The sequence below is a fragment of the Citrobacter sp. Igbk 17 genome (genome assembly GCF_028069775.1).
Lineage (GTDB): Bacteria > Pseudomonadota > Gammaproteobacteria > Enterobacterales > Enterobacteriaceae > Citrobacter.
In genome coordinates, this window is record NZ_JANEWI010000016.1 from 1 (window position 1) to 57,671 (window position 57,671).

Here is a 57,671-nt window from a genome sequence, read left to right on the forward strand (position 1 = left end):
GTTGTTTATTACGCAATTCGCTAATAAATAAAATAACCAATAGAAATTAGTTTATAACATACTGATTTAAATGAATTTTTATGAAAGCGAAATATAACAATCATTTTATGCAGGATATTTTGAAAATAGATCAATTGCTTCCTTTTTCGCTTCCACAGAAACTCCAACCCTATTAAGAGGTTGTCACAATCCATGTTCTAAATATTAGAAATATTCTTTACTTATTGACCATCAGCCCTACAGAGGATTACCCATGAAGAAATCTACACTTGTTATTGGCGTCATCGGTGCTGACTGCCATGCAGTAGGCAATAAAGTTCTGGATCGCGTTTTTACTGCTCATGATTTTCACGTAATCAACCTCGGGGTGATGGTGAGCCAGGATGAATATATTGATGCCGCAATTGAAACAGGCGCCGATGCCATCGTGGTGTCCTCCATCTACGGCCACGGCGACATTGACTGCCTCGGCTTACGTGAGCGCTGCATTGAACGCGGCCTGGGCGACATTCTGCTGTATGTCGGCGGTAACCTTGTCGTGGGCAAACACGATTTTGCCGATGTCGAAGTGAAGTTTAAAGAAATGGGCTTCAACCGCGTTTTCGCCCCCAGCCACGACCTGGAAGATGTCTGCTCGCTTATCACTAACGATATTCACCAACACAATGGCCTCGAACAGCGTTGCCTGGAAGAGGCCATCTGATGCAAACAGTTTCTGTCGATATCGGCTCGACATGGACCAAGGCAGCCCTCTTCGCACAGGAAGGAGAGGTGTTAACGCTGGTCAATCATGTCCTGACCCCAACCACCACACATCATCTGGCAGACGGTTTTTTTGCCAGCCTGAATCAGGTGCTGAATGTTGCCGATGCTCGCCCGTTACTGAAAAGTGGTGAAGTGCAGTTGAAGTACTCCTCCTCAGCCAAAGGTGGACTCGCCGTTGCAGCAATGGGGCTGGTGCCTTCCATTACGCTGGAATCGGCGAAAGTTACCGCTCACTCGGCAGGAGCGAAAATCGCGCAATATTATTCCTACAAGCTGAACCGTCATGACATCCAGGAGCTGGAATCCGTACCGCCAGATATCCTGTTGTTTACAGGGGGTACAGATGGCGGTGAAGAAAGCTATGGATTGGCCAATGCGCGTGCACTGGCGGATTCGAAGCTTGATTGCGCCATCATCTATGCCGGAAACCGTGATATTCAGGACGAAATACAAACGATTCTGGGTCACAAAGATCTGACCACGGTAGACAACATCCTGCCGGATCTCGATCACCCGAATCCGTTTGCCGCTCGCCAGGCCATTTGCGATGTGTTCTTGTCACGCATCGTAAAAGGTAAAGGTCTTGACGTCATCGTGGGTGAAACAGGCGAAGACCCCATGCCGACGCCGTGGACGGTGTATGAACTGGTAAAAGCAATTAGCGATTACGACAGCGCATGGAAGGAATTCATGCTGATCGATATGGGTGGCGCCACCACGGATGTCTATTCAGCCAGCGCGAATACCCTCTCCCCCGATACTGTCCTGCATGGTGTCCCTGAACCTTTCGTCAAACGTACCGTTGAAGGTGATTTGGGCATGCGCGTTTCCGCCGTCGTGGTGGGAGAAAGCACGCAGGATATGGTGAAAGTTGTTTTCGCCCAACAGCCACAACGTGAGGAGGCGTTTTATCGCTACCTGCGCCATCTGGTTGGGCAGCCGGACTACCTGCCGGTCAACGAGGAAGAGAAATATTTCGACACTCTGTTAGCCGGTTTGTGCGTGGGCTATGCCACTGAGCGCCACGCGGGCACTAAGAAGCAGGTTTGCACCTGCGTCGGTAACGTGGATTTACAGATGGGTCGCGATCTCACCACCGTACGGAAAGTTGTCGGTTCAGGTGGATGGCTCTCTCGCGCCAGCCAGTTCGATATTCATAACTGGCTCAAATACCGGGAGCTGGACGACCAGGGTAAAAGAATTCTGTTACCGAATCAGTTTGAGTATTACCGCGATTCATATGGCCTGCTCCCTCTACTGGCAAACGTCGCCAGGCTGCACCCGCAAGCCGCTGCTCGCACCAGCATTCAGTGTTTAACCCTACAAAACTAAAGGCAGCTACGAATGGAACTTCGAAATAAAAAATTGACCCACGACGAATTCATGACCGAAAGGCACCAGGTGTTGCAAACCTGGGAAACCGGCAAAGACGTTGAGAACTTCGAAGATGGCGTGAAGTACCAGCAATCAATTCCAGATTCAAAACGCTTCTCCCTCGCGCTGTTGAAGGCCGATCAAGAAGGTAAAACGCTGAGCCAGCCGCGTGCAGGCGTCGCACTCATGGATGAACACATTGAGCTGCTTAAAACATTGCAGGAAGAATGTGACCTCCTGCCAAGTACAATCGATGCCTATACCCGTCTGAACCGGTATGAAGAAGCGGCTGTCGGGATCCAAAAATCTATCGAGGCGGGCACCTCCAAACTGAATGGTTTACCCGTCGTCAATCATGGGGTTGCTGCCTGCCGCCGTATGACTGAGTCGCTGGAGAAACCAATCCAGGTCCGCCACGGTACGCCAGATGCACGTCTGCTGGCAGAAATCGCCATGGCCAGTGGCTTTACCAGCTACGAAGGTGGCGGTATCTCCTACAACATCCCTTACGCCAAACGCGTCACTCTGGAAAAATCCATTCGTGACTGGCAGTACTGCGATCGCCTGATGGGACTGTACGAAGAAAATGGTATTCGCATCAACCGTGAACCGTTTGGTCCGTTGACCGGCACCCTGATCCCGCCGTTTATGTCCCACTCGGTGGCGATTATCGAAGGTCTGCTGGCACTGGAACAAGGCGTGAAGTCCATTACCGTCGGTTACGGCCAGGTCGGTAGTTTGACGCAGGATATCGCAGCCATTCAGGCACTGCGCGAACTGTCCCACGAATACTTCCATAACCACGGCTTCGATGATTATGAGCTGAGTACCGTATTCCACCAGTGGATGGGCGGATTCCCGGAAGATGAAGCAAAAGCCTTCTCCGTTATCGCCTGGGGCGCTGCGGTTGCTGGCATGTCCGGTGCCACAAAAGTCATTACCAAGAGCCCGCATGAAGCCTTCGGCATCCCAACCGCCGCGGCTAACGCTCAGGGTCTTAAAGCGTCACGCCAGATGCTTAACATGGTCAGCGACCAGAAGTTCCCGCAGTGCGCTGCCGTGGAACAGGAAGTCGAACTGATTAAGAGTGAAGTCCGCGCAGTACTGAAAAAAGTCTTCGAGCTGGGTAATGGCGACATTGCACGCGGTACGGTACTGGCTTTTGAAGCTGGTGTTCTGGATGTCCCCTTCGCCCCAGCCGCTTGCAACGCAGGCAAAATTCTGCCGGTGCGCGATAACACAGGTGCTATCCGTATTCTCGAAGCCGGTGCAGTTCCACTGCCGAAAGACATTCTCGCGCTGCACCACGACTACGTCTCAGAGCGCGCACATTTTGAAGGTCGCAAACCTTCTTTCCAGATGGTCATTGATGACATCAACGCCGTATCCCACAGTAAATTAATAGGAAGACCATAATGAAAATCAAACAGGCCCTTTTCACCGCTGGCTACTCCTCATTTTATTTTGACGATCAGCAGGCCATCAAAAACGGCGCAGGTCATGACGGCTTTATCTATACCGGCGATCCGGTAACGCCAGGCTTTACCTCCGTGCGTCAGGCTGGTGAATGCGTATCCGTCCAGCTGGTTCTGGAAAACGGCGCGGTCGCAGTGGGTGATTGCGCTGCGGTGCAATATTCAGGTGCCGGCGGCCGTGATCCGCTGTTCCTGGCTGAGAACTTCATTCCATTCCTCAACGATCACATCAAACCGCTGCTGGAAGGTCGTGACGTTGATGCATTCCTGCCGAATGCCCGTTTCTTTGACCAACTGCGTATTGACGGCCACCTGCTGCATACCGCCGTTCGTTATGGTCTGTCTCAGGCACTGCTTGACGCGGCGGCACTGGCCACCGGTCGTCTGAAAACTGAAGTGGTATGCGACGAGTGGCAACTGCCGTGCGTACCAGAAGCCATTCCATTATTTGGTCAGAGTGGTGACGACCGCTATATCGCCGTCGACAAAATGATCCTCAAAGGTGTGGATGTCCTGCCGCATGCACTGATCAATAACGTTGAAGAGAAGCTGGGCTTTAAAGGCGAAAAACTGCGTGAGTATGTGCGTTGGCTGTCTGACCGTATCTTAAGCCTGCGCACTAGCGAGCGTTATCACCCGACGCTGCATATCGATGTGTACGGCACGATCGGCCTGATTTTTGATATGGACCCGGTGCGTTGCGCCGAATACATCGCCAGCCTGGAAGCCGAAGCTCAAGGCCTGCCGCTGTACATTGAAGGTCCGGTTGATGCCGGCAACAAACCGGATCAGATCCGCATGTTGACCGCCATCACCAAAGAGCTGACCCGTCTGGGCTCCGGCGTGAAAATCGTGGCTGATGAATGGTGTAACACCTACCAGGACATCGTGGACTTCACCGACGCGGGCAGCTGCCACATGGTGCAGATCAAAACCCCGGACCTGGGCGGTATTCACAACATCGTTGATGCGGTGCTGTATTGCAACAAACACGCCATGGAAGCCTATCAGGGCGGTACCTGTAACGAAACCGAGATCAGTGCTCGCACCTGTGTCCACGTCGCACTGGCCGCACGCCCAATGCGCATGCTGGTAAAACCGGGTATGGGATTCGATGAAGGTCTCAACATCGTGTTTAACGAAATGAACCGCACCATCGCGCTGTTGCAAACTAAGGATTAAGAGATGGCACGCACATTTAAGATCTTATCGCCTACGGCTATCCTGGGTTATGGCTTCCCGGAAGAGAGTTTTCGTAAAGCCATGGAAGAGTCACCGGATCTTATTGCTGTTGACGCAGGTTCCTCCGATCCTGGCCCCCACTACCTGGGGGCAGGTAAACCCTTCACTGACAGGGCTGGGGTAAAACGCGATCTGCGCTATATGATCGTGGCGGGCGTTAAGAACAACATCCCTGTAGTTATCGGCACCGCCGGTGGTTCCGGTGCTGCTCCGCATTTGGAGTGGTGCCGCCAGATAATCCATGAGATTGCCCAGGAAGAAAAACTGTCTTTCTCCATGGCGCTGATTCCGTCTGATGTTGATAAAGAAGTGGTTCACCAGGCACTGGATAACGGCAAAATCACCGCGCTGGATTTCGTGCCTGAGTTAACTCACGAAGCCATCGAAGACAGCACCTACATCGTCGCGCAGATGGGTGTCGAACCTTTCCAGCGTGCGCTGAAAGCAGGTGCACAGGTTGTTCTGGGCGGACGCGCTTACGATCCAGCCTGCTTCGCGGCGCTGCCGATTATGCAAGGCTTTGATGAAGGTCTGGCGTTGCACTGCGGTAAGATCCTTGAGTGTGCTGCCATTGCAGCAACCCCTGGCTCCGGCTCGGATTGCGCAATGGGGATCATCGACGACAACGGCTTTACGCTGAAGGCGTTCAATCCAAAGCGTAAGTTCACCGAAACCTCCGCTGCGGCGCATACCTTGTACGAGAAGTCCGACCCGTACTTCCTGCCGGGACCAGGCGGCGTACTGAATCTGAAGGCATGTACTTTCACCGCAGTTAACGAAGGTGAAGTGTATGTCAGCGGTTCGCGTCATGAAGAAACGCCGTATGCACTGAAACTGGAAGGCGCACGTCAGGTTGGCTTCCGCTGCCTGACTATCGCTGGGACGCGCGACCCGATAATGATTGCCGGTATCGACACCATTCTCGAAGAAGTACAGGCAAGCGTGGCACGTAACCTCTCACTGAATGATGACAGTATCCGCATGACGTTCCACCTTTACGGTAAGAATGGCGTGATGGGTAATCATGAACCGATGAAAACCGCGGGTCATGAACTGGGGATTTTACTGGACGTCGTCGCGCCAACGCAGGATATCGCCAACAGCGTTTGCTCGCTGGTGCGCTCTACCCTACTGCACTACGGCTATGAAAATCGTATTGCGACCGCGGGCAACCTCGCTTTCCCATTCTCGCCATCTGATATTCAGAGTGGGCCGGTGTATGAGTTCTCGATCTATCACCTGATTGAAGCCAGCGATGCACTGCGGTTTGATTTCCACATTGAGCAGGTGACGCCAGAAGGAGTTCAGGCATGAAACAATCAATTTGTTCACTGGCGCAGGTCATTCGCTCCAAAAATGCCGGACCGTACGAACTGGTTTTAGATATTTTGTTTAAAACCCGGGAAGACTATCAGCGGGTAAAGCGTTCGGAGCAATTAACTCCGCAACTTATTGCTGGGTTATATAATGTTGAACCTGATTTTATTCACAATATTGTCTGGTTTGATCCCGCTAACGCAGTAAAAATTGTCATGCCGCGCGATATTATTTCCGGCAATGTCGGTGACAATGATGTTTATGGCGCGCAGCAACACGCACCATTATTAAGTATTGAATTCGATCTGTAACAAAAAAACACAATAACAGCCATTGGAGCACAGAGTTCAGCGGTATCACAGTGCTTCGAATATTCATGCGGTTGGTCACAACAGGCGTGCGTCTGAGCTGCTGTCCGGGCTCAGGCACACGCCACCCTACATTATTCCAATTACCAGCCTTTATCCGATGGAGTACACATGAAGAAAATTAGTTTAACGAAGATGATCATATTAGGCCTGATACTCGGCATGATTGCCGGGGTGGCCATTAATAATATGGCCGCGGCTGAAACAGCAAAATCATATGCACAGGATATTTCCATTTTCACCACTATATTCTTACGTATGGTGAAGATGATTATTGCGCCATTGGTTATTTCAACTCTGGTTGTCGGTATTGCCAAGATGGGCGATGCCAAAACGCTGGGTCGTATATTTTCTAAAACCTTTTTCCTGTTTATTTGTGCCTCACTGCTGTCAATCGCATTGGGTCTGGTTATCGTTAATATCTTCCAGCCGGGCGCAGGCATCAACTTTGTTGCTCATGACGCAGGCGCTGTTGCCGCTGTTAAGTCAGAGCCGTTCACGCTGAAAGTCTTTATCTCACATGCCGTACCAACCAGTATCGTTGACGCAATGGCGCGTAACGAAATTCTGCAGATCGTGGTGTTCTCCATTTTCCTCGGTTGCAGCCTGGCCGCCATCGGTGAAAAAGCCGAGCCTATCGTTAAGGTTCTGGATTCGCTGGTACACGTCATGCTGAAGTTGACAGGCTACGTCATGCTGTTTGCCCCACTGACCGTTTTCGCGGCTATTTCCGGTCTGATTGCCGAGCGTGGTCTGGGTGTAATGGTCAGTGCCGGTATCTTTATGGGCGAGTTCTACCTGACACTGGGTATGCTGTGGGCAATTCTGATTGGCCTGTCGACACTCATTGTTGGTCCTTGCATCAGCCGTCTCACCAAATCAATCTTCGAACCGGCGCTGTTGGCCTTTACCACGTCCAGTTCTGAAGCGGCCTTCCCTGGCACGCTGGATAAGCTGGAAAAATTCGGCGTATCGTCAAAAATTGCCAGCTTCGTTTTGCCGATTGGCTACTCCTTTAACCTCGTCGGTTCCATGGCCTATTGCTCCTTTGCCACCGTCTTTATTGCCCAGGCGTGCAACATTGAGCTGAGCATGGGCGAGCAAATCACCATGCTGCTGATCCTGATGCTGACCTCGAAAGGGATGGCGGGCGTACCGCGTGCATCCATGGTGGTTATCGCCGCAACCCTGAACCAGTTCAACATTCCGGAAGCCGGTCTGATCCTGCTGATGGGCGTCGATCCGTTCCTCGATATGGGGCGTTCAGCCACTAACGTCATGAGTAATGCCATGGGTGCTGCCATTGTAGGTCGCTGGGAAGGTGAACACTTTGGTTCAGGCTGCCGCGGAACAGCGCCAGTCAAAACACCGGAGCAAGACCGCCCGGTTACCGAAACAGAGGTCGCGTTGTCCTGATAGCAGAAGGACGACTAGTCGTAGGCCGGATAAAACGCGCCAGCGTTGCCATCCGGCAATTATACCGTGTTAACGCCGGATGGCGGCGTAAACGCCTTATCCGGCCTACAGGATAGTTTTCCCAACAACATCAACAGGAACGCACAATGAACAAAACAATTATCGGCGTGAGTCTCTTTGCTTTCAGCGTCTTGTTTAGCTCTGCCTCATTCGCGCAAACCACGCCGGACTACGCAAAGCTAATAGAGCAGGCACATCAGAAATACAAAAGTAACAATGATGGAAAAGTCGCCGACTATATCCCTGCCCTGGCGAGCTACAGTCCCAATAATTTTGCCATCACCATTGCCACAGTAGACGGAAAAATCTACCAGGTGGGTGATGTTAAAAAGCCCTTCCCGATGGAATCCCTGAGTAAAGTCTTCACCATGGCACTGGCTATGGAGCAGCATGGCCCGCAGGTGGTTCTGGATAAACTCGGGGCCAATGCCACCGGCATGCCATTCAACTCAGGTTTAGCCGTTGAACTCACGAAAGGCGCACCGGAAAACCCACTGGTGAATGCAGGTGCAATGAGCACCGTCAGCCTGATTGAGGCCAAAGACAAAACCGATCGCTGGAACAAAATCCTCAACAACCTGAATGTCTGGGCGGATGCCTCACTGACGGTCAACGAACCGGTATTCAAGTCCGAGATGGAAACCAATCAGCACAACCAGGCACTGGCGAAGCTGATGGAGTCCTACAACAGTTTCTACGGCAACACAGAGGAAGCGGTAGAAATTTATACCCGCCAATGCTCAGTGGACATCACCGTTGAGCAACTGGCCAAAATGGGTGCCGTACTCGCGAACAAAGGCAAGTCGCCCTTCAACGGTAAGCAGTTGCTGAATGAACGCTATGTGCCACAGGTGCTGGCTGAAATGGCAATTGCCGGGCTGTACGACGGCAGCGGCAAATGGCTGTACAGCGTCGGAATTCCGGCGAAAAGCGGCGTTGGCGGCGGAATGGTTGCGGTAGTGCCCGGCAAATATGCGATTGCCGTCTATTCTCCGCCGTTGGACGAAGCCGGTAACAGCGTTCGTGCCCAGAAAACTATCGAATATGTCGCTGACGAGACCAAAGCCAATGTCTTTTTAGCAAAATAACTCTATGCCGGATGGCGCTTCGCTTATCCGGCCTACGATTAGCACATTTATTTACGCCGTCATCCGGCAAAAATGAAGAGGTGAGAAGTAAACATGTCTAAACCATTTGTCTGGCAGGAACTCTTTGTTCAGAGTAAAGATAATACCGAATATGAATTGCTCAGTAATCAACACATTACGGTGACGGAGTTAGACGGAGAGGAAGTTATTAAGGTTGCGCCGGAAGCGTTAACCTTGTTAGCACAGCAGGCATTTTATGAGGCCTCATTTTTCCTGCGCGCCGGACATTTGAAACAGATTGCCAGCATTTTGCACGATCCACAGGCCAGCAGTAATGACAAGTATGTCGCATTACAGCTGCTGCGCAATGCCGAAGTCTCAGCCAAAGGCGTACTACCAAACTGCCAGGACACCGGTACCGCCACCATTGTCGCCAGCAAAGGCCAGCAGGTCTGGACCGGTGGCGATGATGCCGAAGCATTAAGCAAGGGTGTATATACCACCTTTACGGAAAGTAACCTGCGCTATTCACAAAATGCCCCGCTGGACATGTATAACGAGGTCAATACCCAGACCAACCTGCCTGCACAAATCGACATCAGCGCGACGCTGGGTAGCGAATACCGTTTCCTGTTCGTCAACAAAGGTGGTGGCTCTGCTAACAAAGCCGCGTTGTTCCAGGAAACCAAATCTATTCTGCAGCCGGAGAAATTGACGGCTTTCCTGATCGAAAAAATGAAATCGCTGGGCACTGCCGCTTGTCCGCCGTACCACATCGCCTTTGTGGTTGGCGGATTATCTGCCGATCAGTCGCTAAAAGTTGCGAAGCTGGCATCGACCAAATATTACGATAACCTGCCCACCAGCGGGAATGAACTGGGCCAGGCATTCCGCGATACAGCACTGGAAGCCGAACTGCTCAATGCCAGCCGCGAATTTGGCATCGGCGCGCAGTTTGGTGGCAAATACTTTGCCCACGACATTCGTGTTATTCGTCTGCCGCGCCACGGTGGCTCCTGCCCTATCGCCATGGCGCTCTCCTGCTCGGCTGACCGCAACATCAAGGCTAAAATTAATAAACACGGTATCTGGCTGGAGAAACTCGAACATAACCCAGGTAAGTTTATTCCCGACTCTCACCGCGTTGAAAACACCGCCCAGACGGTACAGCTCAACCTCGATCGCCCGTTGCGTGACATTCTTAATGATTTGTCAGCTCTGCCCATTGGTACCCGCCTGTCGCTCAGCGGCCCGATTGTTGTCGCTCGCGATATCGCCCACGCAAACATTAAAGCGCGTCTGGATAACGGCGAACCGATGCCGGAATACATGAAAAAGCATATCGTTTATTACGCAGGTCCCGCCAAAACCCCGGAAAATCAGGCCTGTGGATCAATGGGTCCGACCACCGGCGGGCGTATGGATGGGTATGTCGATGCTTTCCAGGCACAAGGCGGCAGCCTCATTATGCTCACCAAGGGTAACCGCAGCCAGCAGGTTACTGATGCCTGCCACAAACACGGTGGATTTAGCCTCGGCAGCATCGGCGGCGCAGCGGCTCTGCTGGCACAGCAATATGTGAAGAGCCTGCACTGCCTTGAGTATCCCGAACTGGGCATGGAAGCGGTCTGGATGATGGAAGTTAAAAATATGCCAGCCTTCGTCTTAGTGGATGACAAAGGCAATAACTTCTTCAGTCAGTTTGAACAGCAGCATCGCTGCGCAACCTGCCCGGCAGGACATTAAGGAGCGACCATGGAAGCGCGAGCCAACAATGACCGACATCGCCAGCGTCAGCAAAAGCTGAAAGCGCAGGTCGATACCCGCGTGGCGGCAGCAACGGAGAAAAAAGGGATTCTGATTGTCTTCACCGGCAATGGCAAAGGGAAATCCACCGCAGCCTTCGGCACGGCGACGCGCGCGGTTGGTCACGGAAAAACCGTTGGCGTCGCGCAGTTTATTAAAGGCCAGTGGGATAATGGCGAGTACAACACGCTGCACCCTCTAGGCGTGGAGTTTCATATTATGGGTACCGGTTTTACCTGGGAAACCCAGAACCGGGAAGCCGATATCGAGGCGGCCACGGCAGTGTGGCAGGAAAGTAAGCGCATGCTAGCCGATGCGCATTATGATCTGGTCGTACTGGACGAACTCACTTATATGTTGGCTTATCACTATCTGGATACTCAGGAGGTTATCAGCGCCATCGAAAATCGCCCTGCCGACCAGAGTGTGATAGTCACCGGGCGCGGTTGCCATGCGCTGTTACTTGAACTTGCCGATACGGTCAGCGAGCTTCGCCCGGTTAAACACGCTTTTGATAGCGGCATTCAGGCACAGCCAGGTATCGACTGGTAATCGCTCCTTTGCCGGATAAGGCGTTTAAGCCGCATCCGGCGATTTGCCCAATGCCGCGATGCTTATCGCGGCCTATGGTGAACACTGAAACCTGTAGGCCTGATAAGGCGCAAGCCGCTATCAGGCAGCCGACACCACGGATTTATTTAGCAACCAGTTGCGGAAGATCTCCAAATGCAGGGACTCTGATTTCTCCTCCCGCCACGTCATGATAAATCGATTCCCGGTACGCATTGGAACATCGCAAGGAATCACCATATCTCCACTATCCAGATCGTGCTGAATGGCAAAACGGGGTAGCAATGCGACACCAAGGTTGGAGCGTACCGCCGCAATCAGCATCGACAAGAGATCAAATCGCGGACCTTTATTCACCAGCGGACTGCTGACATCGGACAGCGCAAACCATTCCTGCCAGCCTTTGATGCGGGTGCTTTGATGCAATAGCGGGTATTCGTTCAGCAGTTCATCGACGGACAGCTTCCGGTCCGGTTCGGCAAGCAGGCAACGACTGCACACGGGCAGAATTTCCTCTTCGAACAGATACTCTACCCCCGACCACGGAGAGTAAAAATCTTCCCGCATGATCGCTGCGTCATATTCCCGGTTAAGAAAATCACCAATATTCGCCAGAGAATGAATATTAACGATAATATCAGGATTGAGTTTATTGAACTCACGCAGGTTTGGGATCAGCCAGTGCGTACTGAACGTCGGGTTAACTGCCAGTTCGATCACTTGTACGGTCGGCTGCCATGTCATGATCGTCGTCGTGTCTCGTTCAAGCTTGTTCAGTGTCTCTTTAACGATAGTTAAATAGTGTTTGCCTGCCGCATTTAAAAAAATGCGTTTTTTGGCATGATTAAATAGCGCTGTATTAAGAAAATCCTCTAGCGCATTCACCTGGCGGAAAACAGCACTTTGTGTTAAAGCCAGCTCTTCAGCTGCCCGGGTATAACTTTCGTGACGCGCAACCACTTCAAAAGTTACCAGCAACTCCGTTTTGGGTATTTTTCCTCTCATAACCTCTTCCATATGCAGCGTACAAAAATAGTTTAATTTATAAAAAATAATTCATGCCACCCGAGTAAACATCGAGTGTTATATTTTATTTCAGGCATTGATGTCATTGATCCAATCCATGATTTGTTCATACTGATGGCGGATAAATATTAACCAATAATACTCAAGCACAACAATAAACACAATTTAATTAAGGTTAAATTCAGACACATAGCGCCAATAAGTTCTTAATAATTTTTCAAGTCATCTTGTTTATTGTGGAAAAAACTTTGCGAGATTAATCAATATTATCCTTGCGATAATTTAGGAAAATTTAGCGTTATAACTTACAGGCAAACGACTGCTTTTAATCATTCTCCGGGGTGGTTCTGCCTTTTTTTGTTAGACGTGATAAAGGACACAATGTGAAAACTTTCGGAAAGGTCTGGCTCGTTGGCGCAGGTCCCGGTGATATTTCATTACTCACCCTCAAAGCAGTGATGTGCATTAAACAAGCGGATGTCATTATTTACGACAGGTTGGTCAATCCTAAGATTCTGGAATGGGCATCCGCTGACTGTGAGCTTATCAATGTCGGTAAGAATCCGGGATTTCATTGCGTTCCACAGGATGAAATCAATGCGCTTCTCGTTCAGTATGCCCAGACGCATCACAATATCGTGCGCTTAAAAGGTGGCGATCCTTACGTATTTGGTCGTGGGGCCGAAGAAGCTGAAGGGCTTATCGAGCCGGGGATTCCTTTTGAAGTCGTCCCCGGTATCAGTTCAACCATTGGGGGATTAACCTGTGCCGGGATCCCGGTAACACATCGCGATTACGCCTCTGGTTTTCACGTGGTGACTGGCCATACACGCGAAGGTAATCAGCAACAGGACTGGCGCCAACTGGCCAAACTGAACGGTACATTGGTTATCGTCATGGGTATCGCGAATCTTGCATTCATCTGTGAAGAGCTACTGATGGGCGGAAAACCGGCGGAGACACCCGCGGCCATTATCATGTCCGCGACCCGGGAGAATCAGCGCCGACTGACCTGTACTCTCGGATCGTTACTGAGCAATGCGCAGGAAGCCAACATTACGCCGCCTGCACTGGTAGTCATTGGTGATGTCGTCACGCTGAGCGATCGTCTGTCTTTCATTCCTGCCGCTATCGAACTCCCTGAACATCTTTACTGCGAGAGTCTGGCGTGACGAAAAGACTGGGGTGATGTTTGATGCGCCGCCCGGAAAACGCGACAAAAATAACTGGTTTGTGCGTACTGAAGTTTCCGGGCAATACTGTCTATTGAATGAATAGGATCATGTAATAACTCCCCCGCCTTTTGCATTTTTTTCTGATTTACCCAGGTTTTAAAATTAACACCCTGACGCTTCTTAAAAAATCGACTAAAATAATTTGCACTTAAACAGACATGTGCTGCCACAGACTCCAGGGATAAGTCACTATACAAGTTTTCATCAATATATCGCAGTGCCGCCAGTAGTTTTTTCTCATGACGAGAAAGCTCCGTTAAATAGTGCCGGACGCTACTTACCGGTTTATCAAATACCACTTCAGATTGTTTTTCTTCTCTCTCAAAATTATTAACAATAAAATGCAATAAATTAGCCGATGCCACCAGCGTATTATTCTCAACCGCAACAAGTTGATCCCACTCGGTTTTTATTTCAGGATCGCCCATCCATCGTAATTCATCTTCAACGACGATAGTTTTATATTCCTGGTACTTAGCCCGAACCTGACCACAGATAATAAAACCATGCAGATTCCCCTCATAAATTAATGGTATGGAGAACAAACTTAACCCTGCATGGCAGCTGAATATTCTGGGTTTACACTGTTTCAGTGCCTCAAAAGCACACTGTTTATCGCACACCTGGCAACCAACACTGTAGCGTTTATTCGCTCTCATCAGCTTACAGAATGAATTAAAATTATGGCAGTCAGAGAGTGCTCTGCCTGTAACATCAACGACTACCGTTGCTAACCCCGTCGCATTGGAGAAAACTTCTGCTATAGAGAAAAAACATGGTAAGTAATCATCCTGAATTTTCAGCGACACATCATCCTCCAACCTTAATATGACTAAAGGCGGTAATATGCAAAATCCAGGCAAAAGAAAGAATGATGCTCGCCGCAAAAAATAATCTCATTTGTGAAGATGAATGTGATCAAATTGCATGATGCGAGATGACAGAAAATAAAAAAGGCCATCAATAGATGGCCAACCATGTCGAAAACGAATCAGTCTTGCTTCCTTCGCGTAACAGCTGTTTTCTGCTACGCGAAAGAGTCGGACCTTATACTGCTTTTTGAGAATTACTTAATTACCGCTTTCAGCGCTTCGCCAATATCGGCCAGACTACGCACGGTTTTCACACCAGCAGCTTCCAGCGCAGCGAATTTCTCATCCGCTGTCCCTTTACCACCCGCGATGATTGCGCCCGCGTGCCCCATACGTTTGCCTTTCGGCGCGGTCACACCTGCGATGTAACCCACAACCGGCTTAGTCACGTGATCTTTAATGTACGCAGCCGCTTCTTCTTCTGCGCTACCGCCGATCTCACCGATCATCACGATCGCTTCAGTCTGCGGATCTTCCTGGAACAGTTTCAGGATATCGATAAAGTTAGAGCCTGGGATCGGGTCACCGCCGATACCGACACAGGTAGACTGGCCAAAACCGTAGTCGGTGGTCTGCTTAACCGCTTCATAGGTCAGCGTACCGGAACGGGAAACAATGCCCACTTTACCCGGTTTATGAATGTGGCCCGGCATGATGCCGATTTTACATTCGCCCGGGGTGATAACACCTGGGCAGTTCGGGCCGATCATGCGTACGCCAGCTTCATCCAGTTTCACTTTCACGGTCAGCATATCCAGCGTTGGGATACCTTCGGTGATGGTGATGATCAGTTTGATGCCTGCATCGATAGCTTCCAGGATGGAATCTTTGCAAAACGGTGCCGGAACGTAGATAACGGTGGCGGTTGCGCCGGTCGCTTCTACGGCTTCACGTACGGTATTGAATACCGGCAGACCCAGATGCGTGGTGCCACCTTTACCCGGTGTAACGCCACCGACCATTTGCGTACCGTAAGCAATAGCCTGTTCAGAGTGGAATGTCCCCTGGCTACCGGTGAAGCCCTGGCAGATAACCTTGGTATCTTTATTAATTAAAACTGACATTATTTCCCCTCCACTGCGGCAACAACCTGCTGAGCTGCATCCGTCAGACTTTTCGCTGCAATAATATTCAGGCCGCTGTCAGCCAGTTTCTTCGCGCCGAGTTCGGCGTTGTTGCCTTCCAGACGCACAACAACAGGAACGTTAACACCCACTTCAGCTACCGCACCGATGATACCGTCAGCGATCAGATCGCAACGAACGATACCGCCGAAGATGTTAACCAGAACAGCTTTAACATTGTCGTCAGAGAGGATGATTTTGAATGCTTCGGTTACACGTTCTTTGGTCGCGCCGCCGCCAACGTCCAGGAAGTTCGCTGGTTCACCGCCGTGCAGTTTAACGATATCCATGGTGCCCATTGCCAGGCCCGCACCGTTAACCATACAACCAATGTTCCCGTCCAGTGCGACGTAGTTCAGTTCCCACTGTGCAGCCTGCGCTTCACGCGGATCTTCCTGAGACTGGTCGCGCATTTCACGCAGGTCAGCCTGGCGGAACAGCGCGTTACCGTCAGCGCCCAGTTTGCCGTCGAGGCAGATCAGATCGCCTTGTTTGGTTACCACCAGCGGGTTGATTTCGATCAGCGCCAGGTCGCGCTCCAGGAAAATCGTCGCCAGCCCCATGAAGATCTTGGTGAACTGCTGAACCTGTTTACCTTCCAGACCCAGTTTGAACGCCAGTTCACGACCCTGGTAAGGCATTGGGCCAGCCAGCGGATCGAGCGCCACCTTGTGGATCAGGTGTGGCGTTTCTTCCGCCACTTTTTCGATTTCCACACCGCCTTCGGTAGAGGCCATAAAGACCACGCGACGGGAACTACGGTCAACCACTGCGCCGAGGTAAAGTTCTTTACCAATGTCGGTCGCAGCTTCAACCAGAATCTGGTTTACCGGTTGGCCATGTGCGTCTGTCTGGTAAGTGACCAGACGTTTACCCAGCCAGTGTTCAGCAAAAGCGCGAATGTCTTCTTTGCTGTTAACAACCTTCACACCGCCCGCTTTACCACGGCCACCAGCGTGAACCTGACATTTTACTACCCACGGGCCTGCGCCGATTTTAGATGCGGCTTCTTCGGCTTCACGCGGAGTAGTACAGGCATAACCCACCGGTGCCGGTAAGCCATAGCGGGCAAAAAGTTGTTTTGCCTGATATTCATGTAAGTTCATGTGTTCTGTCCATCCTTCAGGTAATCGTTATCTTTTACCCGTAGGCCTGATAAGGCGTCCAGACCTACGGGGCAGGTGATACTCTTTTTGGTTACACGTCCAGCAGCAGACGTGTTGGATCTTCCAGCAACTCTTTAATGGTTACCAGGAAGCCTACTGACTCACGACCATCGATCAGACGGTGGTCATAAGACAGCGCCAGATACATCATCGGCAGGATTTCAACCTTACCGTCTACCGCCATCGGTCTGTCTTTGATGGCATGCATACCCAGGATGGCACTCTGCGGCGGGTTGATGATAGGCGTAGACATCAGGGAACCGAACACACCACCGTTAGTGATGGTGAAGTTACCGCCCGTCAGATCTTCAACCGTCAGCTTGCCGTCACGACCTTTTACTGCCAGTTCTTTAATATTCTTCTCGATGTCGGCCATACCCAGCAGATCAACATCACGCAGTACCGGGGTAACCAGACCACGCGGCGTGGAGACCGCCATGCTGACATCAAAGTAGTTGTGATAAACCACGTCATCACCATCGATAGACGCGTTCACTTCCGGATAGCGTTTCAGCGCTTCAACAACGGCTTTAACGTAGAAAGACATAAAGCCCAGACGGATACCGTGGCGTTTCTCAAACGCGTCACCGTACTGCTTACGCAGGTCCATGATTGGCTTCATGTTGACTTCGTTGAAGGTTGTCAGCATCGCGGTAGAGTTTTTCGCTTCCAGCAGACGCTCAGCCACGCGCTTACGTAGACGGGTCATCGGAACGCGTTTTTCACCACGTGCGCCCAGCGCAGGCTGTGCCGCAGGTGCTGCGGCCGGTGCTTTCGCTTCAGCTTTCGCCGCCGGCGCTTTAGCCAGATGTTTTTCAACATCTTCACGCGTAATACGTCCACCAACGCCTGTGCCGTTGATAGCGCTGGCTTCGAGGTTATGCTCACCCAACAGGCGACGGATTGCCGGGCTCAGGGCATCGTTGTTCTGCTCAGTGAGGGACGCCTGCTGGCGCTGCGCCGGAGTAGAATCTTTCTCTTCAGACTTGGCGCTGGTCTCTTTACCGGCGCTGTTGCCTTCACGCAGGCGACCGAGGATCTGGCGAGAAGTTACCGTTGTCCCTTCATCTTCCAGGACCGCATCAAGAATACCGTCCGCTGATGCCGGTACTTCCAGTACCACTTTGTCAGTTTCGATTTCTACCAGTACTTCATCACGACGTACTGCATCGCCCGGTTTTTTGTGCCAGGTTGCAACCGTTGCATCCGCTACGGATTCAGGCAGGTCGGGAACAAGAATATCTACGCTACTCATTATTTATCCTTTATTTAATCGACGTTCAGCGCGTCATTTACCAGATCTTGTTGCTGTTTCTGGTGAACGGACATATATCCTACTGCCGGAGAGGCAGAGGCCGGGCGACCTGCATAACGCAGAGCTGACCCAAATGGAATTACTTCACGGAAATGATGCTGGCTGCAGTACCATGCGCCCTGGTTAAGCGGCTCTTCCTGGCACCAGACAAAATCATGTACATGAGCAAACGGTTTCAGCGCTTCCTGCACCGCTTTATGCGGGAATGGATAGAGCTGTTCGATGCGCACAATGGCAACATCTTTTTGGTCATTCTTACGGCGTTGCTCCAGCAGGTCGTAATAAACCTTACCAGAACACATTACGACACGCTTCACGGCTTGTGGATCAAGTTCATCAATCTCACCAATGGCTGGCAGGAATGTGCCATTCGCCAGTTCGTCGAGCGTAGACACCGCCAGCGGATGACGCAGCAATGACTTCGGTGACATCACCACCAGCGGACGACGCATACCGCGCAGCGCCTGACGACGCAGCATGTGGTAAACCTGTGCCGGCGTAGATGGGACGCAAACCTGCATGTTTTGCTCAGCACAAAGTTGCAGGTAACGTTCCAGACGCGCAGAGGAGTGCTCCGGTCCCTGACCTTCATAGCCGTGCGGCAGCAACATCACCAGACCACACATGCGGCCCCATTTCTGCTCGCCGGACGAGATGAACTGGTCGATAACGACCTGAGCGCCGTTGGCGAAGTCACCAAACTGCGCTTCCCAGATGGTCAGGGTACGCGGTTCAGCCGTGGCATAACCGTATTCAAATGCCAGCACCGCTTCTTCAGACAGTACGGAGTCCCATACGCGGAACGTCCCCTGCCCGTTATGCACATGCTGCAGCGGGGTGTAGGTTGAACCGTTCGCCTGGTTATGAATGACCGCGTGACGGTGGAAGAAAGTACCACGGCCGGAGTCTTCACCCGACAGACGTACCGGAATGCCTTCGTCTACCAGCGTGGCGTAAGCCAGATTCTCTGCGCCACCCCAGTCGAACAGCTTCTCGCCTGCCGCCATCGCCTGACGATCGCCATAAATCTTGGCAACGCGCGACTGCATTTCAACTGCTTCTGGTACGGTACTGATGCGTTTGGCCAATTCCTGCAAACGCTTCATTTCAACCTTGCTTGGGTAATTTTCATCCCACTCGTGGTTGAGGTACGGTGACCAGGTGAAGGAGTGCATGTTCATTGGACGCCACTCTTTCACGACACATTCGCCAGCATCCAGCGCATCACGATAGAGGTTGACCATTTCGGTCGCATCTTCCAGCGTGGCAACTTTATCGGCTTCCAGTTTGTCAGCGTAGATTTTGCGCGGGGTCGGATGCTTTTTGATTTTCTGATACATCAGTGGCTGGGTTGCGCTCGGCTCATCGGCTTCGTTATGGCCGTGACGGCGGTAGCACACCAGATCAATGAAGACATCACGTTTAAAGGTATTACGGAAATCCAGCGCCAGACGGGTAACGAAAGCAACCGCTTCCGGGTCATCCGCATTCACGTGGAAGATCGGCGCCTGAACCATCTTACCGATGTCGGTGCAGTATGGTGTAGAACGTGCGTCCAGCGGGTTAGAGGTGGTGAAGCCCACCTGGTTGTTGATGACGATGCGAACGGTACCGCCCACTTCGTAACCACGTGCTTTCGACATGTTCAGGGTTTCCTGAACCACGCCCTGTCCGGTCACTGCCGCATCACCGTGAATCGTAATCGGCAATACTTTATTGCTGCTTGGCTCGTCCAGACGATCCAGACGCGCACGTACCGACCCGATAACCACCGGGCTAACGATTTCAAGGTGCGACGGGTTAAACGCCAGCGCCAGGTGCACCAGACCGCCTTCGGTTTCGATATCTGATGAGAAGCCCATGTGGTACTTCACATCGCCGGTGCCGAGGTGTTCTTTATGTTTGCCTGCGAATTCGTCGAACAGTTCCTGCGGGCGTTTACCCAGCACGTTAACCAGTACGTTCAAACGACCGCGGTGCGCCATGCCCAGAACCACTTCACGGGTTCCGCTGTTACCGGCGTGGCGGATCATTTCTTTAAGCATCGGGATTAACGCGTCGCCACCTTCCAGTGAGAAGCGTTTTGCCCCCGGGAACTTCGCACCCAGGTAGCGTTCCAGACCTTCTGCTGCAGTCAGTTCACTGAGGAAGCGTTTCTTCTCTTCACTACTGAATGCGGCACGCCCGGACTCGATACGCTGCTGAAGCCAGCGTTTCTCTTCGGTGCTGGTGATGTGCATATACTCGGCGCCAATCGGGCCGCAGTAGGTTTGTTTCAGTGCGACAACCAGGTCGCTCAGCTTCATGGTGTCTTTGCCACCGGCAAAAGAACCTACGTTAAAGCTTTCCTGAAAATCAGCGTCGGTCAGATCGTGGAAAGACGGATCCAGATCGGCCACATTTTCTTGTTGCCACAGCCCCAGCGGATCGAGGTTCGCATGCTGGTGACCGCGGAAACGATAGGCGTTAATGAGCTGCAGGACTTTAACCTGCTTCACATTGGCATCAGGGTCGGAAATAGAAGAAGAGTAACGTGGGGTAATCAACGCCTGTCGACGGAAATAATCACGTGTTTTTGAGTGGAGTTGATCCGGTTTGACTCCGGTACCAGGTAACTGCTGGAACGTCGAACGCCAGTTAGCATCTACCGAGTCAGGGTCGGTTAAGAAGTCTTCATAGAGCTGTTCTATCCAACTCTGGTTAGAACCGGAGAGGTAAGAAGAGTCCAACCAGGCTTTCAAAGCGCTGTTCTGCATCGTGATCCCTTAAGCATTTGTATGCTTACTTCGCCGTGGATACTACCACGCACACCGATGTGCGTGCCGGGGTTCACTTGCGAGCTCTTTTTGTTTGGCTCGCGAAGGAACCTTTAAAAACTGTCAGAGATAAGGGGCAGTTTTTAGAGGTTTCCTACATTAACGATTCGCCTGATGGCGCTTCGCTTATCAGGCCTACAAGGTACATAACCCGTAGGCCGGATAAGACGGTACGTCGCATCCGGCAACCATTGCCTGATGGCGCTTCGCTTATCAGGCCTACAAGGTACGTAACCCGCAGGCCGGATAAGACGGTACGTCGCATCCGGCAACCATTGCCTGATGGCGCTTCGCTTATCAGGCCTACAAGGTACATAACCCGTAGGCCGGATAAGACGGTACGTCACATCCGGCAACCATTGCCTGATGGCGCGTAGCTTTCAGGCCTACAAGGTACATAACCCGTAGGCCGGATAAGACGGTACGTCGCATCCGGCAACCATTGCCTGATGGCGCTTCGCTTATCAGGCCTACAAGGTACATAACCCGTAGGCCGGATAAGACGTTTACGTCGCCATCCGGCAACCACTACAACAACTTACGCACTACGTTTGAGCAGCATCGACTTAATATGCCCGATGGCACGCGTCGGGTTCAGTCCCTTAGGACAAACACTGACGCAGTTCATGATGCTATGGCAGCGGAATACGCTGAAAGCGTCACTCAAACCGTCCAGGCGGCTGTCGGTCTCGGTATCGCGGCTATCAATTAAGAAGCGATACGCTGCCAGCAGACCTGCCGGGCCAATAAACTTGTCCGGATTCCACCAGAATGATGGGCAAGACGTTGAGCAGCATGCACATAAAATACATTCATACAGCCCATCGAGCTTCTCACGCTGCTCTGGCATTTGTAAATGCTCACGAGCCGGTGGATTTTTCCCATTATTCAACAAGTAAGGTTTAATCTTCTCATACTGTGCGTAGAATTGCCCCATGTCTACCACCAAATCGCGCACAACCGGTAAACCCGGCAGCGGGCGAATGACAATCTTCTTGCCCGGCTGATTCAGCGCAGAAATAGGTGTGATACAGGCCAGTCCATTTTTACCGTTCATATTCAGACCGTCGGAGCCACAGACCCCTTCACGGCAGGAACGGCGGAACGACAGCGACGGATCTTTTTCTTTCAGCTGCATCAGTGCATCCAGCAGCATCATGTCGCGCCCTTCTTCCGCTTCCAGGGTGTAATCCTGCATGTGCGGAGCATCATCAACATCCGGGTTATAGCGATAAATTGAAAACTCGAGTCTCATTTTCCTGTCTCCGCATTAGTAAGTACGAATCTTCGGCGGGAATGCCGGGCGCAGTTTCGGTTCCATGTTGACTTGACGTCGGGTCATGGATTCCGACTCTGGCAGATACAGGGAATGGCACAGCCAGTTTTCATCATCACGTTCCGGGAAGTCGAAGCGACTATGCGCGCCACGGCTTTCGGTACGGAAGTTGGCGGATACCGCCGTTGCGTACGCGGTTTCCATCAGGTTATCCAACTCCAGGCACTCAACGCGCTGGGTGTTGAACTCGCTGGAGGTATCATCCAGGCGGGCATTTTTCAGGCGCTCACGAATGGCTTTCAGCTCTTCAAGACCTTTCGCCATCGCATCACCTTCACGGAATACCGAGAAGTTATGCTGCATACATTCCTGCAGCGCTTTACGGATCACAACCGGATCTTCACCGTCGCGGTTACCGTTCCAGCGATTCAGACGCGCCAGAGAGGCATCGATCTCTTCTTCCGTCGCATCCTGCAGGTTACCTTGCTCGGCGATAGACTCCTGCAGATGCAGACCGACCGCACGACCAAAGACCACCAGGTCCAGCAATGAGTTGCCGCCCAGACGGTTGGCACCGTGCACCGATACGCAAGCGATCTCGCCCACTGCAAACAGTCCAGGAATAACTACATCTTCGCCCTGCTCGTTCACGGTCAACGCCTGGCCAGTCACCTTGGTCGGAATACCCCCCATCATGTAGTGACAGGTTGGAATGACCGGAATCGGCTCTTTCACCGGGTCAACGTGAGCAAAGGTACGAGACAGCTCCAGGATACCCGGCAGACGGGATTCCAGTACTTCTTTACCCAGATGGTCGAGTTTCAGTTTAGCGTGCGGGCCCCATGGGCCATCACAACCACGGCCTTCACGGATTTCGATCATAATGGAGCGCGCCACCACGTCACGACCCGCAAGGTCTTTCGCGTTCGGGGCATAACGCTCCATGAAGCGTTCGCCGTGTTTGTTCAGCAGGTAACCACCTTCACCACGGCAGCCTTCTGTTACCAGCACGCCCGCACCAGCGATACCGGTTGGGTGGAACTGCCACATTTCCATATCCTGCACCGGCACGCCAGCGCGGATTGCCATACCTACGCCATCACCCGTGTTGATGTGAGCGTTAGTTGTCGACTGATAAATACGGCCTGCGCCACCGGTTGCCAGCACGGTTGCGCGGGCTTTGAAGTAAACCACTTCACCGGTTTCGATACACAGTGCGGTACAACCGACAACGGCACCATCAGCATTTTTCACCAGATCTAACGCATACCACTCGGAGAAAATCGTGGTGTGGTTTTTCAGGTTTTGCTGATACAGCGTGTGCAACAGCGCGTGGCCGGTACGGTCAGCCGCCGCTGCAGTACGTGCCGCTTGCTCGCCACCGAAGTTTTTCGACTGACCGCCAAACGGACGTTGATAAATGGTGCCATTTTCCAGGCGGGAGAACGGCAGCCCCATGTGGTCCAGCTCCAGAATCGCTTCCGGGCCGGTTTTACACATATATTCAATGGCGTCCTGATCCCCAATGTAGTCCGACCCTTTTACAGTGTCGTACATGTGCCATTCCCAGTTATCTTCATGGGTATTACCGAGCGCAACGGTGATACCACCCTGCGCAGAGACGGTATGGGAACGGGTTGGGAAGACTTTGGAGAGCAGCGCACAGGTCTGACCGCTCTGGGAAATTTGCAGCGCCGCGCGCATACCTGCGCCACCGGCACCAATCACAACAGCATCAAATTCTCTGACTGGCAGTTTCATTACACACCCCACACCACAACAAATCCATAAATGACGTAAACCACCAGCGCAACGACAATGGCCAGTTGCAGAATCAGGCGAACTGCCAGAGGTTTAACGTAGTCGGTCAACACCTGCCACATGCCAATCCAGGCATGAATCAAGATGGAGAAAAGCGCCAGCAGGGTGAAGACTTTGGTGAATGCCGATGAGAAGAAACCGGTCCAGGCTTCAAAGGTCAACTCGCCACTGGTGGCGAAGAAGCCGACCATATAGATGATGTATAACGTCAGAACGATAGCGGTGGCACGGACCAGAATGAAGTCATGTACGCCATTGCGTCCTAATGCGGAGGCGTTGCTTACCATACGAGGACTCCTGCGAGAAGTGAAAGCACGACAATGATAACGAAACAAATTTTGGCGGAGCGTGTCCCTGCTTCGAGGGTTTCTTCGATATAGCCAAAATCCATCAACAGATGGCGAATGCCCATGACGGCGTGATAGGCCAGCGCAATCAGAATCCCCCACAGAATCAACTCCACAAAGAAGTTATTCATAATGGATGACGCGGCGAGGAAACCTTCAGGGGAGGACAGGCTGGTACCCAATAACCACAACAGGATCCCGACCGCCACGAAGGTGATCACTCCAGATACGCGATGGAGAATGGACGCTATCGCCGTGATTGGGAATCGGATCGTTTGCAGATCCAGATTGACAGGTCTTTGTTTTTTCACATTTCTTATCATGAATAACGCCCACATGCTGTTCTTATTATTCCCTTTGGACTTCGGGCACAGAAGATGAAGACTTCTGTAGTCTGAAAGACGCCGGGATTTCCTTCCTCCGGTCTGCGTGCGGGTCAGACAGCGTCCTTACTATAACTACGCGTCATATAAAACACTGCTTCCAGTTGCTAAAACGACACGTTACAACGCTGGTTGGCTCGGGATTGCAGGGTATTCCGGAGACCTGGCGGCAGTATAGGACGTTCACAAAATCATTACAATTAACCTACATATAGTTTGTCGGGTTTTATCCCGAACAGTGACATAGGTCACGATAACAACATTATTTTAATTTTTAATCATCTGATTTGACAATCATTAAACAAAGTTGTTACAAACGACACCAGAAAAAGCATATAATGCGTAAAAGTTATGGGGTCACTCTTTCACCGGAGATTTAGTTATGTAACAGTGTGGAAGTATTGACCAATACCTTCAGGACAGTTATTAGTGATAGACAGGTTAAATAATTCGGATTGCTAAGTTGTTGATTTGTTGCTAATTCACCATGAGTTAACTGATTTACCTGCAAGCGCCCATTGCTCTGTACCCTGGTTTTCTCCTCTATCGCAGAGCGGCGAGCCGAATAACAAACTGGTAATGGTTAATTGATGAGTTGAAACAGATCTCACCTGAGCAGTCTTAAGTAATAAGGCGCTAAGGAGACCGTAAATGGCTGATACTAAAGCAAAACTCACTCTTAATGGTGACGCTGCTATTGAACTGGATGTGCTGAAAGGTACGCTCGGTCAAGATGTTATTGATATTCGTAGCCTTGGCTCAAAAGGGATGTTTACTTTTGACCCAGGTTTTACCTCTACCGCATCCTGCGAATCCAAAATTACTTTCATCGACGGTGACGAAGGTGTTTTGCTGCATCGCGGCTTCCCAATTGACCAGTTGGCGACCGAGTCCAACTATCTGGAAGTGTGTTATATCCTGCTGTACGGTGAAAAACCGTCACAGGAAGAGTACGACGAGTTCAAAACCACGGTCACTCGCCATACCATGATCCACGAGCAGATTACCCGTCTGTTCCACGGTTTCCGCCGCGACTCTCACCCGATGGCCGTTATGTGCGGTGTTACCGGTGCGCTGGCCGCGTTTTACCACGACTCGCTGGATGTCAATAATGCGCGTCACCGTGAAATCGCCGCTTTCCGTCTGCTGTCCAAAATGCCAACCATGGCAGCAATGTGCTACAAATACTCCATCGGCCAGCCGTTTGTTTATCCGCGTAACGACCTTTCCTACGCCGGTAACTTCCTGAACATGATGTTCTCCACGCCGTGCGAAAAATACGAAGTAAACCCAATCCTGGAACGCGCAATGGATCGTATTCTGATCCTGCATGCTGACCACGAACAAAACGCTTCAACATCAACCGTACGTACCGCAGGTTCTTCCGGCGCTAACCCGTTTGCCTGCATCGCAGCCGGTATCGCTTCCCTGTGGGGACCGGCGCACGGCGGCGCGAACGAAGCTGCACTGAAAATGCTGGAAGAAATCAGCTCAGTTAAACACATTCCGGAATTTGTTCGCCGCGCGAAAGACAAGAATGATTCTTTCCGTCTGATGGGCTTTGGTCACCGTGTTTACAAAAACTATGACCCGCGCGCCACCGTCATGCGTGAAACCTGTCATGAAGTACTGAAAGAACTGGGCACCAAAGATGACCTGCTGGAAGTGGCAATGGAGCTTGAGCACATCGCGCTCAACGACCCGTACTTCATCGAGAAGAAACTCTACCCGAACGTAGACTTCTATTCTGGCATCATTCTGAAAGCAATGGGCATCCCGTCCTCCATGTTTACCGTAATCTTCGCGATGGCACGTACCGTTGGCTGGATTGCACACTGGAACGAAATGCACACCGACGGCATGAAAATCGCCCGTCCTCGCCAGTTGTACACTGGCTACGATAAACGCGATTTTAAGTCTGATATTAAGCGTTAATTTGCCGTGCCGGATGGCGCTCATGCTTATCCGGCCTATAAAACGTTCCAGACATAGGCCGGATATGCCGCATGACGTTGCTATCCGGCACATTTCTGCTTTTTATTGCCCCTCGTAGTTTTATTCTTATCGCGCTTTCTCTATGATTTATTAAGCGTTACTTAATATTATTCAGGAGCATGGGATGCCTGTGTTGCGGTGGGGTTTACTGTTTTTACTGTCACTCCTTCTTTCCCTGCTCTTTCTGTCTGTTCATCTCCCGGGTCCCTTGCTGCTTGGGTCGATGATTGTCGGTATTATCTTCAGTATGCGCGGCATTTCACTACAACTCCCTCGCTGTGCATTTCTTGGCGCTCAGGCCATTCTCGGCTGTATGATTGCGCAAAACCTGACTGGCTCTATTTTAACCACGCTTGCAGCGCACTGGCCGGTGGTTATGGTCATCCTGCTGGCGACACTTATCAGCAGCGCGGTCATAGGATGGCTGCTGGTTCGTTACAGCAACCTGCCCGGTAACACCGGTGCGTGGGGTTCATCGCCTGGCGGAGCCGCAGCAATGGTTGCAATGGCACAGGATTACGGCGCTGACATCCGCCTGGTGGCTTTTATGCAGTATCTGCGGGTACTGTTGGTGGTGGGGGCGGCCGCACTGGTCACCCGGCTGGTAATGGGCGACCAGGCACAGGCGGTCAGCGCACAAATTGTCTGGTTTCCGCCACTGAGTATCAACCTGTTCAGTACCCTGATGTTGGCCGCCGTTGCCGGGGGGGCAGGACGCTTGCTGCGTATCCCCTCTGGCGTCATGCTCCTGCCTATGCTGGTGGGCGCATTGCTGAACGCTGGCGGTGTCATGGTAATTGAACTGCCGGAATGGCTGTTGGCAATGGCATATATGGCTATCGGCTGGCAAATAGGCCTGGGTTTTGACAAACAGATATTTTTGATGGCACTGCGTCCGTTGCCACAAATTTTATTGTCTATTTTTTCGCTGATGACGATCTGTGCCGCCATGGCCTGGGGGCTGGCACATTATATGAAAATTGACTTTCTCACCGCCTATCTGGCGACCAGTCCGGGAGGTGTGGACTCCGTCGCAGTGATTGCCGCAGGAAGCCACGCCGACATGGCACTGGTTATGGCGATGCAAACCCTGCGACTGTTCAGTATTTTATTAACCGGGCCGACAGTCGCGCGGTTTATCTCAGCGCATGCGCCAAAACAGCCCGCTTAGTGCTGGCATCCCGGGCACCAGTAAAACGGTCGTGAAGAGAGCATCGTTTTCTCAATAATGCCGCCACAGCGCTCACAGGACTCGCCATCCCGATGGAACACCTTAAAGCGAAATAACGCCCCGTGATGCTTATTCTCATCAGCCAGCCCACGGGTGTTGTAGGACAGGCGTGGGATCTCGAGCAACGCATGCGCCAGCGCGCTGAGCTGTTCATCACTCAGTTGCGATGCTTTATGCTGACCGGTCAGTCCAACCTGCCAGAGAATTTCTACCCGCAGATAGTTCCCCAGTCCCGCCAGAAACGCCTGATCCAACAGTAAGCCAGAAAACTGCCGATTGCGAAAACGGGGTGACAGCAAGCGCGCTTTAACCTCCTCAGACGTTAAACGCAGATCCAGCACGTCCGGCCCTACCCGTTGCAGAAACGGATGAGTCGCCAATTGTGCTGATGTCAGCATCTCAATATCAGACGCGCTATAGAGCAGGATGGTTTTATCGTGTGTTTGCAGTTTGACACGCAGCACACGCGTCGTTTCCGGTATATTTCCGGTCTCCACCACCCGCCATACGCCGTAAAGCTGATTGTGGCTGTATAGCGTCAGGCCATTTGAAAAGTGGGTCAGCAATGCTTTCCCCCGCGTTTCAAGCTGGGTGACGCGCTGCCCGATGAGTTGAGACTGATACGGTTTTAACTGCTCAAAGGCAAACCAGACATCCGTCAGCGGTTTGCCTTTGACTGCCGCCTCCAGGTTATCCGCCGCGCGGCGGATCTCCGGGCCTTCAGGCATAATACTGTCCTTGGTTAGTGTGTTGCACCGCCCGTCACTGCAATATCGCTGTCCACCTGCAATGCAGTGTCAATGGCAATTTCCAGCGCCCGGCGCACCGTTTCGCTCGCCATACTTGGCGCTCCGGGGTGCGCGGCGGCCTGTTGTGGCAGATAAGGAATATGGATAAAACCGCCCTTCACTGCCGGTGTGTCGCGTAACGTATGCAGCAGGCCATACATCACATGATTACAAACAAAGGTACCTGCTGTTTGGGAAACCGAGGCTGGGATACCCGCATTGCGCATGGCCATCACCATCGCTTTGATTGGCAGTGTGCTAAACCATGCCGCCGGACCCTCGGCGACAATCGGCACATCAACAGGCTGCTGACCGTGGTTATCCGCAATACGCGCATCGTCCACGTTGATCGCTACACGCTCAACGGTTATATCTGTACGGCCTCCTGCCTGCCCCACCGCCAGCACCAACGACGGTGACAGCGCGTCAATCGCGGCATTAAGTACGGTTAGAGACTCGCCAAATACGCACGGTAGCTGACGCGCAACGACACGACATCCGGCAATGATAGCATTGTCGAGCCCGGAGACCACTTCCCAGGAAGGGTTAACTGACTCTCCGCCAAAGGGTTCAAATCCGGTGATTAAGACCGTTTTCATCCTTCCTCCTTACAGGAACATCAGGAAATACATCAGGAACACGTTAACCAGCAACAGCAGTATGCCGGTTGGCACCTGCGCTTTAATCACGGCGTTTTTATCCGGCAACTCCAGCAGGGCTGCAGGCACGATGTTAAAGTTCGCTGCCATCGGTGTCATTAAGGTTCCGCAATATCCGGAGAACATCCCAATAGCCGCCATCACCGCGGGGTTACCACCATGCTGCAACACAAGAATTGGAATACCGATCCCGGCGGTTACAATCGGGAAAGCAGCAAATGCGTTCCCCATGACCATCGTCAACAGCGCCATACCAATGGTGTATACCGCCACGGCGATAAAGCGGCTATCTACCGCGAGGTACTCCTGGGTCAGATACGATATACCACTGCCCACCCCTGCCGCCGTAAACAGCAGCCCGAGCGTCGCCAGAATTTGCGGCAGGATGAACGCCCAGCCGATGGAGTCCAGCAGACGGCGGGCTTCCTGAATGGGCTGATGGACGCGCTCATGGGTCATTTTTATCGCCATTGCCAGGCCAATCAGCGAGCCTGCCGTCATAGAAAAGAGCGTGACCAGCGTGGCGTGATTCCCCGGCCCAAACAGTGCATCCTGCAAGCCCGGAATATGGTTAAACATCAGTACACCGATAACGGTCACCACCGGAATAGCCAGCGCCGGAAAAAACAGGCGATTACCCAGTCGGCTGGCGCTTTCTTCACGCTGCTGCTGGGTGCGTTGATGATAACTTCCCAGTTTCACACCGCCAAACCCGGCAATCAGCGCCAATACGACTACCGCAATGCCGACCGCGATATGTACCGTACGTTTGTCACCAAACAGTGAGTACGTCCAGTCGCCAAGCAGGAACAGCACACCATACAGTCCCCAAAACAGCCCCGTGCTCAGACGACGTGGGTTCGCTTTGTCCTGCCAGGACATCACCGCCACAATCAACAGTACCGCGCCCGCCAGCCAGTAGAGATAGCTTTGCTGAAAATTCATTGCGCTGCTCCTTTCGCTGCCGCATTGGCTTTCGCCACCTCACGCTGCAGATAGTTATCCAGACGCCACAAGCGCGTACCGTGGATCAAGAAGGCGCAAATTGCCGTTGGGATCCCCCACAAAGCAATATGCAGTGGCTCGGTCTGGATCCCACCGGACTCCAGCATAAAGTTGTGCATGAAAATGATCGCCCCAAAGGCAACGAAGATATCTTCACCGAAAAACAGACCAACGTTGTCAGTCGCCGCAGACATTGCACGCAGGCGATAACGCACGGCCCCCGGCAATTCGCCGTGGTTTTTCTCCGCTGCCCCTTCAGCCATCGGGGCTAATAACGGACGTACCATCTGAGGATGCCCCCCCAGGCTGGTCAAGCCCAGCGCGGCGGTCGCTTCACGAATAAACAGATAGACAATGAGCAGACGACCACTGGTGGCGCTACGGATTTTCGCGATCCACGCCTGGGCTCGCTCTTTCAGCCCGTGACGTTCCAGCAGACCAATGACTGCCAGCGGAATCAGCAGGATAAACGGCAGGTTGCGGGTGTTGAGAAAGCCTTCACCCAGCTTTTCGAGAATAGTGGCGATTGGCATATGCGCTGCCAGCCCGGTGACGATCCCGGCAACGATAACCACCAATACCGGGTTAAAACGTAAAAGAAATCCGACCACGATGACGGCGATCCCCGTCAATGGCCAGAGAGAAATAGCCTCTCCCATAATTAAATCCCTTATGTTGTTGTGTTGTATATTATTGTTTTGTATTAAAAATACTTATGCGCTAATTTGAATATTGCAGGCGCTGAACGCGCTGCGCAAACGACGGGCAAAAGCGAGTGCGTGCTCACCATCCCCGTGAATGCATACCGTCTGCGCGGTTACGCTTGCCCATGTTCCACTCTGACTTTTTACTCTCCCGGACTGCACCATTTCTAACGTTTGCGCCAGCGCCTGCTCTTCGTCTTCGATCAGTGCACCTGGCTGACTACGCGGAACCAGACTACCATCAGCCTGATACCCCCGATCTGCAAAAACCTCCTGACGCGTCTCCAGACCATAATGTTCACCGGCACGGATCAATTCGCTCCCCGCAAGCCCTACCAGTATCAATGACGGATCGCAGGCATAAACCGCTCTGGCTATCGCATCGGCCAGCACAGGATCTTTTGCGGCCTGGTTATAGAGCATGCCGTGCGGTTTCACGTGGCGCATCACGCCCCCTTCTGCCCGGGTGATGACAGACAGGGCACCAATTTGATACAGCGTTTGTGCATAAACCGTTTCGGCAGGCAGATTCATAGCACTACGACCAAAATTTTCCCGGTCCGGAAAGCCTGGGTGTGCCCCCACAGCCACGCCGTTTTTCAGCGCTTCCCGCACACTTGCCAGCATGGTTTGTGCGTCTCCGGCATGAAATCCACAGGCGATATTAGCCGATGACACCAGTTGGAGAAGCGTCGCGTCGTTCGCACAGCCTTCACCGAGATCTGCATTCAAATCAATTTTCATCGTTAAGTCGCCATGTTAACTGTTCCAGATAGCGCTGCTGATCGTGACGTGCCTTCAACGCCTCTTCCAGCGAGCACTGAACAAAGTGAATCGGTTGTCCTAGAGGGATTTGCGCAAGGTGATACATATCCGCCTCGATGATACAGGCGATACGCGGATATCCGCCCGTGGTCTGGGCATCGTTCATCAGTACAATTGGCTGCCCGTTATGCGGGACCTGTACCACGCCGGGAAGCAAACCGTGTGACAACATCTCGCGGTCTGTCGTGCGTGTCAGTGGCTGCCCCTGCAGGCGATACCCCATACGGTTACTCTGTGGGCTCAGTCGCCACGGCGAGCGCCAGAACGATGCCTGCGATGCCTCGTCAAATTCCTGATATTCGGGTCCAGGTAACGCACGAATGTGGTTGCCCCACATCAACTGTTTTACCCCTTGTGGGCCATTGAATTGTCGTGTTGATACGCCAATCGCCAACTTGTCGCCATCGCGTAACAAACGCCCTTCAAACCCGCCAATACCGACTTTCAAATCGGTACTGCGCGATCCCATAACGTCGGGAACATCAATACCGCCCGCCACCGCCAGGTAACTGCGCATACCATGATGCGGGTGTTTTAATGACAGGCGTTGTCCGGCTTTAACTGGCAACCGCCAACCGCTCCATACCGGAGTACGATCCAAATGCGCTTCGCATCCCGCGCCGGTCAAGGCAAACCAACCATCCGCTTCAAATTCCACCACCAACTGACCTAACGTGACTTCCAGCGCAGCAGCATTCGCATCATTTCCTACCAGCAGATTAGCAACGTTCAATGCCGGTTTGTCCAACGCGCCGCAGTGGCTTACCCCTGACTGACGAAAGCCATGACGCCCCCCATCCTGTACGGAGGTGTACAGGCCAGCACGAATGATGTTTAACATACGCCCTCCTTCTGCGGGACAAAACGTACAGTATCTCCAGCCCGTAACAGGATCGGCTCCTCGCGCTGCGGATCAAAAAGCTTAACGGCGGTACGTCCTATCAGTTGCCACCCGCCGGGTGTTGCAATCGGGTAGATACCGGTTTGTGAACCGCCGATCCCCACCGAACCTGCCGGAACAAGTAAGCGCGGTTCGGCTCGTCTTGGCGTATGCAATGGTTCCGGTAAGCTCCCAAGATAGGGAAATCCCGGCTGAAACCCTAAAAACCAGACGACATAATCAACTGACGCATGCAATTCAACGACCTGCTTGTCGCTCAAACCACTGTGCCGGGCAACTTCGGCCAGATCGGGTCCATATTCGCCGCCATAGATAACGGGGATTTCGACAAAACGCGAATCCGGCTCCATCGCCTCGCTCTCTTCCCACCAACTTTGCAGGCGTTCAATTGCATCCAGCGCCAGCGTCTGCGGGGAATTCAGGATCACCGTGATATTGTTCATTCCCGGAATGGCTTCAAGTACATTCGGAGCATCAGCCAGACGCTGGGCCAGACGCCAGATGCGTTTCTGAGTTGCCAGCGTAATCGGTGGTTCCAGCTCCAGAACCACCGCGGTTTCACCTAACAGATAACAACGCGCTCGCTGCACTTTCGTCCCTCTTTATCAGGCTGGGTTAGGGATGTCGACGAACGTCACATCCAGATCGGTGTTTTCATTCAGCCATTCGCTCAAGGCACGAATACCGCCGCGTTCGGTAGCATGGTGACCGGCAGCATAGAAATGCAGTCCCTGCTCGCGGGCAGAGTGAATGGTTTGTTCAGAAACTTCCCCGGTAATAAAGGCATCAACACCAAAGCGGGCCGCACTATCAATGAAACTTTGACCGCCCCCCGTACACCAGGCAACACGCTGAACGTTTTCAGGCCCGGTATCGCCGCACCATAACGGTTTACGTCCCAGACGCGCTTCAATCCAGGATGCCAGTTCCAGCCCCGGAACGGGCATGGAGAGTTCCCCCCACGGTACCAGAGGCTCTATCTCCCCCATCACCGTGATACCCAACAGCGCGGCCAGCTGTGCGTTATTCCCCAGTTCGGGGTGGGCATCCAACGGCAGATGCCAGCCATACAGGTTGATGTCATTTTCCAGCAGCGTTTTCAGACGCCGGCGCTTCATGCCGCGAATAACCGGAGATTCTCCCTTCCAGAAATAACCATGATGAACGATGACCGCATCGGCCCCAAGGCGAACAGCTTCATCCAGTAATGCCTGGCTTGCGGTTACGCCGGTCACGATTTTTTGCACCGTTTCTTTGCCCTCAACCTGCAAACCATTCGGTGCATAGTCGCTTATGGCTGCGCTGTTCAGCTTGTCGTTAATCAGTTGTTCCAGCTCGGTGTTTTTCATCATCGTCCTCGTTGTCATAAATTCTGCCTGCTCAATCAGCAACACAGCTTCAGTTAAAATAGCGTCCTCACCTCCGTTCGTCGATAGCCATTTCGCTGACACATCAAGAAACAATCACGCGGCCTGTAAACGTAAATTGCTTACCACCATGAGATCGTATTCATGTATATTTATGCAATCAGACAGCATATTGCAAAAATAATCAGATCTGTATCAAAGTTACAACTTTAAGGAAACACACTCACACGGCACGTTCCTCCCGTCGTGAGGCATTTACTTCGAGAAAATAATGAATAAACAAGCATCTCAGCCACGCGCGATTTATTACGTCGTCGCGCTGCAAATTTGGGAATACTTCAGTTTTTATGGCATGCGTGCACTGCTGATCCTGTATCTCACTAACCAGCTTAAGTACAACGATAATCACGCATATGAACTGTTCAGTGCTTACTGTTCGCTGGTGTATGTCACGCCGATTCTCGGAGGATACCTGGCGGATAAAGTGCTCGGTAACCGTATGGCGGTAATGATTGGCGCATTTTTGATGGCAGTGGGACATTTGGTCCTGGGTGCCAGTAAAATGGCTCCAGCGTTTCTCTACTTATCTCTGGCCATTATTGTCTGTGGCTACGGTTTGTTTAAATCCAACATCAGTTGCCTGCTGGGTGAATTGTATAAACCGGAAGATCCGCGCCGTGACGGCGGATTCTCTCTGCTCTATGCCGCCGGTAACATTGGTTCAATTATTGCCCCTATCGCCTGCGGCTATGTGCAGGAAGAGTACAGTTGGGCAATGGGCTTTGCGCTGGCCGCTATCGGTATGCTGGCCGGGCTGGTCATTTTCTTATGCGGGAATCGTCATTTTGCTCAGACCACCGGCGTCAACAAAGCCGTGCTGTGTGCCAAATCGTTCATTCTGCCGAACTGGGCCTGGCTGCTGGTTCTGCTGGTCGCCGCACCACTTTTAATTACCGTCCTGTTCTGGAAAGAGTGGTCCGTGTACGCGCTGATTGTCGCCACTGTCATTGGTTTGGCGGTTCTGGCAAAAATCTACCGTCAGGCGCAAACGCAGAAACAGCGTAAAGAACTGGGTCTGATCGTAACCCTGACCTTCTTCAGCTTGTTGTTCTGGGCCTTTGCACAGCAGGGTGGTAGTTCCATCAGCTTGTACATCGACCGCTTTGTTAATCGCGACGTGATGGGATATTCAGTCCCAACTGCCATGTTCCAGTCAGTAAACGCCTTCGCCGTCATGTTGTGCGGCATCGTGCTGGCCTGGGTGGTCAAAGAAAGCGTGAGTGGCAATCGTACCGTTCGTATCTGGGGTAAGTTTGCTCTCGGTCTGGGGTTAATGAGTGCTGGTTTCTGTATTCTGACCTTAAGCGCCCGCTGGTCCGCCGCATATGGGCACTCCTCTATGCCGTTGATGGTTTTAGGGCTGGCAGTTATGGGTTTCGCCGAGCTGTTTATCGACCCGGTCGCCATGTCACAAATTACTCGTATTGAGATCCCAGGGGTAACCGGCGTACTAACCGGCATCTATATGCTGCTTTCCGGGGCCATTGCCAACTACCTGGCGGGTGTGATTGCTGACCAGACATCACAGGGTGCGTTTGATGCTTCCGGTGCCATCAACTATTCCATCAACGCCTATATTGATGTCTTTAGCGAAATTACCTGGGGCGCGCTGGCCTGTGTGGCGCTGGTGCTGTTGATTTGGTTATATCAATCACTCAAATTTAAAAACCGTCCTCTCGCGGTAGAGTCCTGAGTTTACGGGCCCGACGATGTAATATCACTCGGGCCCGTTATTTATCCGCAGGTTACGAATTCTTTGCCGCTAAATCCTCTTCAGACAGACCTGTAACCAGTAACACCATTTCGCGATCTATTCCCTGTGCCAGCATAGTTTGCGCTATACGCAAAGCGGCTTCGTGTTTACCTTGTTGTAACCCTTGTTGTAATCCTTCCTGTAATCCATCTAACCTTAACCGTTCTGCAATAGTCATCAGCCTCTCCTTGTGTTGGGGGATCCGTTGCGCCATCTCTTGCAAAAACTCATTGAAGCGAGATTCATCACCGGATTGCAGAATGTAATTAAACATCGCCTGGAGTTGCGTGTCATTAGCACATCCAGTAAGGATCAGTGAGGCCAGCTGTTCTACCAACCCTATCAAATCCCGCTGGCGGATATGCTTTTGCATCAGTTCCAACAACGCCATTCGCCTGTGCGCCATGATTTCGTCATCCGGCACCACCGTGATATCCACCAGCGGAAATGTGTTGGCATAAAGTTGCCGGGCCGCCACAGGTTCGGCGAACGCATCCAACCAGCATAGTGAATACGGGTACGGACTTCGACAGCCATGATAAAACAGCATCGGTATTACCAGCGGCAGTTCCTTGTGCCCGGCATCCAGATGGCGCTGCATGGCTGCTATCGCATAACGCAGCAGACGAAAAGCCATATGCGGGTCGGCTGAACTTTGGTGCTCGATTACGACATAGACATAGCCATCGCCGTCGCGTGTGCGCAGCGACCAGAGCACATCCAGCCATTAGCAGACTTGCGCGCCCCCTTCAGCGCTAAATGTGTACGACTGCAACATATTCATTCTGCTGGAAGGCATTACACAGAAATCTTCTACCCTCACGCCTTACGCGCTGCCTCATAGGCAGCCAGCGTGGCTAACCTTGCCTGCTTATGATCGACAATCGGACGAGGATAATGGAGTATCACCTGCATTTTTTCCGCCCACGTCCACGGTTCATGAACGGCTTTTCCCGGTACATCGCGTAATTCCGGTACCCATTGGCGGATAAAATCACCGTCACGGTCGAATTTCTCCCCCTGCGTGGTGGGATTAAAAATACGGAAATACGGCGCAGCATCCGTTCCGGTAGAAGCTGCCCACTGCCAGCCACCATTATTCGCCGCCAGATCACCGTCGATCAGTTGTGACATGAAATACTGCTCACCTTTTCGCCAGTCGATCAGCAGGTCTTTCACCAAAAAACTCGCCGCGATCATGCGTAAACGATTGTGCATCCACCCTGTGCCGTTAAGCTGGCGCATCGCCGCATCGACGATTGGATACCCGGTATTCCCCGTCTGCCAGGCCTGAAAATGCGTCACGTTATTTTGCCATTGCACACGATCGGTCCAGCGAATAAAGGGTTGATGCCGACACAGCGCGGGGTAGTACGTCAGTAGATGGCGGTAAAATTCGCGCCAGATGAGCTCGTTTAACCAAACGCTCCCGGCGCCTCCCTCTAGCGCCTGAGGCTGCTCGACTAACAAACGGTGCAGACACTGGCGCGGCGATAACCCGCCGGTGGCAAGGCTTGCCGACAACCGACTGGTACCTTCGTATGCCGGAAAATCACGTTGTTGCTCGTATTCCGCCGCGCCCTGCTGGCAAAACTGACGTAATTGCGCGATAACCGATTTTTCTTCTACCGGGAAAAGCGCCACATCAAAATCCTGCTGCGGATAGTTGAGCGTAACTGGCGTTGATGGGGAGGGAATTGCGCCGCTTTCGCGGGCTTTTGGTGCCGCAACACACTCTGGGATACTGTCTTTTAACCGCTTCAGCCAGGCATTTTTAAACGGTGTAAAGACTTTATACATCTCATGATTCCCGGTCATTACCGCGCCCGGCGCCAGGATTACGCTATCGTCAAAGCCCTCACACACCACCTGGGGTAATGATTTTTCTACCTGAGCATCGCGCTGGCGTTCGTTGATTTCGTACTGATAGTTATAAAACAGTCGGCTAACGTCATGCTGTGCGCAGACATTTTTGACTATCTCTACGCTGGCTGTGAAATCCTCAACGTCATAAACCAGCAGCGGGATGCCTTTTTCTGCCAGCGCCGTTTGCAGCGCATTCAACTGATTGCCGACAAACGCCGCCTGACGCGGTGACATATCATGCGCTTTCCACTGTGCGGGCGTGGCAATATATAACGCCAATACCCGTGACGAACGATCCCGACATGCCGCTGCCAGCGCAAGATTGTCATGCAGACGTAAATCTCGCCGAAACCAGACCAGATGAGTGGTCATAAAACTCCCGAATAAAAATTAAGCTTTGCCGTGTAAACGCAGAATCGCAGGCCAGAGTTCAAAGTAACGTTGCCCGGACAACCAGCTGTTCGGGTGTTCCGTCATATAGTGTTGGAGGAGCATCAATGGCGCAAGCAGCGGCTGCATCTCACGTCGATAGTTATCGATTATTGAGGTCAATTCCTGACGTTGATGCAGATTGAGCTGGTTACGAAAATAACCCTGCACATGCATCAGGACATTAGTATGGTTGCGTCGGGAGGCGTGATTAAACAGCAGATGAATCAACCGCAAACGGTACTCAGTATAAAAAGCATCGAGGCTTGCCCATTCGTGGATTGCGGCAACCAAAGGGCCGAGCTCACGATACTCCGGTTGGGAATGTGCCAGTAGCACCAGCTTGTAACGGGTGTGAAAATCAATCAATGCACCACGTGATAATCCGCTCTGGCGCAGTCGGTGCAATTCATGCAAGGCATAAATACGTACCAGCGTATTCTCGTCAAACAGAAATTTATCGTTCGCTTCTGTGGTCAGACAGGCGCGGATACCAACAGAAATTCTCTTGCTCATCGCCACTCCTTATCCGTTACACAGGTAAGTGTAGACTGCGACGTATAAAAAAACCGCCACATTGCTGTTGGCGGTTTTTTTGAGCCTGAACGGTAACTTAGTAGAAATCGCAGGTGGCTTTTTCAGCCTGCTCCATCCACACCGGCTTATCACTGGTTTTCGACCAGACGCGATGTAGGTAGCTGTAAAAACGGGCACGGTCTTTCCAGAACAGCATGACCGGCAGCGCCAGAACACCAGCCACTACGGCAAAGGTACGGCGCAAGAAAACAATGTGTGCTGGATATTCTTTATAAAAGTCCATAATCCTCTCCCATATATCTGTTCGGTGAATCGCACCGGAAAAATAAACTTGGTTAACTGATGAAAATAATACCGCCTTGTGTGTAATTTTGCTACTCATCCGACCACTTATTTTTATCTATTGATGCTCCGTTTAACCTAAATTCGTAATTAAGTTACATAAAAGTTAAATTAATACTAATCATTAGTTAAATAATGGTCTTTGCCATTTTTATACTTTTTTTACACCCCGCCCGCAGATTTTTGCGAAATCTTTGCAACCAAAAACCTACGCTCTGGTTATCACATTTATGCCACTGGAGGTGCACTGTGAGTGCAGGCGTGATAACCGGCATTGTGCTGGTCTTTTTGTTACTGGGTTATCTGGTGTATGCCTTGATTAATGCGGAGGCGTTCTGATGGCAGCGCAAGGATTTTTACTCATCGCCAGTTTCCTGCTGGTGCTGTTTATTATCGCCAGGCCGCTGGGCTTTGGGCTGGCACGTCTTATCAACAACACATCCTTACCCGGCCTTGCAGGCGTTGAGCGTGTGCTGTGGCGTGGGCTGGGTATTTCGCAGCAAGAAATGACCTGGCTGCACTATTTGCTGGCGATCCTCGCACTGAATATCCTCGGTCTGCTGATACTGTTTGCGATGTTGATGGCACAAAACCTGCTGCCGCTCAATCCGCAACAGTTGCCGGGGCTTTCGTGGGATCTCGCGCTCAATACCGCTGTTAGTTTTGTGACCAACACCAACTGGCAGTCCTATGCAGGCGAAACCACTTTAAGCTACTTCAGCCAAATGGCCGGCCTGACCGTGCAGAATTTCCTGTCTGCGGCGACAGGTATTGCGGTGATCTTTGCCCTGGCTCGCGCCTTTACGCGCCAGAGTATGAACACGCTAGGGAATGCCTGGGTGGATCTGGTACGCATTACGCTGTGGATATTACTGCCGATTTCTCTGCTCATCGCGCTGTTTTTCATCCAGCAAGGTGCGCTGCAAAACCTGTTGCCTTATCAGGCGATCACCACGCTTGAAGGGGCAAAACAACTGCTGCCGATGGGACCTGTCGCCTCACAAGAGGCCATTAAGATGCTCGGTACCAACGGCGGCGGCTTTTTTAATGCCAACTCCTCACATCCGTTTGAAAACCCAACCGCGCTGACCAACATGGTACAGATGCTGGCTATCTTCTTAATTCCCACCGCGCTGTGTTTCGCCTTCGGCGACGTCGTGGGCGATCGTCGACAGGGACGCACTCTGCTCTGGGCTATGTCGCTTATTTTTGTCGTTTGCGTGGCGGTTGTGATGTGGGCCGAACTGCAGGGTAACCCGCATCTGATGGCGTTTGGCGCAGATAGCAATATCAACATGGAAGGTAAAGAGAGCCGCTTTGGCGTGCTGGTCAGTAGCCTGTTTGCGGTCGTCACGACGGCCGCATCCTGTGGCGCAGTCATTGCTATGCACGACTCCTTCACTGCGCTGGGCGGCATGGTACCGATGTGGTTGATGCAGATTGGCGAAGTGGTGTTCGGCGGTGTGGGGTCAGGGTTGTACGGCATGCTGTTGTTCGTGCTGCTGGCGGTCTTTATTGCCGGACTGATGATTGGCCGCACTCCGGAGTATCTGGGTAAAAAAATCGATGTCCGCGAAATGAAAATGACCGCGCTGGCGATTCTGGTTACTCCTGCGTTGGTGCTGCTTGGGACAGCGATAGCCATGATGAGCGATGCCGGGCGTAGCGCCATGCTCAATCCTGGGCCGCATGGTTTTAGCGAGGTGCTGTACGCAGTCTCGTCTGCCGCCAATAACAACGGTAGCGCTTTTGCCGGATTAAGTGCCAACAGCCCATTCTGGAACAGCCTGCTGGCCGCGTGCATGTTCTTCGGCCGCTTCGGCGTCATTATCCCGGTGATGGCGATTGCCGGGTCGCTGGTCGGTAAAAAGAGTCAGCCAGCAAGTCCGGGCACGCTACCTACCCACGGTGCGCTGTTTGTTGGATTGTTGATCGGTACAGTGTTGCTGGTTGGCGCCCTCACCTTTGTTCCTGCGCTGGCGCTTGGCCCGGTAGCAGAATACCTCTCTTTACGTTGAGTGATGCGGAGCACATGACTATGAGTCGCAAGCAACTGGCGCTGTTCGAACCTTCTCTGGTCGCACAAGCGCTAATGGACGCAGTGAAAAAATTAAGTCCACATACTCAGTGGCGTAACCCGGTGATGTTTATCGTCTGGCTGGGCAGTCTGTTGACTACCCTGTTAACGGTAGCGATGGCGACAGGCCATATGTCAGGTAACCCAGTGTTTACCGGCGCGATAAGCCTCTGGCTGTGGGTGACCGTTCTGTTCGCTAACTTTGCGGAAGCGCTGGCTGAAGGGCGTAGTAAAGCGCAGGCCAACAGCCTGAAAGGAGTCAAAAAGACCGCCTTTGCCCGTAAACTTCGTGAACCCAAATATGGCGCGCAAATGGATCACGTGCCAGCCGAGGAGTTACGCAAAGGAGATATCGTGCTGGTGGAAGCTGGCGATATTATCCCTTGTGACGGCGAAGTTATCGAAGGTGGTGCCTCGGTGGATGAAAGCGCCATTACCGGGGAATCCGCGCCAGTAATCCGTGAATCCGGCGGCGATTTTGCCTCCGTCACTGGCGGGACACGCATTCTCTCGGACTGGCTGGTGATAGAGTGTAGCGTCAATCCCGGAGAAACATTTCTCGATCGAATGATTGCCATGGTCGAAGGCGCACAGCGACGTAAAACGCCGAATGAAATCGCGCTGACGATCCTACTGATTGCGCTGACTATCGTCTTTCTGTTGGCAACCGCCACACTGTGGCCGTTCTCTGCCTGGGGCGGCAGTGCGGTCAGCATCACGGTACTTGTCGCCCTGCTGGTCTGTCTGATCCCCACCACGATCGGTGGGCTGCTCTCCGCGATTGGCGTCGCCGGGATGAGCCGCATGCTGGGTGCGAACGTTATCGCCACCAGCGGACGTGCGGTAGAAGCGGCTGGCGACGTCGATGTCCTGCTGTTGGATAAAACCGGCACCATCACGCTGGGTAACCGCCAGGCCTCTGATTTTCTGCCCGCCCAGGGCGTGGATGAAAAAACACTGGCCGACGCTGCACAGCTTTCATCACTGGCTGACGAAACGCCGGAAGGCCGCAGCATCGTTGTCCTGGCTAAACAGCGCTTTAACCTGCGGATACGTGATGTACAGTCGCTCCATGCCACCTTTGTACCGTTTACCGCACAAAGCCGGATGAGCGGTATCAACATCGATAACCGAATGATCCGCAAAGGCTCCGTAGATGCTATTCGTCGTCACGTCGAAGCCAACGGCGGCCACTTCCCTGCCGATGTAGAGCAGAAAGTCGAAAACGTTGCTCGCCTTGGCGCGACGCCGCTGGTCGTTGCTGAAGGTTCGCGGGTGCTGGGTGTGATAGCCCTGAAAGATATTGTCAAAGGTGGGATTAAAGAACGTTTTGCTCAGCTGCGCAAAATGGGCATCAAAACGGTGATGATCACGGGCGACAACCGCCTGACTGCTGCAGCAATCGCCGCAGAGGCGGGAGTGGATGACTTTTTAGCCGAAGCGACACCGGAAGCCAAGCTGGCACTGATCCGTCAGTATCAGGCGGAAGGTCGATTGGTGGCGATGACGGGTGACGGAACCAACGACGCCCCGGCACTGGCGCAGGCCGATGTCGCGGTCGCGATGAACTCCGGGACCCAGGCCGCTAAGGAAGCGGGCAACATGGTGGATCTCGACTCTAACCCCACCAAGCTGATTGAAGTGGTGCACATTGGTAAACAGATGCTGATGACGCGCGGATCGCTGACCACCTTTAGTATCGCCAACGACGTGGCGAAATATTTCGCCATCATCCCGGCTGCGTTCGCCGCAACTTACCCGCAGCTTAACGCACTGAACGTCATGCGACTGCATTCGCCGGATTCTGCGATCCTGAGCGCCGTCATCTTCAATGCGTTGGTGATTGTCTTCCTGATCCCACTGGCGCTGAAGGGGGTGAGCTACAAGCCGTTATCCGCTTCCGCCATGCTGCGCCGCAATCTGTGGATCTACGGTCTGGGCGGCCTGGTTGTGCCGTTTATTGGTATCAAAGTGATTGATTTACTGCTGACCCTGCTGGGTCTGGTGTGAGGTTTCAGATGAGTGGATTACGTCCTGCATTATCAACATTGCTTTTCCTGATGCTTATCACCGGCGGTGTTTATCCGCTGCTGACCACCGCGCTGGGGCAGTGGTGGTTTCCCCACCAGGCTAACGGCTCGCTTCTGCGTGAAGGTCAGATAATTCGCGGCTCTGAACTGATCGGGCAAAATTTTACCGCCGCGGGTTATTTTCATGGACGCCCGTCGGCAACGGCAGAAGTACCCTATAATCCAATGGCTTCGGGTGGCAGCAACCTGGCAGCGAGCAACCCGGAGCTGGATAAGCAGCTACAAAGCCGAATTGCCGCACTGCGTGCTGCTAACCCACAGGCTAGCCCTGTTGTGCCCGTGGAACTGGTCACCGCGTCCGCCAGCGGTTTGGACAATAACCTGACACCCGAGGCGGTCGCCTGGCAAATTCCCCGCGTGGCGCAAGCCCGCAACCTCAGCGTTGAAGAGGTTACGCAGTTGGTTGCACACTATACACAAAAGCCGCTGGTCAGTTTCATCGGCCAGCCGGTAGTGAACCTCGTGGAACTTAATTTAGCGCTGGATAAGCACTGAGAAAAAGGACATGCATAGCGAACCCCTACGCCCCAACCCCGATCGCCTGCTGGAGCAGACCACCGCGCCGCACCGGGGAAAACTGAAAATTTTCTTTGGCGCTTGTGCGGGCGTAGGCAAAACCTGGGCCATGCTGGCGGAGGCACAACGGCTACGATCGCAGGGGTTGGATGTGCTGATTGGTGTGGTGGAAACCCACGGGCGCAAGGAGACCGCCGCACTGCTGGACGGTCTCACCGTGCTACCGCTGAAACGTCAGGCACACCGTGGACGGCATATCAGCGAGTTCGATCTTGATGCCGCCCTCGCCCGCCGTCCGGCGCTGATTTTGATGGACGAACTGGCGCACAGCAATGCGCCAGGATCACGCCACCCCCGGCGCTGGCAAGATATTGAAGAACTGCTGGAAGCCGGGATTGATGTTTTTACCACCGTTAACGTTCAGCATCTGGAAAGTCTGAATGATGTGGTCAGCGGCGTCACCGGTATTCAGGTGCGTGAAACCGTTCCTGACCCGTTTTTCGATGCCGCTGACGATGTGGTCCTGGTCGATCTCCCCCCCGACGATTTGCGTCAGCGCCTGAACGAAGGCAAGGTCTATATTGCCGGTCAGGCAGAGCGTGCTATCGAGCATTTCTTCCGCAAAGGTAATTTGATAGCGCTGCGTGAACTGGCCCTGCGCCGCACCGCCGATCGGGTAGACGATCAGATGCGTGCCTGGCGGGGACGCCCAGGAGAAGAAAAAGTCTGGCATACCCGCGATGCCATTTTACTGTGTATTGGACACAACACCGGCAGCGAGAAACTGGTGCGAGCCGCTGCACGCCTGGCGGCACGTCTCGGCAGCGTCTGGCATGCGGTATATGTTGAAACACCTGCGCTACACCGGCTACCCGAAAAACAGCGGCGGGCAATCTTAAGCGCGCTGCGACTAGCGCAGGAACTGGGGGCGGAAACCGCCACTCTCTCCGACCCGGCCGAAGACAAAGCCGTTGTCCGTTATGCCCGGGAACACAACCTGGGGAAAATTGTGCTCGGGCGTCCGACAACCCGTCGTTGGTGGCGCAGCGATTCCTTTGCAGACAAGCTGGCTCATCGCGCACCAGACCTCGACCTGATGATTGTCGCACTGGACGATCCCCCTTCTCGTCAGACATTACAAACCACGGATAACCGCACCTTTAAGGATAAATGGCGGGTACAAATCCAGGGTTGCGTGGTCGCCGCTGCATTGTGTGCTGTTACGACGTTGATTGCCATGCAGTGGCTGGTCGCATTTGACGCAGCCAACCTGGTGATGCTCTATCTACTGGGCGTGGTGGTGATCGCCCTGTTCTACGGGCGCTGGCCGTCGGTGGTGGCCACATTTATCAACGTCGCCAGCTTTGATCTCTTCTTTATTGCTCCACGCGGCACGCTTGCCGTGTCTGACGTCCAGTACCTGCTTACCTTCGCCGTGATGCTGACGGTTGGGTTGGTTATCGGTAATCTGACCGCGGGGGTGCGTTATCAGGCCCGGGTTGCACGCTATCGTGAGCAACGAACGCGGCATCTGTATGAGATGTCGAAAGCACTGGCTGTAGGGCGCAGCCAGCAGGATATCGCGGCTACCAGCGAACAGTTCATTGCCTCGACGTTTCAGGCCCGTAGCCGGGTGTTATTACCTGACGAAAACGGTAAGTTGGTTCCCCTGACGCATCAGCAGGGTATGACACCGTGGGATGACGCCATTGCCCAGTGGAGTTTTGACAAGGGGCAGATGGCAGGTGCTGGCACCGACACATTACCTGGCGTTCCCTATCAAATTTTGCCCTTAAAAAGCGCCGATAAAACTTATGGGCTACTGGTAGTAGAGCCAGGAAACTTGCGTCAGCTGATGATCCCGGAACAGCAACGTCTGCTGGAAACCTTCACCCTGCTGGTGGCCAGTGCGCTGGAGCGCCTTACTCTGACAGCCAGTGAAGAGCAGGCCCGCTTTGCCAGCGAGCGAGAAAGTATTCGCAATGCACTGCTCGCCGCCCTGTCCCACGATTTACGCACGCCGCTGACGGTGCTGTTCGGTCAGGCGGAGATATTAACGTTGGATCTGGCAAGTGAAGGTTCGCCACACGCACGCCAGGCCAGCGAGATCCGCCAGCACGTGCTTAATACCACCAGACTGGTCAATAATCTGCTGGATATGGCGCGAATCCAGTCTGGCGGCTTTAATCTTAAGAAAGAGTGGCTAACGCTGGAAGAGGTGGTAGGCAGCGCCCTGCAAATGTTGGAGCCCGGGCTGGCAACACCCATTAACCTGTCACTTCCGGAGCCGTTGACGCTGGTACACGTTGATGGGCCACTCTTTGAGCGGGTGCTGATCAATCTGCTGGAAAATGCCGTCAAATATGCAGGTCCGCAGGCGCAAATCGGTATCGACGCCCAGGTCGACGGCGAGCATCTGCTGCTGGATGTTTGGGACAATGGGCCCGGCATTCCTGCCGGCCTGGAACAGCGTATTTTCGACAAGTTTTCCCGTGGAAACAAAGAATCATCGGTACCGGGTGTTGGGCTGGGGCTGGCAATTTGTCAGGCGATTGTCGACGTGCACGGTGGCACGATTTCAGCGCATAATCGTCCGCAGGGAGGGGCGTGTTTCCGTGTTACACTGCCGCAGGAAGCGCCCCCTGAACTTGAAGATTTTCATGAGGATATGTGACAAACGTACTGATTGTTGAAGATGAACAAGCCATTCGTCGCTTTCTGCGCACCGCGCTGGAAGCGGATGGCCTGCGTGTGTATGAAGCGGAAACGCTGCAACGTGGTCTGTTGGAAGCCGCCACACGAAAGCCCGATCTCATCATTCTCGACCTCGGTCTTCCGGACGGTGACGGTATTGATTTTATCCGCGACCTGCGGCAGTGGAGCGCCATCCCGGTGATCGTGCTGTCAGCCCGCAGCGAAGAGAGCGATAAAATCGCCGCGCTGGATGCCGGTGCCGATGACTATCTCAGCAAGCCATTCGGCATTGGCGAGCTACAGGCTCGTTTACGCGTTGCACTGCGGCGTCACGCCACCGGCCCCTCTCCTGATCCTGTGGTGCAATTTTCTGATGTAAAGGTGGATATTGCCGCGCGTCTGGTTCATCGCGGGGATGAGGAGGTTCATCTGACGCCAATTGAGTTTCGCCTGCTGGCCATACTGCTCAATAATGCCGGAAAAGTGCTGACCCAACGCCAGTTATTGAATCAGGTGTGGGGACCGAATGCCGTTGAACACAGCCATTACTTACGTATCTATATGGGCCATCTGCGCCAGAAACTGGAGCTGGATCCGGCTCGCCCACGCCATTTTCTTACCGAAACCGGGATTGGCTACCGGTTCATGCCGTGAATATGCACTGAATAAAAAAGCCGGATCAGCGCACAGGCTATCCGGCTTTGTTGTTATTCATGCTGGATAGCGACGCAAGCGCCTTATCCGGCAGAGGATTTACGCGTTCTTCAGCACTTCGCTGACAATCTCAACCGCTTCTTTCTCAATCTGCTTGCGATGTTCTTCACCCAGGAAGCTTTCGCAGTAGATCTTGTAAGCGTCTTCGGTACCTGACGGGCGTGCGGCAAACCAACCGTTGTCAGTCATGACCTTCAGGCCGCCAATCGAGGCGCCGTTACCAGGCGCCGCCGTCAGACGCGCAGTGATAGGATCCCCCGCCAGCGTGCTGGCGCTCACCATTTCCGGAGAGAGCTTAGACAACGCCGCTTTCTGCGCGGAGGTGGCTCCAGCCTGAATTCGGTTATAGCTCGGTGCACCAAAGCGCGCCGCCAGTTCGTTGTAATGCTCTTGCGGGTTCTTGCCTGTCACAGCCGTAATTTCCGCTGCCAGCAGACACATGATGATGCCATCTTTGTCAGTCGACCACGGTGTACCGTCGAAACGCAGGAAAGATGCACCCGCACTTTCTTCGCCGCCGAAACCAAAGCTACCATCGAACAGACCGTCAACGAACCATTTGAACCCTACCGGCACTTCGACCAGTTTACGTCCAAGGTCGTTCACCACACGATCGATCATCGCGGAGGACACCAGTGTTTTACCCACAGCGACATCTTTGCCCCACTGTGGGCGATGCTGGAACAGGTAGTTGATCGCGACCGCCAGATAGTGGTTCGGATTCATCAGTCCAGCCGGCGTTACGATACCGTGACGGTCATAGTCCGGGTCATTGGCAAACGCCAAATCGAACTTGTCACGCAGCGCCAGCAGACCAGCCATCGCGCACTCGGAGGAGCAGTCCATACGAATGGCACCGTCTTTATCAAGATGCATAAAGCGGAAAGTCTGGTCGACCTGATCGTTAACGAGAGTCAGATTCAGGTTGTAGTGCTGAGCGATACGTTTCCAGTATTCGATACCGGAACCACCCAGTGGATCAACGCCCAGCGTCAGACCCGCTTTCTGGATTGCCGCCATATCGACGATATCTGCCAGCCCTTCCACGAAGGGTTGAACCAGGTCTTGCTCTTTAACATGACCGGACGCCAGTGCGGCATCCAGCGGGATACGCTTCACGCCTTTCAGACCATCAGCCAACAGTGCATTAGCCCTGTCCTCTACGACTTTGGTGACGTTGGTATCTGCCGGGCCACCGTTTGGCGGATTGTATTTAATGCCGCCGTCTTCTGGTGGGTTATGGGACGGCGTGATCACAATACCGTCAGCCAGCAGACCGCCTTTTTTATTGTGGACCAGGATAGCATTAGACACGGCAGGTGTTGGCGTAAAGCCGTTGTTTTCCTGCACGATGACATCAACACCGTTCGCCGCCAGCACTTCCAGTACAGAGATAAATGCCGGTTCAGACAACGCGTGGGTATCCTTGCCCACATAGCACGGGCCAGTAATCCCGTTTTTCGCACGTTCTTCGGCAATCGCCTGAGCGATAGCCAGAATATGCGGCTCATTAAAACTATGACGACCCGCACTACCGCGATGCCCGGATGTACCGAACTTCACCGCGTGCTCCGCATTCCCTGCCGTCGGTTTTAGTACATAGTATTGCGCCGTTAACTGGGCGACATTAATCAAATCACTCTGTTGTGCAGGTTGACCTGCACGGTTGTGGATTGCCATTGCCTGGTCCTTCTAATGCAAGGATTAAATTGTTCCGCAAACCTTTTCAATCAACTCCGCGGGGAATTGCATTGACTGCATGATATGTTCAACCATGCTGCATTTACGGCCGGTATTCGTGTTGGTGATCACCCAATATGGCGTGCCTAGCACGTGTTTCGGTTTGGTTTGATTACCATTTTTCAGCAACGTCTGTTCATCCGCTGCGAAATAAACGCGCGTGCGGCCATGCAACGATTCTGTTGCTTGTGCAAACGCGTGTTGATCCAGTGAGTAAAGTGTAGACAGCACCAGCATAAAGCGATTCACTGCTTTTTTCTGTTCCGCATATTCATCGGAAAGCAGCAGTTCACGCATGGCGCGCACTTTGTCTTTCGCGGGGTTGACCGGCTTGGCTTCCACGACAGGTTGCACGGCGCGGACTTCTTTTACTACCGGAGTGACAGGCTGTGATGCGGCGGAAAACTTCAACATACGCCGTAAAATGTCGGATGCGCTCTCGCCAATATGCTTGGTGTGGCTGGCAATATAGCTATAGAGTTCATCATCAACTTCAATCGTTTTCATCTTAATCCAGTGCAATGTTTGGCTGAATACAAGTTGTCAGGACTTTACACACTGTAGTGTAAAGGCAAATCCTAACAGCGGATAGCGTCGAGCCTGGTGACCAGCAAAACTCGGAGTAACCGTAGTTGTTGCAGCCATGTGGCAGAATGGTCAACATGATACCCTAACCCGTGAGTGTGAAAAAAAGAACTTTGCCATGAAATTGAATATCCGAGCGCAATCTGCGCAAAACCCGCACAATAATTCTCCCATCGTCCTGGTTCACGGTCTGTTTGGCAGTCTGGATAATCTGGGCATACTGGCACGCTCCCTGGTCGTTGATCACGATATCATCCAGGTCGATATGCGAAATCATGGCCTCTCTCCCCGCTCACCGGAGATGAATTATCCTGCAATGGCGCAGGATCTGTTGGATACCCTCGATGAGCAACACATCGAAAAAGCGACCTTTATTGGGCACTCCATGGGGGGCAAAGCCGTCATGGCACTGACCGCACTGGCACCGGAACGCATCGATCAACTGGTCGCCATCGATATTGCACCGGTTGACTATCACGTACGCCGCCACGATGAGATTTTTGCCGCCATTAACGCGGTAACAGATGCCCAGGCTTCCTCTCGCCAGCAGGCCGCGAGCGTCATGCGTCAGCATTTGCAAGAAGAAGGCGTGATCCAGTTTCTGCTGAAATCCTTTGTTGACGGCGAGTGGCGCTTTAACGTCCCGGTGTTGTGGGATCAGTATCCCCATATCGTAGGATGGGAAACCATACCCGCCTGGGAACATCCGGCGTTGTTTATCCCCGGCGGTAATTCACCTTATGTGACACAAGCGTATCGCGAGCAATTACTGGCCCAGTTTCCGCAGGCCCGCGCCCACGTTATTGCCGGCGCAGGCCATTGGGTACATGCGGAAAAACCCGATGCGGTGCTGCGCGCTATCCGTCGTTATCTGAGTGAGAAGGTTAACTGATTAAAAACTCAGCGTCCGCGCGCGATTACGTGCGTGGGCGTTGGCGCGCCTCCCCTGCTGATGTATTATGGCGCGCTATCCATCCGGGCAGACGCCTGGCTGATTGTTTCCCCGAAGTCACCAAGATCATGGCCAAAGAACAAACGGACCGTACGACATTAGATCTGTTCGCGCAGGAGCGTCGCCCGGGACGACCCAAAACCAATCCGCTTTCGCGTGATGAACAGTTACGTATTAATAAACGTAATCAGCTTAAACGCGACAAAGTTCGTGGACTCAAGCGTGTCGAACTGAAATTGAACGCGGATGCCGTTGACGCTCTAAATGAGTTGGCGGAAGCGCGCAACATGAGTCGCAGTGAACTCATCGAAGAGATGCTGATGAACCAACTCACCGCATTGCGCGGTCAGGCATAGTCTGAATTTCTGCTCTAAATCATAAATCGTGTAGCACAGAGTGCAGTCCCGCGTGTTTGCTGTTTCCGCATGCCGGACTGTTCTGCTATGATTGCCCTTATCCGTGGGCAATGCGCCACCACCATTTCAATAAGTTTCAAGAGGTTATTTTACTCATGGCAATCACTGGCATCTTTTTCGGCAGCGACACCGGTAATACCGAAAATATCGCAAAAATGATTCAAAAACAGCTTGGTAAAGACGTTGCCGATGTACATGACATTGCAAAAAGCAGCAAAGAAGACCTGGAAGGGTATGACATTCTGCTGCTCGGCATCCCAACCTGGTACTACGGTGAAGCGCAGTGCGACTGGGATGACTTCTTCCCTACTCTGGAAGACATTGATTTTAACGGTAAACTGGTGGCATTGTTCGGCTGTGGCGACCAGGAAGATTACGCAGAATATTTCTGTGATGCGTTAGGCACCATCCGCGACATCATCGAGCCGCGCGGCGCTACCATCGTCGGCCACTGGCCAACGGCGGGTTACCATTTTGAAGCGTCCAAAGGCCTGGCAGATGACGACCACTTTGTGGGTCTGGCTATCGATGAAGATCGCCAGCCGGAACTGACCGCTGAGCGCGTAGAAAAATGGGTTAAGCAGATCGCTGAAGAGCTGCACCTCGACGAAATCATCAATGCCTGATTTCGTGCGGCGTAGATATTCATCTGCGCCGCATCAATAGATAAAACCAATCAAAATAATTGCTACAAATTTGTAACTTTTTCGCCTGACCCTGTACAATGGCTGGATGCCAATCGGGTATTGCACAGTGTGTTTGTTGGTGATACCACGTTTTGATTAACAATATTTGCCAGAGACTTGCAGTTTTCATTTAGGCATGGCAGTTCTATAATGATACGCATTATCTCAAGTGCAATTTCTGTCACTTCTGTTAATGAAGTGAACCGTTTAGCTACAGGACAGATTCCGCATGACTGACAACAATACCGCATTAAAGAAGGCTGGCCTGAAAGTAACGCTTCCTCGTTTAAAGATTCTGGAAGTTCTTCAGGAACCGGATAACCATCACGTCAGTGCGGAAGACTTATACAAACGCCTGATCGACATGGGTGAAGAAATTGGTCTGGCGACAGTATATCGCGTGCTGAACCAATTTGATGATGCCGGTATCGTGACCCGCCATAATTTTGAAGGTGGTAAATCCGTCTTCGAACTGACCCAGCAACATCATCACGATCACCTGATTTGCCTTGACTGCGGCAAAGTGGTCGAATTCAGCGATGACTCCATCGAAGCGCGTCAACGTGAGATTGCGGCTAAACATGGTATTCGTTTAACTAACCATAGCCTCTATCTTTACGGTCACTGCGCTGAAGGCGATTGCCGCGAAGATGATCATGCGCACGACGCCAAATAATGTGATGCTTTCTGAAAAGCCAACCTTACGGTTGGCTTTTTTTATGGGCGTTACCTGCCCCTTTCCCCTTCCCACCGCTCCTGTGTTGCTTTAATGTAAAAATCAATTGCCTTCATCGGAGAGTCGAAATGGAACTTCGCCAGTTACGCTATTTTGTGCGCATTGTAGAAACCGGCAGCATGGGTAGCGCAGCGCTCGACCTCAATATCGGTGTTTCGGCGCTCAGTCAGCAAATGACCCGCCTGGAAAACGAACTCGCCATACGTCTGCTGCAACGGACTTCTCGTGGCGTGACGCCCACCAGCGCTGGACTGGCCTTTTACTCTCAGGCACAACTGGCATTACGCCACGCAGACGATGCCATCCTTGCGGCACGGGAAGCCAGACTTTCCGGGCACGTCAGCGTCGGCATGGCACCCAGCACCGCTTCCGTTCTCGGGATGCCTTTCATCAACGCTATGCGGGAAAGCTATGCCGATGTCCGCCTGCATGTAGTGGAAAGTCTCTCTGGCAATCTGGAACGAATGATTAATACCCGTCAAATTGATTTGGCCGTGGTCTTTCAGAAGGAAAAAATCCTGCGCTGGAGCGCCAGAGCAATTCTTGAGGAACAGTTATTTTTGATTGGTACTCATAACTTGCTGGCAGGTATTGCGGATGACACTATCGCCCCTGCCGAACTGGTTAATATTCCATTGATAATGCCAAGCCCAGGACATGGTCTGCGCGGCAGACTGGATGCTATCAGCCAGGAGCATGCGCTGAACATTGAGATCGCCACAGAAATTGACGGCCTGACGCTACTGATGCACGCCGTTCGCAGCGGAATTGGTGCAACACTTCAGCCTGGCGCGGCAATTTCCCATCTCGATAAAGAGACATTAAGAGTGGTCGGCATCCATAATCCCATACTTAGCCGCCCCAACTTTTTGGTCAGCCTTTCTGACGATGAACTCACCCCAGCAGGCCTCGCTGCCCGTGTGGTACTCACCAAAGTGATGCATCAACTGGTGGAATCTGGACGCTGGCCAGGTGCTACCCTTTACAATAATTAAAGGGCTGTTTAGCATCACGTCATAGCGTCCCCACAACTTACTCGTATACATTTTAATTACAAACTTAACAATTGGTTAAGTGGTAATGGAGTCTGCGATGGTTGATGTTCTGGTGATTGGCGGCGGCAATGCAGCACTATGTGCCGCTTTAACCGCCAGGGAGCAAGGCGCTTCGGTATTGCTGCTTGAGGCGGCCCCGCGTGAATGGCGCGGAGGGAACTCCCAACACACGCGTAATTTACGCTGTATGCATGATGCGCCACAGGATGTACTGGTGGAGAGCTATCCCGAAGAGGAATTCTGGCAGGACCTCTGGCGTGTAACGGAAGGTAATACCAACGAAGCACTGGCTCGGCTGGTGATCCGTACCTCTTCCCAATGCCGCGACTGGATGCGCCAGCACGGCGTTAACTTTCAACCGCCACTTTCTGGCGCTTTGCATGTCGCGCGAACGAATGCCTTCTTTATGGGCGGAGGAAAAGCACTCGTAAACGCCTATTATCGCAGCGCAGAAAAACTGGGGGTGCAAATCCGCTATAACACACCAGTCCAGGCACTTGAACTGCATAATGGCAAGTTCGTGGCAGCACTGGCAGGTGCAGAACGCATTCCGGCAAAGACCTGTGTACTTGCTGCTGGCGGGTTTGAATCTAACCGCGAATGGCTGCGAGAAGCATGGGGTGAGAACGCCCGCGGTGAATGGCCAGCGGATAACTTCCTCATTCGCGGCACGCGCTTTAATCAGGGCGTACTACTCAAATTTATGATCGATGCCGGGGCGGACATCATCGGCGAGCCCTCCCAGTCACACTGCGTAGCCATTGACGCCAGAGCGCCATTATATGACGGCGGGATTTGCACCCGCGTGGACTGTGTCTCTTTGGGCATCGTAGTGAACCGCGATGCAGAACGATTTTATGATGAAGGCGAAGACTTCTGGCCCAAACGCTATGCCATCTGGGGACGTCTGGTTGCCCACCAGCCCGGACAAATTGGTTACTCCATTATCGACAGTAAAGCGATCGGTCACTTCATGCCCCCGGTTTTTCCTGGTGCACAGGCCAATACGTTAGCAGAGCTGGCACGTCAGTTGGGACTGGATACTGAGCGCTTTACCCATACTGTCATGCAGTACAACAGCGCCTGCCGGCCAGGGCACTTTGACCACACCACACTGGATAACTGTGCAACACAAAATCTGACACCGGCAAAAACACATTGGGCGCGACCACTGGATACGCCACCTTACTATGGCTATGCCTTACGTCCGGGGATCACCTTCACCTACCTGGGGTTAAAGGTGAATGAACACGCCGCGGTGCATTTTGCAGGGCTTCCAAGTCGCAATCTGTTCGTAGCCGGAGAGATGATGGCGGGCAACGTGCTGGGAAAAGGCTACACCGCAGGTGTAGGCATGTCGATAGGGACCACCTTTGGTCGTATTGCCGGAAAAGAAGCCGCTCTGGCAGCACGTGAGGAGGCATATCATGAAACAGCTTGAGAGATTAATTATCGAAGCGAAAATGCTTACCGAGCCAGAAGCAGAAGTTGAACGAGTCATGCAAGTTTGCAATGCCTGCCGCTATTGCGAGGGTTTTTGCGCCGTTTTCCCGGCGATGACTCAGCGTCTGGAATTCGGAAAAGCGGATATCAACTATCTGGCCAATTTGTGCCATAACTGCGGCGCCTGCCTGCACGCGTGTCAATACGCACCGCCCCATGAATTTGCCATCAATGTGCCGAAAGCAATGGCAGAAGTAAGGCTGGAAACCTATCAACACTATACGCAACCCGCCACTTTTGGCGCGCTTTATCGCCGGGCAGGCATGACCGTAACGCTGTCGCTGGTTTTCGGCCTGATCCTGTTTTTACTTCTTGCCATGGGGTTAAAAGGCTCCCTGTTCCATCCTCCGCTGGCTGGAGATTTTTATCAAATTTTCCCGCATAACCTGCTGGCATGGATGTTTGGTTCAGTCTTTATTCTGGCGATGGGTCTGCTCATGGCTGGCGTTTTCCGCTTCTGGCGGGAGATTTCTCCGGGGATGCCGCGTTCTGTTGACATTGTTGAAGCCTCACACAATGCACTGACGCTGAAATATCTCGATGGAGGGCACGGTAAAGGGTGTAACGAAGCGGATGATGCTTTCACCCTGATGCGCCGCCGGTTTCATCACTTCACTTTCTACGGTTTTATGCTCTGTTTTGCCGCCACCGTCGTGGCGACAGGCTACCACTATTTCGCTGGTATCGAAGCCCCCTACCCGTTTTTCAGCATCCCGGTAATCCTTGGCACATTGGGCGGTATTGGTCTGGTGATCGGACCTGCAGGCTTGCTATGGCTGAATTTTAAACGCTCACCGCTACAGGGCGACGCAAGGCAAAAGCCGATGGACCGCGGTTTTATCCTGTTGCTGCTACTGACGAGTCTGACAGGCTTAGCGCTGTTGGCAGGCAGAGATACCTCATGGATGGCTATTTTGCTTGCTATTCATCTTGGTGTCGTCATGGCGCTATTTCTGACCATCCCATACGGAAAATTTGCCCACGGATTCTACCGTTGTGCGGCATTACTCAAGTGGGCAATTGAAAAACAACGCTAAAATGCAAACGGGCGAAGATATCTCTCCGCCCGTTCTTGTTCATACCACGTTTTATTTCGCCGTATTATTACTGCGAATTTCCTGCCAGACCTTATCGCAATCGGCCTTGACGGATTGATCGTTACCCGTACGCGTTGCCTGGATACACTGCTGGTAATCCAGAACGCGCACGCTTTCTTCATTCGCAAACTGCTGGTGCTGTTTTTCTTTCTTCAGCACATTCAACACACTTTGGCAGGCCTCGATTTTCTCCGGCGAGCCCTGTGCGGTATTGATACAAGCGCTGTAGGCTTCCTTAAGACGGCTATCTTCTTTCGGCGCGGGTGATTGCGCGCAGGCAACCAGCCCTGATGCCATGACGGCGATGAGTATCAGCTTTTTCATAACACACTCCTCAACAAAACGGCAGGCTTGCGGCCTGCCGCTGTCGGCATTAGAAGATGGTGAACGGAGCAATAACGATGAATTTCACGTCACGCTCATCCTGGAAGATGTTACCGTAACCACCGCCCCAGCTTGGAATATCTGAATGGTTGTCGTACTGCGTGAAGTGCAGTTTAAACATAGTGCCCTTCGCACGGCCGTCCTGCAGGGTATAGACCGCATCCAGGCTGTAAGACGACTCTTCGATAGTACGATTTTTGTCGTAGTACGCATCCGGGTTGAGCTGCCAGGTTGCCGGTTTAGCATCCCACGCGTAAACGTATGATGCACCCACAGCCCAGCCAGGCAGGTTCCAGTTCTTCAGGTCATACATCGCACCGAAGAACACGGCCTTTTCACCGTTGGCGTTGAAGTCAGAGCGGTTATCCCACCAAACGTCCAGACGACCGTTTGAAGACGCATAGGTCGGGGTCATACGCTGCAGGAAGTAGCCCTGCTGCCCGTCAGCTTTAACCCAGGTCCCTTCCAGTCGCAGATCAACGACTTCTGCCACTTTGTAGCCGAAGGTCAGTGCCTGCAGCCAGGCCGTGCCATCATAAATGTCGTTAACAGTGCGGTCATCTACCTTATCGCGGGCACCGTAGAACTGGTAGCTGGTGGTAAACGGATTACCGCCTAAATCAAATTTGTAGCTGGCTTTGGCGAAATACTGATCGACGTAGCCTTCAGACTGACCGAATGCCGCTTCCAGCAACAGGTTATTTTTGAAGTCATACTTTGCGCCGATTGAATGGAGGTAATCAACTTTGGTCTTTTTATCGGCCTGATAGAATTTATCGACTTCGGTGTGCCACGGTGCTTTATATTCGTTGGCCCACATATAGGAGAAGCTCAGCGCACCCGCATCACCATAATCGAAGTTGGCACCGGCTTCAGCCCCCTGATAGGTGCCAGGCATAAAGCTCCAGTGTGGTGCCAGCAGAGTTTGCCCGGTTGGCTGAATATAACCAGCGCGCGCCCAGGTCGGGCCAAACTTAAATTTAGCTGCCGCTTTATACAGGCTAATCCCGCTCTTATCGCCGGAGTAATCTTCGTCATAGCCTTTATTTTTTGAAGAGAATGCGATTTCGTTTGGATGGCCACTTTCGCTACTTTCGTTCAT

General features: G+C 52.6%; 53 protein-coding genes and 2 pseudogenes (1 of these 55 running past the window's edge). 29 read left to right on the top strand and 26 right to left on the bottom strand.

Annotation, left to right across the window (positions count from 1 at the left end; genetic code table 11):
• The first annotated feature begins 253 nt into the window (after nucleotides 1-253).
• The 10 genes from glmS (at nucleotide 254) to cobO (ending at nucleotide 11,463) form a co-directional block, all read left to right on the top strand.
• Nucleotides 254-703, top strand: a complete 450-nt coding sequence (gene glmS, locus NNO08_RS11285; protein ID WP_137381330.1) for a methylaspartate mutase subunit S — start codon at nucleotides 254-256, stop codon at nucleotides 701-703.
• Entirely contained in the window at nucleotides 703-2,097 is a 1,395-nt protein-coding gene (gene glmL / locus NNO08_RS11290) for a methylaspartate mutase accessory protein GlmL (RefSeq protein ID WP_271456744.1), read from the top strand. The genes glmS and glmL overlap by 1 nt, the downstream gene beginning before the upstream one ends.
• 12 nt (nucleotides 2,098-2,109) lie before the next feature.
• Nucleotides 2,110-3,555, top strand: a complete 1,446-nt coding sequence (locus NNO08_RS11295; protein ID WP_271450205.1) for a methylaspartate mutase subunit E — start codon at nucleotides 2,110-2,112, stop codon at nucleotides 3,553-3,555.
• Entirely contained in the window at nucleotides 3,555-4,796 is a 1,242-nt protein-coding gene (locus NNO08_RS11300; RefSeq protein ID WP_137381333.1) for a methylaspartate ammonia-lyase, read from the top strand. Before NNO08_RS11295 ends, NNO08_RS11300 begins: the two co-directional genes overlap by 1 nt.
• A gap of 3 nt (nucleotides 4,797-4,799) precedes the next feature.
• On the top strand, nucleotides 4,800-6,170 hold the full coding sequence (locus tag NNO08_RS11305) for an acyclic terpene utilization AtuA family protein (RefSeq protein ID WP_045441108.1): 1,371 nt from the start codon (nucleotides 4,800-4,802) through the stop codon (nucleotides 6,168-6,170).
• Complete coding sequence (locus NNO08_RS11310) at nucleotides 6,167-6,484, top strand: DUF4387 domain-containing protein (protein ID WP_005122536.1); 318 nt, start codon at nucleotides 6,167-6,169, stop codon at nucleotides 6,482-6,484. The genes NNO08_RS11305 and NNO08_RS11310 overlap by 4 nt, the downstream gene beginning before the upstream one ends.
• Nucleotides 6,485-6,652: 168 nt before the next feature.
• A complete protein-coding gene (locus tag NNO08_RS11315; protein ID WP_137381335.1) occupies nucleotides 6,653-7,957 on the top strand; it encodes a dicarboxylate/amino acid:cation symporter in 1,305 nt (434 codons plus the stop codon).
• Nucleotides 7,958-8,103: 146 nt separating this feature from the next.
• Nucleotides 8,104-9,105 (top strand): glutaminase A, encoded by a 1,002-nt coding sequence (glsA, locus tag NNO08_RS11320; RefSeq protein WP_271456745.1) that lies wholly within the window; start codon nucleotides 8,104-8,106, stop codon nucleotides 9,103-9,105.
• A 93-nt stretch (nucleotides 9,106-9,198) separates the two neighbouring features.
• Complete coding sequence (locus NNO08_RS11325) at nucleotides 9,199-10,851, top strand: class I fumarate hydratase (protein ID WP_271455625.1); 1,653 nt, start codon at nucleotides 9,199-9,201, stop codon at nucleotides 10,849-10,851.
• 9 nt (nucleotides 10,852-10,860) lie between these two features.
• Nucleotides 10,861-11,463: a cob(I)yrinic acid a,c-diamide adenosyltransferase gene (gene cobO / locus NNO08_RS11330; protein WP_048212249.1), complete on the top strand. Its 603-nt coding sequence runs from the start codon at nucleotides 10,861-10,863 to the stop codon at nucleotides 11,461-11,463.
• 120 nt (nucleotides 11,464-11,583) lie between these two features.
• On the opposite strand, the gene NNO08_RS11335 is transcribed toward cobO, so the two are convergent.
• Complete coding sequence (locus NNO08_RS11335) at nucleotides 11,584-12,486, bottom strand: LysR family transcriptional regulator (protein ID WP_137381339.1); 903 nt, start codon at nucleotides 12,484-12,486, stop codon at nucleotides 11,584-11,586.
• A gap of 404 nt (nucleotides 12,487-12,890) precedes the next feature.
• Between NNO08_RS11335 and cobA the strand changes: the two genes are divergently transcribed.
• A complete protein-coding gene (cobA, locus tag NNO08_RS11340; RefSeq protein ID WP_271456746.1) occupies nucleotides 12,891-13,679 on the top strand; it encodes a uroporphyrinogen-III C-methyltransferase in 789 nt (262 codons plus the stop codon).
• Here cobA and NNO08_RS11345 read toward each other — a convergent pair.
• The 9 genes from NNO08_RS11345 to sdhC all read right to left on the bottom strand — a co-directional run bounded on the left by NNO08_RS11345 (nucleotide 13,658) and on the right by sdhC (nucleotide 24,817).
• Nucleotides 13,658-14,551 (bottom strand): PocR ligand-binding domain-containing protein, encoded by an 894-nt coding sequence (locus tag NNO08_RS11345; protein ID WP_271456747.1) that lies wholly within the window; start codon nucleotides 14,549-14,551, stop codon nucleotides 13,658-13,660. The genes cobA and NNO08_RS11345 overlap by 22 nt on opposite strands.
• Before the next feature lie 257 nt (nucleotides 14,552-14,808).
• On the bottom strand, nucleotides 14,809-15,678 hold the full coding sequence (gene sucD, locus NNO08_RS11350) for a succinate--CoA ligase subunit alpha (RefSeq protein WP_005122544.1): 870 nt from the start codon (nucleotides 15,676-15,678) through the stop codon (nucleotides 14,809-14,811).
• Nucleotides 15,678-16,844 carry an ADP-forming succinate--CoA ligase subunit beta gene (gene sucC, locus NNO08_RS11355; RefSeq protein ID WP_003022927.1) on the bottom strand — a complete coding sequence of 389 codons (1,167 nt, stop codon included), beginning with the start codon at nucleotides 16,842-16,844 and terminating at the stop codon, nucleotides 15,678-15,680. Before sucC ends, sucD begins: the two co-directional genes overlap by 1 nt.
• A gap of 91 nt (nucleotides 16,845-16,935) precedes the next feature.
• The gene (odhB, locus tag NNO08_RS11360) at nucleotides 16,936-18,159 is read right to left on the bottom strand and encodes a 2-oxoglutarate dehydrogenase complex dihydrolipoyllysine-residue succinyltransferase (protein ID WP_271442216.1); all 1,224 of its coding nucleotides are present in this window, start codon (nucleotides 18,157-18,159) and stop codon (nucleotides 16,936-16,938) included.
• A 14-nt stretch (nucleotides 18,160-18,173) separates the two neighbouring features.
• Nucleotides 18,174-20,975, bottom strand: a complete 2,802-nt coding sequence (gene sucA, locus NNO08_RS11365) for a 2-oxoglutarate dehydrogenase E1 component (RefSeq protein WP_271456748.1) — start codon at nucleotides 20,973-20,975, stop codon at nucleotides 18,174-18,176.
• 598 nt (nucleotides 20,976-21,573) lie between these two features.
• Nucleotides 21,574-22,290: a succinate dehydrogenase iron-sulfur subunit SdhB gene (gene sdhB / locus NNO08_RS11370; protein WP_202039119.1), complete on the bottom strand. Its 717-nt coding sequence runs from the start codon at nucleotides 22,288-22,290 to the stop codon at nucleotides 21,574-21,576.
• A gap of 15 nt (nucleotides 22,291-22,305) precedes the next feature.
• Nucleotides 22,306-24,072: a succinate dehydrogenase flavoprotein subunit gene (gene sdhA / locus NNO08_RS11375; protein WP_271456749.1), complete on the bottom strand. Its 1,767-nt coding sequence runs from the start codon at nucleotides 24,070-24,072 to the stop codon at nucleotides 22,306-22,308.
• A complete protein-coding gene (gene sdhD, locus NNO08_RS11380; protein ID WP_271442212.1) occupies nucleotides 24,072-24,419 on the bottom strand; it encodes a succinate dehydrogenase membrane anchor subunit in 348 nt (115 codons plus the stop codon). The genes sdhA and sdhD overlap by 1 nt, the downstream gene beginning before the upstream one ends.
• A complete protein-coding gene (sdhC, locus tag NNO08_RS11385; RefSeq protein ID WP_016152282.1) occupies nucleotides 24,413-24,817 on the bottom strand; it encodes a succinate dehydrogenase cytochrome b556 subunit in 405 nt (134 codons plus the stop codon). The genes sdhD and sdhC overlap by 7 nt, the downstream gene beginning before the upstream one ends.
• Before the next feature lie 383 nt (nucleotides 24,818-25,200).
• On the opposite strand from sdhC, the pseudogene NNO08_RS11390 reads away from it, so the two are divergent.
• The 3 genes and pseudogenes from NNO08_RS11390 to NNO08_RS11400 all read left to right on the top strand — a co-directional run bounded on the left by NNO08_RS11390 (nucleotide 25,201) and on the right by NNO08_RS11400 (nucleotide 28,028).
• A pseudogene (locus NNO08_RS11390) lies at nucleotides 25,201-25,311 on the top strand (hypothetical protein).
• Between the two features lie 202 nt (nucleotides 25,312-25,513).
• Nucleotides 25,514-26,797, top strand: a complete 1,284-nt coding sequence (locus NNO08_RS11395) for a citrate synthase (RefSeq protein WP_271442210.1) — start codon at nucleotides 25,514-25,516, stop codon at nucleotides 26,795-26,797.
• Between the two features lie 184 nt (nucleotides 26,798-26,981).
• Nucleotides 26,982-28,028, top strand: coding sequence for an AbrB family transcriptional regulator (locus tag NNO08_RS11400; protein WP_271449844.1), 1,047 nt, complete (start codon nucleotides 26,982-26,984; stop codon nucleotides 28,026-28,028).
• Here the strand turns inward: NNO08_RS11400 and nei are convergent.
• Genes nei through ybgI form a run of 8 tightly spaced genes read right to left on the bottom strand, consistent with a single transcriptional unit; the run spans nucleotide 28,025 to nucleotide 34,319 of the window.
• Nucleotides 28,025-28,816, bottom strand: coding sequence for an endonuclease VIII (gene nei, locus NNO08_RS11405; protein WP_271454920.1), 792 nt, complete (start codon nucleotides 28,814-28,816; stop codon nucleotides 28,025-28,027). The genes NNO08_RS11400 and nei overlap by 4 nt on opposite strands.
• A 14-nt stretch (nucleotides 28,817-28,830) precedes the next feature.
• Entirely contained in the window at nucleotides 28,831-29,475 is a 645-nt protein-coding gene (gene pcp / locus NNO08_RS11410; RefSeq protein WP_202039122.1) for a pyroglutamyl-peptidase I, read from the bottom strand.
• 9 nt (nucleotides 29,476-29,484) lie between these two features.
• On the bottom strand, nucleotides 29,485-30,480 hold the full coding sequence (locus NNO08_RS11415; RefSeq protein WP_048212260.1) for a DUF979 domain-containing protein: 996 nt from the start codon (nucleotides 30,478-30,480) through the stop codon (nucleotides 29,485-29,487).
• Nucleotides 30,477-31,199: a DUF969 domain-containing protein gene (locus NNO08_RS11420; protein ID WP_005122560.1), complete on the bottom strand. Its 723-nt coding sequence runs from the start codon at nucleotides 31,197-31,199 to the stop codon at nucleotides 30,477-30,479. Before NNO08_RS11420 ends, NNO08_RS11415 begins: the two co-directional genes overlap by 4 nt.
• Before the next feature lie 54 nt (nucleotides 31,200-31,253).
• Nucleotides 31,254-31,988 (bottom strand): 5-oxoprolinase subunit PxpA, encoded by a 735-nt coding sequence (gene pxpA / locus NNO08_RS11425; protein WP_271456750.1) that lies wholly within the window; start codon nucleotides 31,986-31,988, stop codon nucleotides 31,254-31,256.
• Nucleotides 31,978-32,910, bottom strand: coding sequence for a 5-oxoprolinase subunit PxpC (gene pxpC, locus NNO08_RS11430; protein WP_271442205.1), 933 nt, complete (start codon nucleotides 32,908-32,910; stop codon nucleotides 31,978-31,980). The genes pxpA and pxpC overlap by 11 nt, the downstream gene beginning before the upstream one ends.
• Complete coding sequence (pxpB, locus tag NNO08_RS11435; protein WP_271442204.1) at nucleotides 32,904-33,560, bottom strand: 5-oxoprolinase subunit PxpB; 657 nt, start codon at nucleotides 33,558-33,560, stop codon at nucleotides 32,904-32,906. The genes pxpC and pxpB overlap by 7 nt, the downstream gene beginning before the upstream one ends.
• A gap of 15 nt (nucleotides 33,561-33,575) precedes the next feature.
• The gene (gene ybgI, locus NNO08_RS11440) at nucleotides 33,576-34,319 is read right to left on the bottom strand and encodes a radiation resistance protein YbgI (protein ID WP_101742420.1); all 744 of its coding nucleotides are present in this window, start codon (nucleotides 34,317-34,319) and stop codon (nucleotides 33,576-33,578) included.
• A gap of 289 nt (nucleotides 34,320-34,608) precedes the next feature.
• Between ybgI and dtpD the strand changes: the two genes are divergently transcribed.
• Complete coding sequence (gene dtpD / locus NNO08_RS11445; protein WP_271456751.1) at nucleotides 34,609-36,090, top strand: dipeptide permease DtpD; 1,482 nt, start codon at nucleotides 34,609-34,611, stop codon at nucleotides 36,088-36,090.
• 52 nt (nucleotides 36,091-36,142) lie between these two features.
• Here the strand turns inward: dtpD and NNO08_RS11450 are convergent.
• From NNO08_RS11450 to NNO08_RS11465, 4 genes and pseudogenes are all read right to left on the bottom strand, one after another.
• Nucleotides 36,143-36,871: pseudogene (locus tag NNO08_RS11450) on the bottom strand (Rpn family recombination-promoting nuclease/putative transposase); the annotation flags it as partial.
• A 98-nt stretch (nucleotides 36,872-36,969) separates the two neighbouring features.
• Nucleotides 36,970-38,388 carry a deoxyribodipyrimidine photo-lyase gene (phrB, locus tag NNO08_RS11455; protein WP_271456752.1) on the bottom strand — a complete coding sequence of 473 codons (1,419 nt, stop codon included), beginning with the start codon at nucleotides 38,386-38,388 and terminating at the stop codon, nucleotides 36,970-36,972.
• Between the two features lie 18 nt (nucleotides 38,389-38,406).
• Complete coding sequence (locus NNO08_RS11460) at nucleotides 38,407-38,961, bottom strand: DUF1722 domain-containing protein (RefSeq protein WP_271456753.1); 555 nt, start codon at nucleotides 38,959-38,961, stop codon at nucleotides 38,407-38,409.
• 97 nt (nucleotides 38,962-39,058) lie between these two features.
• Nucleotides 39,059-39,265 (bottom strand): YbfA family protein, encoded by a 207-nt coding sequence (locus tag NNO08_RS11465; protein ID WP_003022870.1) that lies wholly within the window; start codon nucleotides 39,263-39,265, stop codon nucleotides 39,059-39,061.
• 308 nt (nucleotides 39,266-39,573) lie between these two features.
• Between NNO08_RS11465 and kdpF the strand changes: the two genes are divergently transcribed.
• The 6 genes from kdpF to kdpE are packed head-to-tail and all read left to right on the top strand — an operon-like array spanning nucleotide 39,574 to nucleotide 47,355.
• Nucleotides 39,574-39,663 carry a K(+)-transporting ATPase subunit F gene (kdpF, locus tag NNO08_RS11470; RefSeq protein WP_001670793.1) on the top strand — a complete coding sequence of 30 codons (90 nt, stop codon included), beginning with the start codon at nucleotides 39,574-39,576 and terminating at the stop codon, nucleotides 39,661-39,663.
• Entirely contained in the window at nucleotides 39,663-41,342 is a 1,680-nt protein-coding gene (gene kdpA / locus NNO08_RS11475; protein ID WP_271456754.1) for a potassium-transporting ATPase subunit KdpA, read from the top strand. The genes kdpF and kdpA overlap by 1 nt, the downstream gene beginning before the upstream one ends.
• 20 nt (nucleotides 41,343-41,362) lie before the next feature.
• Nucleotides 41,363-43,411: a potassium-transporting ATPase subunit KdpB gene (gene kdpB, locus NNO08_RS11480; protein WP_271442198.1), complete on the top strand. Its 2,049-nt coding sequence runs from the start codon at nucleotides 41,363-41,365 to the stop codon at nucleotides 43,409-43,411.
• A gap of 8 nt (nucleotides 43,412-43,419) precedes the next feature.
• Entirely contained in the window at nucleotides 43,420-43,986 is a 567-nt protein-coding gene (gene kdpC / locus NNO08_RS11485) for a potassium-transporting ATPase subunit KdpC (protein ID WP_271456755.1), read from the top strand.
• Between the two features lie 10 nt (nucleotides 43,987-43,996).
• The gene (gene kdpD, locus NNO08_RS11490) at nucleotides 43,997-46,681 is read left to right on the top strand and encodes a two-component system sensor histidine kinase KdpD (RefSeq protein ID WP_271449852.1); all 2,685 of its coding nucleotides are present in this window, start codon (nucleotides 43,997-43,999) and stop codon (nucleotides 46,679-46,681) included.
• Nucleotides 46,678-47,355 carry a two-component system response regulator KdpE gene (gene kdpE, locus NNO08_RS11495; RefSeq protein ID WP_271442195.1) on the top strand — a complete coding sequence of 226 codons (678 nt, stop codon included), beginning with the start codon at nucleotides 46,678-46,680 and terminating at the stop codon, nucleotides 47,353-47,355. Before kdpD ends, kdpE begins: the two co-directional genes overlap by 4 nt.
• Nucleotides 47,356-47,454: 99 nt before the next feature.
• Here kdpE and pgm read toward each other — a convergent pair whose 3' ends face one another.
• Both pgm and seqA read right to left on the bottom strand, forming a co-directional pair.
• Complete coding sequence (gene pgm, locus NNO08_RS11500) at nucleotides 47,455-49,095, bottom strand: phosphoglucomutase (alpha-D-glucose-1,6-bisphosphate-dependent) (protein ID WP_271456756.1); 1,641 nt, start codon at nucleotides 49,093-49,095, stop codon at nucleotides 47,455-47,457.
• A gap of 24 nt (nucleotides 49,096-49,119) precedes the next feature.
• A complete protein-coding gene (seqA, locus tag NNO08_RS11505; RefSeq protein WP_271456757.1) occupies nucleotides 49,120-49,662 on the bottom strand; it encodes a replication initiation negative regulator SeqA in 543 nt (180 codons plus the stop codon).
• A 196-nt stretch (nucleotides 49,663-49,858) separates the two neighbouring features.
• On the opposite strand from seqA, the gene ybfF reads away from it, so the two are divergent.
• The 8 genes from ybfF to tcuB all read left to right on the top strand — a co-directional run bounded on the left by ybfF (nucleotide 49,859) and on the right by tcuB (nucleotide 56,125).
• A complete protein-coding gene (gene ybfF / locus NNO08_RS11510) occupies nucleotides 49,859-50,632 on the top strand; it encodes an esterase (RefSeq protein WP_271449855.1) in 774 nt (257 codons plus the stop codon).
• A 128-nt stretch (nucleotides 50,633-50,760) separates the two neighbouring features.
• Nucleotides 50,761-51,048: a LexA regulated protein gene (gene ybfE / locus NNO08_RS11515; protein ID WP_005121400.1), complete on the top strand. Its 288-nt coding sequence runs from the start codon at nucleotides 50,761-50,763 to the stop codon at nucleotides 51,046-51,048.
• A gap of 155 nt (nucleotides 51,049-51,203) precedes the next feature.
• Nucleotides 51,204-51,734: a flavodoxin FldA gene (fldA, locus tag NNO08_RS11520; protein WP_005121401.1), complete on the top strand. Its 531-nt coding sequence runs from the start codon at nucleotides 51,204-51,206 to the stop codon at nucleotides 51,732-51,734.
• 210 nt (nucleotides 51,735-51,944) lie between these two features.
• The gene (locus NNO08_RS11525; protein WP_100247215.1) at nucleotides 51,945-52,031 is read left to right on the top strand and encodes a ryhB-regulated fur leader peptide; all 87 of its coding nucleotides are present in this window, start codon (nucleotides 51,945-51,947) and stop codon (nucleotides 52,029-52,031) included.
• Nucleotides 52,024-52,470 carry a ferric iron uptake transcriptional regulator gene (gene fur, locus NNO08_RS11530; RefSeq protein ID WP_271441586.1) on the top strand — a complete coding sequence of 149 codons (447 nt, stop codon included), beginning with the start codon at nucleotides 52,024-52,026 and terminating at the stop codon, nucleotides 52,468-52,470. Before NNO08_RS11525 ends, fur begins: the two co-directional genes overlap by 8 nt.
• Nucleotides 52,471-52,598: 128 nt before the next feature.
• Entirely contained in the window at nucleotides 52,599-53,525 is a 927-nt protein-coding gene (gene tcuR, locus NNO08_RS11535; protein WP_271441585.1) for a tricarballylate utilization LysR family transcriptional regulator TcuR, read from the top strand.
• 97 nt (nucleotides 53,526-53,622) lie between these two features.
• Nucleotides 53,623-55,026 (top strand): FAD-dependent tricarballylate dehydrogenase TcuA, encoded by a 1,404-nt coding sequence (gene tcuA / locus NNO08_RS11540; RefSeq protein ID WP_271449857.1) that lies wholly within the window; start codon nucleotides 53,623-53,625, stop codon nucleotides 55,024-55,026.
• Nucleotides 55,013-56,125, top strand: coding sequence for a tricarballylate utilization 4Fe-4S protein TcuB (gene tcuB / locus NNO08_RS11545; protein ID WP_271456758.1), 1,113 nt, complete (start codon nucleotides 55,013-55,015; stop codon nucleotides 56,123-56,125). Before tcuA ends, tcuB begins: the two co-directional genes overlap by 14 nt.
• 51 nt (nucleotides 56,126-56,176) lie before the next feature.
• Here the strand turns inward: tcuB and chiQ are convergent, their stop codons facing one another.
• Together chiQ and chiP are read right to left on the bottom strand one after the other, a co-directional pair.
• Nucleotides 56,177-56,509 carry a ChiQ/YbfN family lipoprotein gene (gene chiQ / locus NNO08_RS11550; protein WP_005121405.1) on the bottom strand — a complete coding sequence of 111 codons (333 nt, stop codon included), beginning with the start codon at nucleotides 56,507-56,509 and terminating at the stop codon, nucleotides 56,177-56,179.
• Nucleotides 56,510-56,558: 49 nt separating this feature from the next.
• Nucleotides 56,559-57,671 carry the 3' portion of a chitoporin ChiP gene (gene chiP, locus NNO08_RS11555; protein WP_137384491.1) on the bottom strand. The gene runs 294 nt beyond the window's last position, so only the last 1,113 of its 1,407 coding nucleotides appear in the window; its start codon lies off the right edge, out of view; the stop codon is at nucleotides 56,559-56,561.

What these genes read in the sequence shown, in the direction of transcription:
- glmS (WP_137381330.1), top strand. Translation starts at nt 254, where the DNA reads ATGAAGAAATCTACACTTGTTATTGGCGTCATCGGTGCTGACTGCCAT.
- glmL (WP_271456744.1), top strand. Translation starts at nt 703, where the DNA reads ATGCAAACAGTTTCTGTCGATATCGGCTCGACATGGACCAAGGCAGCC.
- NNO08_RS11295 (WP_271450205.1), top strand. Translation starts at nt 2,110, where the DNA reads ATGGAACTTCGAAATAAAAAATTGACCCACGACGAATTCATGACCGAA.
- NNO08_RS11300 (WP_137381333.1), top strand. Translation starts at nt 3,555, where the DNA reads ATGAAAATCAAACAGGCCCTTTTCACCGCTGGCTACTCCTCATTTTAT.
- NNO08_RS11305 (WP_045441108.1), top strand. Translation starts at nt 4,800, where the DNA reads ATGGCACGCACATTTAAGATCTTATCGCCTACGGCTATCCTGGGTTAT.
- NNO08_RS11310 (WP_005122536.1), top strand. Translation starts at nt 6,167, where the DNA reads ATGAAACAATCAATTTGTTCACTGGCGCAGGTCATTCGCTCCAAAAAT.
- NNO08_RS11315 (WP_137381335.1), top strand. Translation starts at nt 6,653, where the DNA reads ATGAAGAAAATTAGTTTAACGAAGATGATCATATTAGGCCTGATACTC.
- glsA (WP_271456745.1), top strand. Translation starts at nt 8,104, where the DNA reads ATGAACAAAACAATTATCGGCGTGAGTCTCTTTGCTTTCAGCGTCTTG.
- NNO08_RS11325 (WP_271455625.1), top strand. Translation starts at nt 9,199, where the DNA reads ATGTCTAAACCATTTGTCTGGCAGGAACTCTTTGTTCAGAGTAAAGAT.
- cobO (WP_048212249.1), top strand. Translation starts at nt 10,861, where the DNA reads ATGGAAGCGCGAGCCAACAATGACCGACATCGCCAGCGTCAGCAAAAG.
- NNO08_RS11335 (WP_137381339.1), bottom strand. Translation starts at nt 12,486, where the DNA reads ATGAGAGGAAAAATACCCAAAACGGAGTTGCTGGTAACTTTTGAAGTG.
- sucD (WP_005122544.1), bottom strand. Translation starts at nt 15,678, where the DNA reads ATGTCAGTTTTAATTAATAAAGATACCAAGGTTATCTGCCAGGGCTTC.
- sucC (WP_003022927.1), bottom strand. Translation starts at nt 16,844, where the DNA reads ATGAACTTACATGAATATCAGGCAAAACAACTTTTTGCCCGCTATGGC.
- odhB (WP_271442216.1), bottom strand. Translation starts at nt 18,159, where the DNA reads ATGAGTAGCGTAGATATTCTTGTTCCCGACCTGCCTGAATCCGTAGCG.
- sucA (WP_271456748.1), bottom strand. Translation starts at nt 20,975, where the DNA reads ATGCAGAACAGCGCTTTGAAAGCCTGGTTGGACTCTTCTTACCTCTCC.
- sdhB (WP_202039119.1), bottom strand. Translation starts at nt 22,290, where the DNA reads ATGAGACTCGAGTTTTCAATTTATCGCTATAACCCGGATGTTGATGAT.
- sdhA (WP_271456749.1), bottom strand. Translation starts at nt 24,072, where the DNA reads ATGAAACTGCCAGTCAGAGAATTTGATGCTGTTGTGATTGGTGCCGGT.
- sdhD (WP_271442212.1), bottom strand. Translation starts at nt 24,419, where the DNA reads ATGGTAAGCAACGCCTCCGCATTAGGACGCAATGGCGTACATGACTTC.
- sdhC (WP_016152282.1), bottom strand. Translation starts at nt 24,817, where the DNA reads ATGTGGGCGTTATTCATGATAAGAAATGTGAAAAAACAAAGACCTGTC.
- NNO08_RS11395 (WP_271442210.1), top strand. Translation starts at nt 25,514, where the DNA reads ATGGCTGATACTAAAGCAAAACTCACTCTTAATGGTGACGCTGCTATT.
- NNO08_RS11400 (WP_271449844.1), top strand. Translation starts at nt 26,982, where the DNA reads ATGCCTGTGTTGCGGTGGGGTTTACTGTTTTTACTGTCACTCCTTCTT.
- nei (WP_271454920.1), bottom strand. Translation starts at nt 28,816, where the DNA reads ATGCCTGAAGGCCCGGAGATCCGCCGCGCGGCGGATAACCTGGAGGCG.
- pcp (WP_202039122.1), bottom strand. Translation starts at nt 29,475, where the DNA reads ATGAAAACGGTCTTAATCACCGGATTTGAACCCTTTGGCGGAGAGTCA.
- NNO08_RS11415 (WP_048212260.1), bottom strand. Translation starts at nt 30,480, where the DNA reads ATGAATTTTCAGCAAAGCTATCTCTACTGGCTGGCGGGCGCGGTACTG.
- NNO08_RS11420 (WP_005122560.1), bottom strand. Translation starts at nt 31,199, where the DNA reads ATGGGAGAGGCTATTTCTCTCTGGCCATTGACGGGGATCGCCGTCATC.
- pxpA (WP_271456750.1), bottom strand. Translation starts at nt 31,988, where the DNA reads ATGAAAATTGATTTGAATGCAGATCTCGGTGAAGGCTGTGCGAACGAC.
- pxpC (WP_271442205.1), bottom strand. Translation starts at nt 32,910, where the DNA reads ATGTTAAACATCATTCGTGCTGGCCTGTACACCTCCGTACAGGATGGG.
- ybgI (WP_101742420.1), bottom strand. Translation starts at nt 34,319, where the DNA reads ATGAAAAACACCGAGCTGGAACAACTGATTAACGACAAGCTGAACAGC.
- dtpD (WP_271456751.1), top strand. Translation starts at nt 34,609, where the DNA reads ATGAATAAACAAGCATCTCAGCCACGCGCGATTTATTACGTCGTCGCG.
- phrB (WP_271456752.1), bottom strand. Translation starts at nt 38,388, where the DNA reads ATGACCACTCATCTGGTCTGGTTTCGGCGAGATTTACGTCTGCATGAC.
- NNO08_RS11460 (WP_271456753.1), bottom strand. Translation starts at nt 38,961, where the DNA reads ATGAGCAAGAGAATTTCTGTTGGTATCCGCGCCTGTCTGACCACAGAA.
- NNO08_RS11465 (WP_003022870.1), bottom strand. Translation starts at nt 39,265, where the DNA reads ATGGACTTTTATAAAGAATATCCAGCACACATTGTTTTCTTGCGCCGT.
- kdpA (WP_271456754.1), top strand. Translation starts at nt 39,663, where the DNA reads ATGGCAGCGCAAGGATTTTTACTCATCGCCAGTTTCCTGCTGGTGCTG.
- kdpB (WP_271442198.1), top strand. Translation starts at nt 41,363, where the DNA reads ATGAGTCGCAAGCAACTGGCGCTGTTCGAACCTTCTCTGGTCGCACAA.
- kdpC (WP_271456755.1), top strand. Translation starts at nt 43,420, where the DNA reads ATGAGTGGATTACGTCCTGCATTATCAACATTGCTTTTCCTGATGCTT.
- kdpD (WP_271449852.1), top strand. Translation starts at nt 43,997, where the DNA reads ATGCATAGCGAACCCCTACGCCCCAACCCCGATCGCCTGCTGGAGCAG.
- pgm (WP_271456756.1), bottom strand. Translation starts at nt 49,095, where the DNA reads ATGGCAATCCACAACCGTGCAGGTCAACCTGCACAACAGAGTGATTTG.
- seqA (WP_271456757.1), bottom strand. Translation starts at nt 49,662, where the DNA reads ATGAAAACGATTGAAGTTGATGATGAACTCTATAGCTATATTGCCAGC.
- ybfF (WP_271449855.1), top strand. Translation starts at nt 49,859, where the DNA reads ATGAAATTGAATATCCGAGCGCAATCTGCGCAAAACCCGCACAATAAT.
- ybfE (WP_005121400.1), top strand. Translation starts at nt 50,761, where the DNA reads ATGGCCAAAGAACAAACGGACCGTACGACATTAGATCTGTTCGCGCAG.
- fldA (WP_005121401.1), top strand. Translation starts at nt 51,204, where the DNA reads ATGGCAATCACTGGCATCTTTTTCGGCAGCGACACCGGTAATACCGAA.
- NNO08_RS11525 (WP_100247215.1), top strand. Translation starts at nt 51,945, where the DNA reads ATGATACGCATTATCTCAAGTGCAATTTCTGTCACTTCTGTTAATGAA.
- fur (WP_271441586.1), top strand. Translation starts at nt 52,024, where the DNA reads ATGACTGACAACAATACCGCATTAAAGAAGGCTGGCCTGAAAGTAACG.
- tcuR (WP_271441585.1), top strand. Translation starts at nt 52,599, where the DNA reads ATGGAACTTCGCCAGTTACGCTATTTTGTGCGCATTGTAGAAACCGGC.
- tcuA (WP_271449857.1), top strand. Translation starts at nt 53,623, where the DNA reads ATGGTTGATGTTCTGGTGATTGGCGGCGGCAATGCAGCACTATGTGCC.
- tcuB (WP_271456758.1), top strand. Translation starts at nt 55,013, where the DNA reads ATGAAACAGCTTGAGAGATTAATTATCGAAGCGAAAATGCTTACCGAG.
- chiQ (WP_005121405.1), bottom strand. Translation starts at nt 56,509, where the DNA reads ATGAAAAAGCTGATACTCATCGCCGTCATGGCATCAGGGCTGGTTGCC.